This is a genomic window from Virgibacillus subterraneus (assembly GCF_900110695.1).
GTDB classification, from domain to species: domain Bacteria; phylum Bacillota; class Bacilli; order Bacillales; family Amphibacillaceae; genus Lentibacillus; species Lentibacillus subterraneus.
Window position 1 is genome coordinate 1 of the sequence record NZ_FOEH01000007.1, and the last position, 57,671, is coordinate 57,671.

65 protein-coding genes and 2 pseudogenes (1 of these 67 running past the window's edge) are annotated in these 57,671 nt (G+C 35.9%); 14 read left to right on the plus strand and 53 right to left on the minus strand.

All coding sequences use genetic code 11. From position 1 onward, the window contains the following. Nucleotides 1–169 precede the first annotated feature (169 nt). The 10 genes from BMY13_RS16310 to BMY13_RS16360 form a co-directional block, all read right to left on the minus strand. Entirely contained in the window at nt 170–589 is a 420-nt protein-coding gene (locus BMY13_RS16310; RefSeq protein WP_092505927.1) for a hypothetical protein, read from the minus strand. A 315-nt stretch (nt 590–904) separates the two neighbouring features. Next, complete coding sequence (locus BMY13_RS16315) at nt 905–1,144, minus strand: hypothetical protein (protein WP_092505929.1); 240 nt, start codon at nt 1,142–1,144, stop codon at nt 905–907. A gap of 184 nt (nt 1,145–1,328) precedes the next feature. Further along, complete coding sequence (locus BMY13_RS16320; protein WP_092505931.1) at nt 1,329–1,922, minus strand: type 1 glutamine amidotransferase family protein; 594 nt, start codon at nt 1,920–1,922, stop codon at nt 1,329–1,331. Nucleotides 1,923–2,002: 80 nt separating this feature from the next. Continuing rightward, a complete protein-coding gene (locus tag BMY13_RS16325; RefSeq protein ID WP_092505933.1) occupies nt 2,003–2,899 on the minus strand; it encodes a DMT family transporter in 897 nt (298 codons plus the stop codon). Nucleotides 2,900–3,064: 165 nt separating this feature from the next. Beyond that, entirely contained in the window at nt 3,065–3,946 is an 882-nt protein-coding gene (locus tag BMY13_RS16330; RefSeq protein ID WP_092505935.1) for an aminoglycoside 6-adenylyltransferase, read from the minus strand. A 325-nt stretch (nt 3,947–4,271) separates the two neighbouring features. Beyond that, nucleotides 4,272–4,487, minus strand: a complete 216-nt coding sequence (locus tag BMY13_RS16335; RefSeq protein WP_092505937.1) for a hypothetical protein — start codon at nt 4,485–4,487, stop codon at nt 4,272–4,274. 108 nt (nt 4,488–4,595) lie between these two features. Further along, the gene (locus tag BMY13_RS16340) at nt 4,596–4,784 is read right to left on the minus strand and encodes a hypothetical protein (protein WP_092492808.1); all 189 of its coding nucleotides are present in this window, start codon (nt 4,782–4,784) and stop codon (nt 4,596–4,598) included. A 108-nt stretch (nt 4,785–4,892) separates the two neighbouring features. Further along, the gene (locus tag BMY13_RS16345; protein WP_139184835.1) at nt 4,893–5,558 is read right to left on the minus strand and encodes a mediator of RNA polymerase II transcription subunit 4; all 666 of its coding nucleotides are present in this window, start codon (nt 5,556–5,558) and stop codon (nt 4,893–4,895) included. 695 nt (nt 5,559–6,253) lie between these two features. Next, nucleotides 6,254–7,420: an MFS transporter gene (locus BMY13_RS16355; protein ID WP_092505941.1), complete on the minus strand. Its 1,167-nt coding sequence runs from the start codon at nt 7,418–7,420 to the stop codon at nt 6,254–6,256. 318 nt (nt 7,421–7,738) lie between these two features. Beyond that, entirely contained in the window at nt 7,739–8,581 is an 843-nt protein-coding gene (locus BMY13_RS16360; RefSeq protein WP_092505943.1) for a MerR family transcriptional regulator, read from the minus strand. A 296-nt stretch (nt 8,582–8,877) separates the two neighbouring features. Here BMY13_RS16360 and BMY13_RS16365 point away from each other — a divergent pair, with 296 nt between their 5' ends. Continuing rightward, on the plus strand, nt 8,878–9,498 hold the full coding sequence (locus BMY13_RS16365; RefSeq protein ID WP_175476843.1) for a DUF3298 and DUF4163 domain-containing protein: 621 nt from the start codon (nt 8,878–8,880) through the stop codon (nt 9,496–9,498). 257 nt (nt 9,499–9,755) lie between these two features. Continuing rightward, complete coding sequence (locus BMY13_RS16370) at nt 9,756–9,956, plus strand: putative holin-like toxin (protein ID WP_092505946.1); 201 nt, start codon at nt 9,756–9,758, stop codon at nt 9,954–9,956. A 475-nt stretch (nt 9,957–10,431) separates the two neighbouring features. On the opposite strand, the gene BMY13_RS16375 is transcribed toward BMY13_RS16370, so the two are convergent. Then, on the minus strand, nt 10,432–11,001 hold the full coding sequence (locus BMY13_RS16375) for a biotin transporter BioY (protein WP_092505948.1): 570 nt from the start codon (nt 10,999–11,001) through the stop codon (nt 10,432–10,434). Nucleotides 11,002–11,346: 345 nt separating this feature from the next. Between BMY13_RS16375 and BMY13_RS16380 the strand changes: the two genes are divergently transcribed. After that, nucleotides 11,347–12,429: a C45 family autoproteolytic acyltransferase/hydrolase gene (locus BMY13_RS16380; RefSeq protein WP_092505950.1), complete on the plus strand. Its 1,083-nt coding sequence runs from the start codon at nt 11,347–11,349 to the stop codon at nt 12,427–12,429. A 182-nt stretch (nt 12,430–12,611) separates the two neighbouring features. Here BMY13_RS16380 and BMY13_RS19800 read toward each other — a convergent pair whose 3' ends face one another. Both BMY13_RS19800 and BMY13_RS16385 read right to left on the minus strand, forming a co-directional pair. After that, nucleotides 12,612–12,836 carry a hypothetical protein gene (locus BMY13_RS19800; protein ID WP_342729343.1) on the minus strand — a complete coding sequence of 75 codons (225 nt, stop codon included), beginning with the start codon at nt 12,834–12,836 and terminating at the stop codon, nt 12,612–12,614. Then, nucleotides 12,793–13,401: a mechanosensitive ion channel family protein gene (locus BMY13_RS16385; protein WP_245736136.1), complete on the minus strand. Its 609-nt coding sequence runs from the start codon at nt 13,399–13,401 to the stop codon at nt 12,793–12,795. Before BMY13_RS16385 ends, BMY13_RS19800 begins: the two co-directional genes overlap by 44 nt. Nucleotides 13,402–13,718: 317 nt before the next feature. Here BMY13_RS16385 and BMY13_RS19285 point away from each other — a divergent pair, with 317 nt between their 5' ends. Together BMY13_RS19285 and BMY13_RS16395 are read left to right on the plus strand one after the other, a co-directional pair. Continuing rightward, nucleotides 13,719–13,847, plus strand: coding sequence for a Spo0E family sporulation regulatory protein-aspartic acid phosphatase (locus tag BMY13_RS19285; RefSeq protein ID WP_281243738.1), 129 nt, complete (start codon nt 13,719–13,721; stop codon nt 13,845–13,847). Between the two features lie 418 nt (nt 13,848–14,265). After that, nucleotides 14,266–14,817, plus strand: a complete 552-nt coding sequence (locus tag BMY13_RS16395; RefSeq protein ID WP_092505952.1) for an AAA family ATPase — start codon at nt 14,266–14,268, stop codon at nt 14,815–14,817. 95 nt (nt 14,818–14,912) lie between these two features. Here the strand turns inward: BMY13_RS16395 and BMY13_RS16400 are convergent, their stop codons facing one another. Further along, nucleotides 14,913–15,473: an NADPH-dependent FMN reductase gene (locus BMY13_RS16400; RefSeq protein WP_092505954.1), complete on the minus strand. Its 561-nt coding sequence runs from the start codon at nt 15,471–15,473 to the stop codon at nt 14,913–14,915. A gap of 198 nt (nt 15,474–15,671) precedes the next feature. Between BMY13_RS16400 and BMY13_RS16405 the strand changes: the two genes are divergently transcribed. Both BMY13_RS16405 and BMY13_RS16410 read left to right on the plus strand, forming a co-directional pair. Further along, nucleotides 15,672–16,031 carry a winged helix-turn-helix transcriptional regulator gene (locus tag BMY13_RS16405; RefSeq protein WP_092505956.1) on the plus strand — a complete coding sequence of 120 codons (360 nt, stop codon included), beginning with the start codon at nt 15,672–15,674 and terminating at the stop codon, nt 16,029–16,031. Between the two features lies 1 nt (nt 16,032). Further along, complete coding sequence (locus BMY13_RS16410) at nt 16,033–16,884, plus strand: DsbA family protein (protein WP_092506162.1); 852 nt, start codon at nt 16,033–16,035, stop codon at nt 16,882–16,884. 131 nt (nt 16,885–17,015) lie between these two features. Here the strand turns inward: BMY13_RS16410 and BMY13_RS16415 are convergent, their stop codons facing one another. From BMY13_RS16415 to BMY13_RS16450, 8 genes are all read right to left on the minus strand, one after another. Beyond that, on the minus strand, nt 17,016–17,213 hold the full coding sequence (locus BMY13_RS16415; RefSeq protein ID WP_092493415.1) for a cold-shock protein: 198 nt from the start codon (nt 17,211–17,213) through the stop codon (nt 17,016–17,018). A 200-nt stretch (nt 17,214–17,413) separates the two neighbouring features. Further along, complete coding sequence (locus tag BMY13_RS16420) at nt 17,414–17,758, minus strand: hypothetical protein (RefSeq protein WP_245736137.1); 345 nt, start codon at nt 17,756–17,758, stop codon at nt 17,414–17,416. A 78-nt stretch (nt 17,759–17,836) separates the two neighbouring features. After that, on the minus strand, nt 17,837–18,355 hold the full coding sequence (locus BMY13_RS16425) for a GrpB family protein (RefSeq protein WP_092493413.1): 519 nt from the start codon (nt 18,353–18,355) through the stop codon (nt 17,837–17,839). A gap of 352 nt (nt 18,356–18,707) precedes the next feature. After that, nucleotides 18,708–19,436, minus strand: coding sequence for a metallophosphoesterase family protein (locus tag BMY13_RS16430; protein WP_175476844.1), 729 nt, complete (start codon nt 19,434–19,436; stop codon nt 18,708–18,710). A gap of 38 nt (nt 19,437–19,474) precedes the next feature. Next, the gene (locus tag BMY13_RS16435; protein WP_092505960.1) at nt 19,475–19,741 is read right to left on the minus strand and encodes a DUF4190 domain-containing protein; all 267 of its coding nucleotides are present in this window, start codon (nt 19,739–19,741) and stop codon (nt 19,475–19,477) included. A gap of 122 nt (nt 19,742–19,863) precedes the next feature. Continuing rightward, nucleotides 19,864–20,145, minus strand: coding sequence for a hypothetical protein (locus BMY13_RS16440; RefSeq protein WP_092505962.1), 282 nt, complete (start codon nt 20,143–20,145; stop codon nt 19,864–19,866). A 270-nt stretch (nt 20,146–20,415) separates the two neighbouring features. Continuing rightward, the gene (locus tag BMY13_RS16445) at nt 20,416–20,937 is read right to left on the minus strand and encodes a GNAT family N-acetyltransferase (RefSeq protein WP_092505964.1); all 522 of its coding nucleotides are present in this window, start codon (nt 20,935–20,937) and stop codon (nt 20,416–20,418) included. Nucleotides 20,938–21,222: 285 nt separating this feature from the next. Continuing rightward, the gene (locus BMY13_RS16450; RefSeq protein ID WP_092505966.1) at nt 21,223–21,756 is read right to left on the minus strand and encodes a flavodoxin family protein; all 534 of its coding nucleotides are present in this window, start codon (nt 21,754–21,756) and stop codon (nt 21,223–21,225) included. Nucleotides 21,757–21,892: 136 nt separating this feature from the next. Here BMY13_RS16450 and BMY13_RS16455 point away from each other — a divergent pair, with 136 nt between their 5' ends. Beyond that, nucleotides 21,893–22,795, plus strand: a complete 903-nt coding sequence (locus BMY13_RS16455; RefSeq protein WP_092505968.1) for a LysR family transcriptional regulator — start codon at nt 21,893–21,895, stop codon at nt 22,793–22,795. A gap of 43 nt (nt 22,796–22,838) precedes the next feature. Here the strand turns inward: BMY13_RS16455 and BMY13_RS16460 are convergent, their stop codons facing one another. The 23 genes and pseudogenes from BMY13_RS16460 to BMY13_RS16570 form a co-directional block, all read right to left on the minus strand. Next, nucleotides 22,839–24,641 (minus strand): M3 family oligoendopeptidase, encoded by a 1,803-nt coding sequence (locus BMY13_RS16460; RefSeq protein WP_092505970.1) that lies wholly within the window; start codon nt 24,639–24,641, stop codon nt 22,839–22,841. A gap of 19 nt (nt 24,642–24,660) precedes the next feature. Next, nucleotides 24,661–25,482, minus strand: a complete 822-nt coding sequence (locus BMY13_RS16465) for a DUF2785 domain-containing protein (RefSeq protein ID WP_175476845.1) — start codon at nt 25,480–25,482, stop codon at nt 24,661–24,663. Nucleotides 25,483–25,538: 56 nt separating this feature from the next. Then, nucleotides 25,539–26,087: a DUF4269 domain-containing protein gene (locus BMY13_RS16470; RefSeq protein ID WP_245736138.1), complete on the minus strand. Its 549-nt coding sequence runs from the start codon at nt 26,085–26,087 to the stop codon at nt 25,539–25,541. A gap of 229 nt (nt 26,088–26,316) precedes the next feature. Beyond that, nucleotides 26,317–26,856 carry a P-loop NTPase family protein gene (locus BMY13_RS16475; protein WP_092505974.1) on the minus strand — a complete coding sequence of 180 codons (540 nt, stop codon included), beginning with the start codon at nt 26,854–26,856 and terminating at the stop codon, nt 26,317–26,319. Between the two features lie 43 nt (nt 26,857–26,899). After that, nucleotides 26,900–27,370, minus strand: coding sequence for a GNAT family N-acetyltransferase (locus tag BMY13_RS16480; RefSeq protein WP_092505976.1), 471 nt, complete (start codon nt 27,368–27,370; stop codon nt 26,900–26,902). Nucleotides 27,371–27,401: 31 nt separating this feature from the next. Beyond that, entirely contained in the window at nt 27,402–27,809 is a 408-nt protein-coding gene (locus tag BMY13_RS16485; RefSeq protein WP_092493399.1) for an NUDIX hydrolase, read from the minus strand. 13 nt (nt 27,810–27,822) lie between these two features. After that, nucleotides 27,823–29,082, minus strand: coding sequence for an MFS transporter (locus BMY13_RS16490; protein WP_092493398.1), 1,260 nt, complete (start codon nt 29,080–29,082; stop codon nt 27,823–27,825). Nucleotides 29,083–29,103: 21 nt separating this feature from the next. Then, nucleotides 29,104–30,150: an ArsR/SmtB family transcription factor gene (locus tag BMY13_RS16495; protein ID WP_092505978.1), complete on the minus strand. Its 1,047-nt coding sequence runs from the start codon at nt 30,148–30,150 to the stop codon at nt 29,104–29,106. Between the two features lie 708 nt (nt 30,151–30,858). Then, nucleotides 30,859–32,388, minus strand: a complete 1,530-nt coding sequence (locus tag BMY13_RS16500) for a multicopper oxidase family protein (protein WP_092505980.1) — start codon at nt 32,386–32,388, stop codon at nt 30,859–30,861. Between the two features lie 29 nt (nt 32,389–32,417). Further along, entirely contained in the window at nt 32,418–32,645 is a 228-nt protein-coding gene (locus BMY13_RS16505; RefSeq protein WP_092505982.1) for an SHOCT domain-containing protein, read from the minus strand. 648 nt (nt 32,646–33,293) lie between these two features. Next, nucleotides 33,294–33,638 carry a DUF4260 domain-containing protein gene (locus BMY13_RS16510; RefSeq protein ID WP_092505984.1) on the minus strand — a complete coding sequence of 115 codons (345 nt, stop codon included), beginning with the start codon at nt 33,636–33,638 and terminating at the stop codon, nt 33,294–33,296. Between the two features lie 111 nt (nt 33,639–33,749). Next, a pseudogene (locus BMY13_RS16515) lies at nt 33,750–33,977 on the minus strand (NIPSNAP family protein); the annotation flags it as partial. A gap of 170 nt (nt 33,978–34,147) precedes the next feature. Next, nucleotides 34,148–34,672 (minus strand): hypothetical protein, encoded by a 525-nt coding sequence (locus BMY13_RS16520; protein WP_092505988.1) that lies wholly within the window; start codon nt 34,670–34,672, stop codon nt 34,148–34,150. Between the two features lie 196 nt (nt 34,673–34,868). Then, the gene (locus BMY13_RS16525; protein WP_092505990.1) at nt 34,869–35,354 is read right to left on the minus strand and encodes a hypothetical protein; all 486 of its coding nucleotides are present in this window, start codon (nt 35,352–35,354) and stop codon (nt 34,869–34,871) included. Nucleotides 35,355–35,417: 63 nt separating this feature from the next. After that, a complete protein-coding gene (locus tag BMY13_RS16530; protein ID WP_092493390.1) occupies nt 35,418–35,903 on the minus strand; it encodes an NUDIX hydrolase in 486 nt (161 codons plus the stop codon). A gap of 252 nt (nt 35,904–36,155) precedes the next feature. Beyond that, nucleotides 36,156–36,599, minus strand: a complete 444-nt coding sequence (locus BMY13_RS16535; RefSeq protein WP_092493389.1) for an SRPBCC family protein — start codon at nt 36,597–36,599, stop codon at nt 36,156–36,158. Nucleotides 36,600–36,735: 136 nt separating this feature from the next. Continuing rightward, nucleotides 36,736–37,575, minus strand: a complete 840-nt coding sequence (locus BMY13_RS16540) for a DUF4037 domain-containing protein (protein WP_092505991.1) — start codon at nt 37,573–37,575, stop codon at nt 36,736–36,738. 104 nt (nt 37,576–37,679) lie between these two features. Continuing rightward, nucleotides 37,680–38,425 (minus strand): annotated as a pseudogene (locus BMY13_RS16545) (SDR family NAD(P)-dependent oxidoreductase). 70 nt (nt 38,426–38,495) lie between these two features. Next, a complete protein-coding gene (locus tag BMY13_RS16550; RefSeq protein WP_175476846.1) occupies nt 38,496–38,672 on the minus strand; it encodes a hypothetical protein in 177 nt (58 codons plus the stop codon). A 190-nt stretch (nt 38,673–38,862) separates the two neighbouring features. Beyond that, nucleotides 38,863–39,360 (minus strand): GNAT family N-acetyltransferase, encoded by a 498-nt coding sequence (locus BMY13_RS16555; RefSeq protein WP_092505993.1) that lies wholly within the window; start codon nt 39,358–39,360, stop codon nt 38,863–38,865. Nucleotides 39,361–39,408: 48 nt separating this feature from the next. Continuing rightward, a complete protein-coding gene (locus tag BMY13_RS16560) occupies nt 39,409–39,870 on the minus strand; it encodes a hypothetical protein (RefSeq protein ID WP_092505995.1) in 462 nt (153 codons plus the stop codon). A gap of 215 nt (nt 39,871–40,085) precedes the next feature. Continuing rightward, entirely contained in the window at nt 40,086–40,577 is a 492-nt protein-coding gene (locus BMY13_RS16565) for a YjdJ family protein (protein WP_342729358.1), read from the minus strand. A 342-nt stretch (nt 40,578–40,919) separates the two neighbouring features. Beyond that, complete coding sequence (locus BMY13_RS16570) at nt 40,920–41,339, minus strand: GNAT family N-acetyltransferase (RefSeq protein ID WP_092493384.1); 420 nt, start codon at nt 41,337–41,339, stop codon at nt 40,920–40,922. 315 nt (nt 41,340–41,654) lie between these two features. Between BMY13_RS16570 and BMY13_RS16575 the strand changes: the two genes are divergently transcribed. Then, the gene (locus BMY13_RS16575) at nt 41,655–42,143 is read left to right on the plus strand and encodes a YusW family protein (protein WP_092493383.1); all 489 of its coding nucleotides are present in this window, start codon (nt 41,655–41,657) and stop codon (nt 42,141–42,143) included. A 193-nt stretch (nt 42,144–42,336) separates the two neighbouring features. Continuing rightward, nucleotides 42,337–44,577 carry an outer membrane protein assembly factor BamB family protein gene (locus BMY13_RS16580; RefSeq protein WP_092505997.1) on the plus strand — a complete coding sequence of 747 codons (2,241 nt, stop codon included), beginning with the start codon at nt 42,337–42,339 and terminating at the stop codon, nt 44,575–44,577. Nucleotides 44,578–44,625: 48 nt separating this feature from the next. Here BMY13_RS16580 and BMY13_RS16585 read toward each other — a convergent pair whose 3' ends face one another. The 3 genes from BMY13_RS16585 to BMY13_RS16595 form a co-directional block, all read right to left on the minus strand. Further along, entirely contained in the window at nt 44,626–45,774 is a 1,149-nt protein-coding gene (locus tag BMY13_RS16585; RefSeq protein WP_092505999.1) for a PQQ-dependent sugar dehydrogenase, read from the minus strand. A gap of 567 nt (nt 45,775–46,341) precedes the next feature. Further along, the gene (locus BMY13_RS16590) at nt 46,342–47,883 is read right to left on the minus strand and encodes an AMP-binding protein (RefSeq protein WP_217649058.1); all 1,542 of its coding nucleotides are present in this window, start codon (nt 47,881–47,883) and stop codon (nt 46,342–46,344) included. 1 nt (nt 47,884) lies between these two features. After that, nucleotides 47,885–48,721 (minus strand): SDR family NAD(P)-dependent oxidoreductase, encoded by an 837-nt coding sequence (locus tag BMY13_RS16595; protein WP_092506001.1) that lies wholly within the window; start codon nt 48,719–48,721, stop codon nt 47,885–47,887. 207 nt (nt 48,722–48,928) lie between these two features. Between BMY13_RS16595 and BMY13_RS16600 the strand changes: the two genes are divergently transcribed. Next, nucleotides 48,929–49,423 (plus strand): DUF1259 domain-containing protein, encoded by a 495-nt coding sequence (locus tag BMY13_RS16600; RefSeq protein ID WP_245736139.1) that lies wholly within the window; start codon nt 48,929–48,931, stop codon nt 49,421–49,423. 514 nt (nt 49,424–49,937) lie between these two features. Here BMY13_RS16600 and BMY13_RS16605 read toward each other — a convergent pair. The 3 genes from BMY13_RS16605 to BMY13_RS16615 all read right to left on the minus strand — a co-directional run bounded on the left by BMY13_RS16605 (nt 49,938) and on the right by BMY13_RS16615 (nt 52,073). Next, entirely contained in the window at nt 49,938–50,096 is a 159-nt protein-coding gene (locus tag BMY13_RS16605; protein ID WP_342729362.1) for a DUF2179 domain-containing protein, read from the minus strand. Next, complete coding sequence (locus BMY13_RS19975; RefSeq protein ID WP_281243736.1) at nt 50,038–50,175, minus strand: DUF2179 domain-containing protein; 138 nt, start codon at nt 50,173–50,175, stop codon at nt 50,038–50,040. Before BMY13_RS19975 ends, BMY13_RS16605 begins: the two co-directional genes overlap by 59 nt. Nucleotides 50,176–51,254: 1,079 nt before the next feature. Then, on the minus strand, nt 51,255–52,073 hold the full coding sequence (locus BMY13_RS16615) for a YitT family protein (protein ID WP_092493378.1): 819 nt from the start codon (nt 52,071–52,073) through the stop codon (nt 51,255–51,257). A 181-nt stretch (nt 52,074–52,254) separates the two neighbouring features. Here BMY13_RS16615 and BMY13_RS16620 point away from each other — a divergent pair, with 181 nt between their 5' ends. Further along, nucleotides 52,255–53,202 carry a GGDEF domain-containing protein gene (locus BMY13_RS16620; protein ID WP_092506005.1) on the plus strand — a complete coding sequence of 316 codons (948 nt, stop codon included), beginning with the start codon at nt 52,255–52,257 and terminating at the stop codon, nt 53,200–53,202. Nucleotides 53,203–53,234: 32 nt separating this feature from the next. On the opposite strand, the gene BMY13_RS16625 is transcribed toward BMY13_RS16620, so the two are convergent. Further along, the gene (locus BMY13_RS16625) at nt 53,235–54,071 is read right to left on the minus strand and encodes a protein-glutamine gamma-glutamyltransferase (RefSeq protein WP_092493376.1); all 837 of its coding nucleotides are present in this window, start codon (nt 54,069–54,071) and stop codon (nt 53,235–53,237) included. Between the two features lie 181 nt (nt 54,072–54,252). On the opposite strand from BMY13_RS16625, the gene BMY13_RS16630 reads away from it, so the two are divergent. After that, on the plus strand, nt 54,253–55,809 hold the full coding sequence (locus BMY13_RS16630; protein WP_092493375.1) for an ABC-F family ATP-binding cassette domain-containing protein: 1,557 nt from the start codon (nt 54,253–54,255) through the stop codon (nt 55,807–55,809). Between the two features lie 302 nt (nt 55,810–56,111). After that, on the plus strand, nt 56,112–57,236 hold the full coding sequence (locus BMY13_RS16635) for an MBL fold metallo-hydrolase (protein ID WP_092506007.1): 1,125 nt from the start codon (nt 56,112–56,114) through the stop codon (nt 57,234–57,236). A 209-nt stretch (nt 57,237–57,445) separates the two neighbouring features. Here BMY13_RS16635 and BMY13_RS16640 read toward each other — a convergent pair whose 3' ends face one another. Further along, nucleotides 57,446–57,671, minus strand: partial view of a class I SAM-dependent methyltransferase gene (locus tag BMY13_RS16640; RefSeq protein ID WP_245736140.1) — the 3' end only. Its footprint extends 344 nt past the window's final position; the window shows 226 of its 570 coding nt (coding positions 345–570); its start codon lies off the right edge, out of view — the gene reads right to left on this strand; its stop codon occupies nt 57,446–57,448.

Sequence of the window (57,671 nt, forward strand, 5' to 3'; positions counted from 1 at the left end):
GACCAATAGCATCAAGCATAGTCATTCCATTATATACATAAATAATTATCTTCATCACTTGCCTCCTTAAAATATTTGCTTCTAATAAATTCTACCCTCTTCTTCAACAATCCTGCTTCTATAGTTGAACAAGGATGTTGTTCCTTATTCAACTCTTGCACCCGTTACTTTAACTTTTCTTTAGACTATCCAGAACTATATATCCAAAAATCATTCCAGATATTGTTGTTAATGGCATATCAGGATTTCTTACAAGCATTACACTAAATGGTAATGTAACACTTGGGAGATAAAAGTATAAGAAAGAGGCTTGCGATATATATAGTGTCGGAATTCCAATTGCACATAATTTAACCCAATCAATAGCCCACTTCTTTTTTTCTTTAATTTCTTTTATCAGTGTAGGCAAACGCAATATCATTCCAATTAAAATAGGTAAAACAATAGAATATATAGTTAGTAGTTCTAAAGGTGCGTTAAACATCAATTTTTCTTTAATATTTAAAGGTATTTTGTATCCCCAAAAAACTAAAGTGAGAAAACCTATAGTTAATGAGAAATAAACCGCAAAACGTTTTACGCTTTTCATATATTAAATCCCCCTTATTCAACTCTTCTGCTGCTTTAGCACAAGAAGCGAATGCTCTTATTAAACAAACGCACCCTTTAGGTGAAGAAGAAAAGCTTATTAAACAATCGCGCCCTTTTGTTTAATTGTTTGCTACGCCTTTACCCATTCCTTATACTCCTTTTTCCTGATACCAACGAATAATCCTCCATTTATCATCCGAACCCTTTTGCCAAACTTCAAGATTCAAGGCTCTTACCACTCTTTCATTTTCATCATCACTATATGTAATTTCATAAGAAGTTGTTGCCTGATTTTCGTGTTGTGGTAAGATTTTTAATCCTGAAAAAATGAACTGTATTTTTTTAACTTAAAGTGATTAGCGGCCTCTTCATTGCCTTCTTTAATATCTTTAAGATTGAATTTTTCTACCTGTCCCAACGATGGCATGTAAAGCCACCCCTGAAATTCATCAGAATATAAATCGTTCATCTCCTCATAATTCCCACTCTCAAATTCCTGATGCAACTCCATTAACCTATATACCTCATTTGATACTTCTTGTTCTAGTCCCATACGTTCCACTCCTAACGAATAATATCTACACATAATGTTATTCGACAATAACCCCCTAATTCCCTTTCCTTTTTTACGCAAGATAAATCCAATATATTATTCAATTAATCCTTATTAGATACGAAAAGAGCGCCGATTCTTATTCAAGAATGGCGCCCGATTCTGGAAAATTGATTGCTATAAATTAACTAATATACGGGTTCCCATATTTATCACAATAATTATAGAACCCATGTCGATTCATATACATCATTTTTTCAATATTCTCAGGAGTATCAAATTCAATCAATTCCAAAACTAAATTGGTAAATTCAATAGGAGCCGTTCCATTTGCAGTAACCAAGTTTCTATCTTTTACTGCTTGTTTCTCTAAAAAACTACTATTTGGATTATAACCTTCATAATCATTCCAAATGTAAACTGAATTACCGGTGTGGTTATGATTATTCAGAAAACCATTCTCTGCCAAAAAATCCACAGCACCGCATATTGCTGCTATAGGAATATTATTTTGAAATGTAGTTTTGATTAACTGTAAAAGCTTTTTATTATCGTTACTCCATGAATTTCCGCCAATCATTACTAGTAAATTAAAATCTTCAGGTTCAGACCCAATAATATAATCGACAGAGGTTTTAAAACCTCCTATTGAACTTACAATACGATCTAAAGAAATAGTATTAACAGACCAATCTTCTCTTTGATTTAATGCCGATGATAAGTAAGCACCTTCCCAATCTGCATACTCATCTAATATGAGAAATAACGCCTTTTTCATACTGACATACCCCCTTATAGATTTAATTTTATTTATTTAATTGTTCAACAATCCTGGCCCGTTAGTTGAAGAGTATATAATCAAGATGGTTGGTTTTCAGTTTCTCTATGTTTTTTATTATCTCCCAATGAAAGTAATAAAATAGATACTATCAAGAGGATGCCTCCAATAATATTAAGGACAGTTAATTCGATAGGGAAAAACGGAAATGAAATTACTGCAAGTATAACAGGGCTAAACGCCCTAGTAACGTTGGCAATAGAAAAGCGCAAATATTTAAGTGCTTCATATAATAAGATTGTTCCAATAAATCCAGTTATAACTGAGGATAAAATAATTAATGATATGCCCTTATACGAATAATTACCATTAAATAAATCACCAACTAATACTGCATAAATCAAGACAAAAATTAGCGTGATAGAATTGTTTGTAAATAATATAGAGTTTGAGTTCTTATCTTTAGAGAGAGTTTTCTTAATAAAAATGTTAGTCAATGCAAAAAAGAAGGTATATAAAAGAGCAAATAGACTTCCTAATAATGTCGAGTTACCTACCCCACCTTTATTAACAAACATAAAAGTACCTAGGATTGCCAGAATGATAAATGCAATTTCACTTTTTGACATTCTCTCACCTAATATTAGAACGGATAAAATCACAGCAAATACAGTATAAAATCTACCAAGAAACCCAACCTGAACTGGTGATAGCAAATCCATACTGATAAACAAAAAAATTACGCCCAAGGAATTAAATACAGCCAATAAAATAATTTCTTTTTCAAAGTGAAATGAAACAGTTTTTTTCGTCACTATCCCCCACAAATAACTGGCAGAAATAATTGCAATTGTATTAATAATTGCAGCCTTGGATGGTGAGATATGCAAAAGCCCAAACTTTGATAATAACGGACCAACTGCCATCATTAATACTGATAATAAATTAAATGTGTATCCCTTTTTTAAATTGGTCATCTTTCCCCCCTCAAATCTTCACTATTAAACAAAAATCATTAAGTAAAACCCCTTTTCAAAATTGCAGTCGCCATGGTTGACAGAAGGCGCAATTCCTTTTTAAAGATTAGCACCCGTTAATTGAACAAGCACCCTACTTTTTTTGCAGGGTGCTATATCATTCACTTAATATATTCTCGTTGCATAAGAAGGTAAATTTCTAACATCTTTAAGGTATTTAGTCATGTTTTTATCATCATCAATTGGATATGTGAAGTTAAAATGTACAGCGACATCTTGAGATAAGATTCTAAACAAGTCACAAGTAATAAATATTGATTCCCACATATTTGTATAATCAGAATTAGAATAAGTTTCTTTGTACATCTTCCAATATGATTCTGGGAGGTATTCCTTAAAATACTTCCCCAAATTTCCAGGGGAAACTTGAAAGTCTTGTTGTATCCCAATCCACCAAGTAACCATTTTATCCAAGGAATCTCTCGTCGTATATTCAAACATAAGTTTTGCATATGGGAGTTCATCACGCCAAATGGCTTTTGCAACGTTTTGCAAACACCACCAGAAATTGTTTGCATAACTATCGTATTCACCTTTGGATGGCTTTTTCACATGGTAATCAATATCGGTAGGGCAAGGTATTGCTCGCAAAAGATTATCTTTGTCCATTAAGGGAAGAGTGAGCTTATCTTTTCCATACTCCTCAAACATGACTTCCTTTGTTTGAATACGAAGGTCTATACGATTTCCATCTGTAAAAAGCAATAAGAACCCATATGACTTGGTGAAATCGAAATCAATTTCCCTACCAAAATCATTTTTGTCAGGTTCTTGCATCATTATTAAACTTCCAAACTCGTTAATCCATGTCTTATCTTCTATAAAAGACGCTGTTTCTGTCACAACATAAACAATATCATAATCCTGAAAAATATCTTTGGGTACATTAGGGTTTGTTCTTGAACCATTCATATAAACTGCTCGAATACGCTCATCTGCCTTTGCAAAATTTATTATTAGGTCCATCATTTCTTGTTCATTCCTCATTTATTTCCCTCCTAAAATAGTTAGTTTTTGAATAAAAATTACAACGGAGGGGCTCGAGGATGATATAAACCTAATAAAATAATAAAAGTTTATAATTTATTTAAGGTTTTTTTCATCTAATCTTCCTTCCCTGTTTAGATTTATCCTGTACTTAAATTAGTTCAATATATGTTCGGAAATTCCTTTTTTATAGAAAATGCATATAAAAAAATTTAACTAAAACGGCATTTTTCTTCTTCAATATTACTGCTAGTTAGCACAATAAAAAAGGAGCTTTCCTACAAACTCCTTGTTCAACTACTGCACCCGTTAATTCAATAGCAATCTACTGAAGTCCGTGGTGTAATATTAAATCCCTTATAACTTCATTTCCAAAGGTAAACCACAATAATAACAACAAAACTATAATTCCCATTACAAGACTAAACCAAGCGAAGTATTTATTCTCCTTATTTATCACTGGATACAGAACAATTAGTAATACTCCAAACGCAATAGTAATTACTATCGAAAGCTGTCCTGTTAAAGTTTCAAAAATCATTTCCAATCCCCCCAGAATTGAATTTTCTATTTATTCTCTTTTACGACCAATCCACTAAGAATTCTTTCTTAAACTTTTGCACCCTATAGTTAAATAAATTTCTAGTTTTTAGTCATTATCATTGCGGGTGAATTTGTCAGCTAATTTTGCGCCGATATAAGCACCTAAACCAGCAATTAAGCCAATTATAATTTCCCTATAACTAGAATTTGGAACGAACATGCTTGCTGCAAAAGCAAATAGACCAGTAATGAGTCCTACCAAAACACCTTGTGACCAACTTCTCTTTCTTTTCATTTCTACCTCCTATGCTTTTCTTAGCCATTTTATTTCTAAATCATTAGGAACTGCCTCATCGACAACTCCTTGTTTCACTTTTGCACCCGTTAGTTTTAATAGGAAATATTATCTTTTCTTAATCGTAACCTCCGAAGTATCTAATCCTAACCTTTTCCTTAACTCCCCTGTGATAGAGAATGAAATTATAGCACCTTTTTCAACATCAACAAATTGGTGGTGGGTCCCCGTAACAATTGTTCCATCAGTACCATATGTTTTAGTTGGGCTGGGGTTAAATTTTATAAGATGCTCATTATAATTTCCGCTGATTTTCCCTTGCGTAAAAATGTCCTTTGGTAAAACTACATAAGGTGGTTGTCTTTGCACCACAGAAACTTTAATTGTGTTTTTCTTCACTTCTATTATACCGTCTTTCGGAACAGGTGACCCATTTACTTCTAACTCATAATCCCATAATTCTTTTGCTAAATCCTTTAATTGAGCGTCACTGTATTCATTTATAAGGTCGTCAATCAACTGATTATAATAATCAGCTTCCTCTTTCGCATAGTTAAAATCCGTTTCAATACTTTGTAATGTATTTTTTAGTTCCTCATTCTTTTCTTCTAATTTTTTTATTTGGGCATCTTTATCTTCAATAAGTTGTTTCGTAGCGTTGTCATCATTCGTTTTGTCATTATTTTGAATCGAACTTTTATCCGTACAACCTGATACTGATAAGAAAACAATAATACATAATGTTGTTAATAATAAAGTAACTATTTTCTCCATTTTAATCCCCCTATATTTAACTTCAATCTTACCTTTATGTTCTAAAATCTCTGTATAATTCACCTGCAACTTTAGTGGAACAATGCCAATAAGCATTGGCTTTTCCTTTTAAAGTATTGCACCAGTTAATGAAATAAAGAGTTAATTCTTATTTTTAATTACATCTATTAAATAGTAAATTAGAGAAACCACAAATGAGAGTAAAATTATAATTATTGTTCCAAAGGTATAAATTACTGATTCAGCAGGGTCTCCACCATCAAATACATTTCCAAATATGAAATAGAAAATAGCACTAATTTATATAAAAAAAAACGAAAATGCTTACAAATTTCCCCATATTCAATCCCCCTTAAATAGAATTTTCTCTTGAATAATCCTGCTTCGTTAGTTTAAGTGTAATTCTTCACAAATCTGTGTTTATTTTAACATAAATATTCACAAAATTTTGTGAAGTCATAGGAAAACTGACTAATTGCCAATTTACATATGAGATTGCAGGCAAAGTGTACACCCTAACAACTTAAGGTGAAAATCACACTGCAATTTTAAGTGATGCTATTACTGAAAATACTATTATGCCAACAAAAAAACGACCATCAATCAGCATGCAGATTAATGGTCGTTTTACATTACATTACATTTTTAATATTTTCAATAGATCAATATTCGTCTACTGCTGAACCAACGTCAGGTCAGCTCTTACTTCTCACAGCTTCTGACCCCTGTTTACGATACATGGAAATTAACGCCGCTCCGATTGAAAGTAAAGCAAAAAATCCGCCGACTGTTGCATTTTGTTCAATAGAGGCACGCTCAATAACCAGACCGCCAACCAGTGATCCGAATGCGATACCTAGATGAAGCGCCGAGTTATTCAGACTCTGCTGAATGTCAGATGTCTCAGGTGATAAACCAATGAGATAGGACTGTGTTGCTGGAGCCAACGTCCAGCTGAGCACCCCCCAGATCACCAATATCGTTAAAAATGCCGGGAGTGCAAATGTTGTATATGGTATGGAGAATATAACCAGCGTAAACAGAACGATCGTTAACATAATGGTCCGCTCTGGCCCTAGTTTGTCTGATAAAGTACCACCAACTCCACCACCACTTACAGCTGCTATTCCGAAAATCAAGTAGATAACACTGAGCCAAGTCCCGTCTATCTCCATGGTCATTTTTACAAAAGGAGTCAAATAAGCATAAAGAACTGTATGGCCCGCTATGAACAGAAATGTTATGGCCTGCCCAAAAAATATTCTCCGTCTTTTCAAAGTTGCCAGTTGTTTTCTAATTGGGTTGGAAGGCTTCGGATCAATCTGCTCCATCAAAAGGAACACACCAGCTATGGAAAAGACAGTCAAAACAGAAATCAGCACAAATGGTGCACGCCATCCAAAAGCATTCCCCAACAGTATCCCGACAGGAATCCCAAGAACAATCGAGGCACTAACTCCCATGGATACTATTCCGATTGCCCTGCCACGATATCTTGTATGAACGATTGATGGCGCGATGGTTAGACAGAGAATAATTAGTAGTGATCCGCTCAATGCCGAAATAATTCTCCCTATAAAGACAATCGAATATGTCGGGCTGAAAACTGTGACAATATTTCCCAATAGAAATATAGCCAGCGAAATAAGTGTCAGCCGTTTTCGCTCGATATTCGACGTAAGTATTAATAAAATCGGTGCCCCAACAGCAAAAATCAGTGAAAAAATAGTAATCAGGAAGCCAACCTGACCAAGACTAACATCCAGGTCTGCTGCCATCAGGTCCAATAAACCACCAATAATTAATTCAACCATCCCGACAACAAATGCAACTATCATTAAAAAGTAAACACGCTTATTCATTTCATGACGCCTTTCATCTCTTAGTTAGTTCGATAGTTAATCGTAAACCTAATTGTTCAAAAAGACAAGAGTGTACCAGATAAATACTTTTAACAAACACAATATATGTATATATCGCTATCTTCCTGCTATAACAGACAAAATAGTACTGAAACTAACCAATAATAACCTAGTACACCAGAGTTAACTGTTGTCGTCCTTTACAAAAAAAGAAGTAACCGCACTTTGTAAAATGCGATTACTTCTCTTACCATTCAGACCAAAAAGATCATAACTATTGAATCCTTATCTAAAGTTGCCATACATTCCAATATTAAACTAGTCTTTTCTAACTGGAAATTGTAACTCAGTCACAAATTCATCAGGATTATCTGTCAGCCAGTCACCCTTGTGGTATATCTCCCGAACCGGTCCATTGGTTGAATAGCCATTATCAGATGACCATTTATGCATTGTATTAGACGTTTCCCCGATAGTGGAAAGTGATCCGGTATGAACGATACTTGCCATGTTCTCAACTAAAGGCAGTTCATATACCTTAACGTCATTACTTTCTGGAATAACATTTGTTATCGGTTCAACAACCTCCATATCTATCTGACGAGAATCAGTGTTTATAAATAAACCACTATGATACATCGTCAAACAAGGTACAGACCGTTTGCTGTTCATTTTATTAATATGTTTATTGACCGTTGACCATAAACTTTCACAAAAATTATCAAATGATAGGCTGTTTGCTTTCTGAATCGACTTTCTTACAGATGCCACTAAGATGGGTTCAACTTGCTTAATTGATATTTCATTCATATAAGGTACTCCTCCGTTCTTTATTAGAAAAATATTTGTACGGAGACGTTCCAGTCTGTTTGTTTCCAGTTCCAATGATTTTTCCAAGGAATCTGCCTTATCTTCCAGCATTGTAATTATCTCTTTATTTAAAGAGCCTTCAATTAAGGTAGAAGAAATTTCTGAAAGTGATAGGCCGGCATCCTTTAAAGCTAAAACTTTATTGATTGTTACAAGCTGATCAGCTTCATAATAGCGGTAGTTTGTATTCCCATCTATGAACCTGGGTTCTAGTATTCCTATATTTTCATAATGATAAAGCGTATTTATGGAAAGCCCGCTCAACTTTGAAAAATCACCAATTTTAAACATATAATCACCTCGAAAAAACAGACTATACAGCTGTGCACCTCTGCCGTCTAATTTAATAATAATGTCTTGGGTAACCCAAGAGTCAATAAAGTTTACTATATTTTTTTAATTTATCTAAGACTGCTTTTAGCTACCCAGCCTTCTCTACCATCTTTTTTAATTAAGCTATATCCCGTACAGCTGATTCTGTAATCAATCTTACCATAACATTCCAACAATCTATCGGATTCTCCGGCAAACACACTTCATCTAACCACCGAATACAATAGGCACAAAACCAGTAAAGGGTGAAAAAAGTGCCACAATCATTTCCAGTTAATATTGAGCCAATGCGAGTCAGCTATGGTACGGATATCCAAGTAATCTATCCGCATGTTTTTGGTATGCGGGATCGGGGAATGGAGCGATTCATCAATCAGAACATCGTCGATGAAACACAGCAGCTTATCAACATACAGGTAGCTGAAATGCCGACCACGCTCGTTGAAATGGACGGCTCATTCGAAACTAAAAACAACCAGCGTGATGTCCTGAGTTTATCCTTTTACAACTATGCGTACCATTATCAGGCAGCACATGGAATGACCTATATCAAATCACTAACTTTTGATTTGGAGAACAAAAGCCGCTGCAGTCTCAGTGACCTGTTCAAACAGGGAAGCAATTATGTGGATCGGCTTTCTGAGCTTATTAATGCACAGATTCAAGAGCGCGATATTGGTACATTTGAGGATACGGTTAAAATTCAGCCGGATCAGGACTTTTACATTGCTGATAAAGCACTAGTCATCTACTTCCAACTCTATGAAATCACACCGTATGTTTTCGGGTTTCCGATGTTTCCAATATCAGTCTACGCCATCCGGGATATTATCAATGAAAACGGTCCGCTTGGCCGAATGGCAGAAAATAATTAGCTTTATACTAAACTTAAATATAAATTTAAAGTAAGAACATCTATAGGAAGACCATATTCAATCGAAGAACCCACACCCATAACAGAACTCACGAAGGGTGTGGGTTTTTTATTATCATTTTTAGATTAAAGAACATAAAAACGAACCTTTGTTCGTGAAATTACTATTAATCTTTTAACTCTTATGGTAAAATTTATGTAGCAACTACATAGTATAGTGGGCGGTTGGCCATCTTCCTTGAGAAGGGAGGTGGTAGGATGACGACATTTGAAGCATTAAGTCTAGTAGCGCAATTTAGCATTTCACTAATAGCGACACTGACACTAATTGTAACTATTGTCGTCTACCTAAGAACAAAAGCGCTGGAGCTGGACGTCGCTGATTCGGAAGTCCAATTATCCACAGCACTTAAATTTTATTATTTCCTATATAAACAAAAAGAAGTAACCGCCCCGTGACCAATGGTAAGCAGTTACTTCTTTTGCCAAAACCCTCTTTATGCGGTCTGTAGTTGTCGGTAACGGGTAGTTAGCGCTACTCGTTACCTTATTCTTATTATAAGTATAATTTTATTCATTTATACTGTCAATGTATTTGTGTCACCAGATATTTAATCTCAAACATTATAACACCATTATATTAAAATTTCATGATACTTTTAATTTCCATGCCACTTTTTCACCGCGAGAAACGATAATACTTATGAATAATATAATTATTCATAACCACCAACCCAGCGTGGACCCGTTCAGCATACAATTTTCCATGCTTGTTTTGTAAGATCCAATTAATTAGATCATTCTACTGTATAGATATACTTTATTAGACTTAGCAAGTTTAAATATCTGCCTTCCTTAAGAATACTGGTCAACTACTCCACCTATTCTTAAGGACTTGTAACTTATTATACTTTCGCAGTTTTATATTCACAAACTATGCAGCATTTTTTGAAGATGTGATATTAACATTCGCCTGGACTAAACGGTTTCTAACTGTTATTCCAATCCAGCTGGCAAGAAATGCTTTAATTAATCCTACGATTATGAACGGATAGACACCTGCTGCTAGTGCCTCACCCCATGTTAGTTCAACCACATATTTAAGCTGAATAGTCCCAAATAATAACGTAATCACCATACCTATAGTATTTGCAATCATTGCCATAGGGACAGTAAACCTAGACTTTTCAAGGATAAATCCTGTGACAAAGGCAGCTGCAATAAACCCGAATATGTATCCTCCTGTTGGTCCTACCAATACTTGAGAGCCTCCACTAAATCCTGCAAACACCGGAAGACCTATAGCCCCAATTGCTGCATAGCAAACCATGGCGACAGCTCCTTTTCGACTTCCGAGAATAGTCGCCGTAATTCCGACTGCTAGTGTTTGGCCACTTATCGGCACAAGAGGAAGTGGGATCTCAATTTGGGCCATAATAGCTGTTATCGCAGCAAAGATTGCACAATGTAATATGAATCTGAGCTTCTCACTTTGTTGTTCCAATTCTCTCAACTCCTTAACTTTAAAATAATTGCATAGACAGGACACAAAAAACAGTATCCATTATAGTGATTATAAACATAGATTAAATTATTGTAAACCACAATACCAATAGGTTAACAATATAGTTGAACTCATATACCCTATTCAGCCTCCTCTCCTATATTTTGGTATTATATATAAAAGTACCCTAAAGGTGTCACATTTTAGTATTTAAAAGAGTCTGCCATTTTGGTATAACTATTCTTTATCCTGTTCCACATCAACAATCACTTTAAGAATATTAGTATTAATTTTTTTCAATAATAGTTATATATCATACACTGCAAAATCAAAAGAGGAATTAATATGTTAAAACAGTTTTACAGTGACGTAATCCAATATAAAGGGACCCATTATGACTACGGTTATTTCCAAGGTGAACTTCTCAAAGATTCGACTATTTTGCCTAACCGTGAAAAACAATGGGGGCCTAAGAAAAATCGGCACTTTTTGATTAATCCGGAAGAGTATAAAAATATCATGTCAAAATTTGCACCAGCCATACTTGATGAAATTCGCGGACTTGCTGATGCCCTTCACATGAATATGGAAAAGGCATTCCGTCTGTTTGGCGGATATTATTTGGAATATACCAGAAGCGGCTGTTCCATTTTTACCGATTCTAATTTTATGGTCCGGAATTACGACAGTAACCCTAAAGGTTATGAAGGACGTTATATGCTATACGAGCCGACCGATCAGGGGCTTGCCGTTATCGGACCGTCTATGCAAATTACTGGGCGGATTGATGGAATGAACGAAAAAGGACTCGTAATGGGTTATAATTTTACTCATAGCAAAAAATCAGGAGATGGGTTTCTATGTAATATGATTGGCCGCCTAATTTTAGAGACATGTGCAAGTGTGGATGAGGCAATCTCTTTACTGAAAGAGATTCCACACAGACATTCGTTCAGTTATGTTCTTCTGGATTCCTCCGGAGAATCCTATGTCGTCGAAGCTTCGCCAAGAAAAGTAGTAGTGCGGAAATCTAATGTATGTACAAATCATTTCCAGTTGCTTGATGAAGAAAATCGCTACCGTCTTGAAGAATCACGCCATCGGGAGAAAACCATACAACAAAAGCAACTTCAGGCAACGAACCCTTATCAAGCTTTCAAAGTTATGAACGATCCCGCTCACAGTGTATTTTCAAAAAAATACGATGCAGCTGCCGGGACTATTCACACGTCTACTTATTTTCCGAAAGAATTGAAAGCTTGGTTCGTAATTGGTCCGAATCGAGAACCGGTGATTTTTGACTTTACCAAGTGGATTCAAGGTGACAAGATTAACATTAAGCGAATCAAAGGTAACCTTGAATATGCTGGTTCTTTTGTAAATATGGAATACTTGTTTGACCCTTCAGCGCGTTATGGACTGGAATGACGTGTGAGATAAAAGATACACGAAGATTCGATCTTGACCACGGGGAGGTAAGTCCACTAGGCGCTAGTATGTCCTGTAGGTCGGATCTGGACGTGGCTAATTCAGAAGTCCGGTTTCCTTCAGCTTTATAGTTACCTCGTAAACAATAAAAAACCCTCACTAAAATGCGATGGGTTTTTCACCTAATTATTTACATGAACATTCATTTGTGGATATGGAATTAAGATTTTTTCTTCATCAAAACGCTTTTTCACTTCTTCTAATATATCAAAATGTACTGTCCAGTAATCATCTGCATTTACCCAGACTCTCACAGTATAAACCACTCCGCTTTCCCCTTGGTCTGATAATCGGACAAATGGCTCAGGATCTTGCAGAACTAATGAATGGTTTTTGAACAACATCATTTAAAGTTTCAAGAACATGATTCGTATCTGACTCATATCCTGTCCTGAATTGGAAATCCACACGTCTAGTATCATTGACTGAATAGTTCACAATACCTGAGTTAGACAAAATGCCATTTGGAATATAGATGACTTTATTGTCTGGTGTAATTAACTCTGTGTAAAGAATTTGAATTCCTTTTACAGTACCGCTGTATCCAGCACCCTCTACATAGTCTCCCACTCTAAAAGGACGCAGTGTTAATAACAATATTCCACCCGCGAAATTGGCGAGTGACCCTTGAAATGCTAGACCAATTGCAAAACCTGCTGCAGCAATAATTGCTACAAATGAAGTGATGTCTACCCCTAATATTTTTATAATAGACAAGATCAGTAAAATTTTAAGTATAGTTCCGATTAACGAAAGTAAAAACGGCTTTAAGGTATCATCCGTTTTAGAGCGTTCAATTCTTTTCCCAATTATGTTCGTGATTGCTTTGATCACAATTAACCCGACAATCAGGACAATAATTGCCAGCGCAATGTTTTTAATAATAGGTAGTGCCACTTCCATCCATTCCATTTTTATTCCTCGCTTTGTATTCTAGTATTTTTTATACTTGCTTACTCTATTTCGAACTGTGCATAGAATAACCAATTCCTTGTGAATATATTATCATACATTATGACCTGAATAACCTACAAGTAACCGAGTCACCATTTGATTGTTATATAACCATATAACTGGGGTAAATAATCTAAATGATTTAATTTTGCACAAAGGTCGATCAAATATAAAAGTCATCTGTTAGATACCCTCATAATTTTTTACTACTGGTCGAAATGCTAATGTTGACTGACTAAAAAGGAGCAGGTAATTTGTCAGATAGTAACGAAGACTTGAAGCTTGAAATCGAAAAACTAAGACATGAGATGTATCACGCCTATGAAACCCATCAAGAGTACAAAATCCTCGTTAGCATCTCCCAAAAGTTAGACAACTTGTTAAATAAGTTGAAGCAAAATTGATAACTAAACCCTCCGGTATCCCTGGAGGGTTTTTTTAAAAGAAAAATTTCTAAAGAAAGGACAAGTGAATCAAATAGGACACTTCAAACGTAGGTAGTTTTAGCTATTCGAGTAAGAAAATATTATAAATAGTCGTGCATATACTTATGTAGAGTTCGAGATATAAGAAGGCATTTTATTGAATTAATAGAAGTTGTAAATAGATATCAATATACTAGATTATGTTTGTTGTTTATTTTTAAATCCTATGATTTTGTCATTGGTAACGTTAATAACATCACCTAGGGCAACATATTTAGGCACTTAAATAATGATGCAATAGCGTAAAAGAGATTACAGAAAATGAATTTTCAAGACCAATTACATTACGTTGGCTATATTATAATTTACGGATTTCTACGTGAAAGGTGTTAAAGACATGAGGTTAGCGGTTATTACAGTTGGAAAAACACATAGCGGAAAAACTATATTTGCTCGAACTTTAGAACAGGGTCTGCCCAACTCTCTTATGATAGACCAGGATAATCACGCAGAATTTATCAACACTTTTTATAATACCCTGCAGCCAAAACAGCACCCTAATACTCTCAAGTATGCTGTATCTCAAACAATTGTTGATTATGCTGTTAATCAGACTAATTTACACCTTATTATCAGCAACTCAAATCGTAAACGAAAGGATCGCTTTGAACTACTCAAACAGTTTCACGAAAAAGGATTTATCAGCATTCTTGTTCACTTTAATTTCCCAGACCATATCCTTCAAACACGAGTTACTGAAAGTCAGCGCAGTACAAATATACTCAGGAGTGCTTCTAATTTTGAGGAAGTGCTTAATCGGCAACAGACTGATACTCTGAAAGAAGAGGTGTCAGATCCAAAAGAAGGAGAAGCAGATCATTTATTTGTAGTAGAAGACAATGAAGAAGTTGAATCTGTTATTCAAAGAATTATTCGAATTGCTCAATGAATGAGGGCTTTAGTGAAATAATACAGAAATAGCCTAGCATATCATTATGAATGCTAGGCTATTATATTTCAAAATACCCAAATGAATTTTACCTTTTACTGTCTTACTGTTTGCAATGCTCCGCTCCATGATAGAAGTTGATCAAGCATTTCATTCGCATTGTTTTCATGGTAGTCTGCTGGTTTGAACTTACTAAAGTCTTCAAAGTCAGTCATTAGTGAGAATGTAACTGCTGTGCGTACATCTGCCACTTGTAATTCCCCTAAAATAAGGCGCAGATTTTCATGTGCCCGCGTACCGCCTAAGCTGCCATAACCGACAAAGCCTGCTGCCTTGTTGTTGACTTCTGGATTTAAATAATCCAATGCATTTTTAAATGCTCCGCCTATTGCGTGGTTATATTCTGGTGCAATGAAAATATAGCCATCAAAAGAAGCTATTTTTTCGGACCAAGCTTTAATTGCTTCCTCAGCTTCTTGTTGTTCAGTTTCTGGTACTGCTGCACCCAAAAACGGCAATTTATATTCTGCTAGATCTACAATCTCATATTCTGCCTTATCGTTACGCTTTGTCGCGAGATCATTGATCCAGTTTGCAACTGCTTCCCCATTACGACCTTGACGAACACTTCCTAGAACAATTCCTATCTTTACCATTTATATCTCTCCTACTATGTTTATTATCCTTAATTCAAGACAATCGCTAGTATAATCTATTAATACAACTAAGTCTATCTTTTTGCTCAGGATTAAAAGAACGATTATCAATGAACGTTTTAGTTAAACTCTAAGTGTATATTTTATACTTGATATACTTTTTATATCAGATATACTATTTATAAAGAGGTGTTAAACATGAAGGTTTGTCCTTATATTGAAGCTTCCTTTCAAATCTTAGGGAAAAAGTGGAATGGGCAACTTATCCATTATTTGTCCTTGTGTGATAACGGTACAGCACATTTTTCTGATATAAAGCATGATTTGAGAGGAATTACATCCAGAGCACTATCACTGAAACTTTCTGAACTTGCAGAAGAAGAACTAGTCGAAAAAATAGTGGAAAATGGTTCACCAGTCACCATTTCTTATCAATTAACAGAAAAAGGAAGATCCCTCTCCGATAGTCTTAAGCCAATTCAGGAGTGGGCACAAAACTATATGAATGTAAATACTCCAAAAGAAAGCGAGGGAGAGGAAATTGACAAAAAACAATAATATGATTTGTGACTCAGAAACAGGCGTATGCGGCGTATCTGGAGAAGAAGAACTGGAGGTAATTGATTTAAATAAACCCCAAAAAACGATTGACCTTTATTATGTGACGGACCCTATCTGCTCTCATTGCTGGGCACTTGAACCAGTTCTCCGCCGTTTTGAAGAGCAGTATGGGGATTATTTTAACTTCCATACGGTAATGGGAGGATTGCTGGAAAAATGGGGTGATGAACCAGTCGATCCGGCAAACGGAATTTCAGGACCTGCAGATGTTGCTGGACATTGGAGAGAAGTTGGTGAACAAACGCGCATGCCAATTGATGGCTCGCTTATGTATGACAACCCTGTTCAATCATCTTATCCCCCATCTCGGGTATTTAAAGTTATTCAAAATGAGAACAAAGCCTTGGCTAATATCTTTTTACGCCGTGCTAGAGAAGCGGTTTTCGCGTTCAATCAAAATATTTCAGAAGGAACCGTTCTGATTGAAATCGTGAATAAACTTGGACTTGATGGAGAGAAAATTGTAAAAGAAGCTGAACTACCAAGTGGACAGCAATCATTAAATGAAGATTTTGGACTTGCAGCAAGTCTAAGCGCTACAGGATTTCCTACCATTATAATGGTAAATGAGGAAAATAAAGGTGTGAAAATTGTTGGTGGTCGCCCATTGGAATATTATATATCAGGGCTAAAGCAAGTTCTGAACATAGAGGAGCTCCAACCAAAGCAGCAACCAGCACTTTCTGGATTGCTAGAAAAAGAAAAATTACTGTTTTCAAAAGAGATTGAAGTAATGTACGATGTTGAAAAAAAGGATATTCACGCGTTTGTTGAAAAAGAGCTTCCTTGAACTACTTACCAATCAAAGGAAATTATGGGAGAAACTTATTTTGTGAAAAAATAACTACGTTAAAGCAGAAGTGATCAGGGATAATAAAAAAGAGATTTCCAACTAAGGAAATCTCTTTTTACTAATAACGCTTATTTTTGAACGTTAGCAGCTTGTGGTCCACGGTTACCTTCAACAATTTCGAATGTAACTGTTTGGTTTTCTTCTAGTGTTTTGAAACCTTCGTCTTGAATAGCAGAGAAATGAACGAATACATCGTCTTGCCCTTCTACTTCAATAAAACCGAAACCTTTTTCTGCGTTAAACCATTTAACATTACCTTGTAACATAAATTGTTACCTCCTGCGTGGATATTATCCACAATGTATTACTATTAATGCTCTGCATATTCATTCCAGACGAAAGTGACTTACTAGTTACTTTTCTCTTTCATTGACAACCGAACAAGAATAATTAACTTTTATCATAACAGTGAAAGTAGTTCCTGTCAAGTACTGATGCAAATTCTTTTAATTAAGTAGTAGTGCTGTTATTTTTTTAAGCTATCTAAAAAGACGAATCCAAAAACAATGCCAGCAATTGTTGTAACTGTCGGACTGCCAGTTATAATTATATCTGGTATGGGAATAGAGCCTTGACCCAATGGTGAGTATGGTAAAATAGACATTGTTATTACATAGAAACATGGCAATCCAATTGCTATGAATTTAACCCAATCAAACGTCCACTGCTTCTTATTATAGATTTCAATTATCAATTTTGGAAATCGCAGCAACAATCCAATAACGATAGGGAATAAGGTAGCAAATCGTACGACAGGAAATAATTCAAACTTCATTTTTGCTTCTTCATTTAATTGAACTTGATACTTCATTCCCCAGTAGATTATAAGTCCAATAGTAATTGTCCAAACAAGATAGTAAAAAAAGCGCTTAATTTAAATCTCCCCCCTTTAATTATGCTGATTTTTTTCAAACCAAAGCAGTGCTTGCTTTTCCATTTCCTTTACGAATTCTTTTTTTGCAGGGCTATAGTCACTTGTGCTATCAAAACGTTGAGCCAGCTCTTCTTTAAAATTGCTGTATCGATCTACTTCTGCTGGGTGGGTTCGCAGGTAATCCCTAAATATTAAATGCCGTTTAATCTGAGGATTATCCACTTGATAAAAATGAATATGGTGCGTTCTGTTTTCCCCGCCTTTTCGAAATAATCTTCTTCCTTCAATGCCCCATTCGCCAGCAACATCATATCCAAGTGTATGCATTTTGTCATTGAACAAATCAATTTTCTTAATGTCTTTTACAATACACATCATATCAATTACGGGTTTAGCCTTAAGGCCAGGAACTGCGGTGCTCCCAAAATGTTCAAATTTAATCACTTCGTCGCCAAATATGGTTTTTAAAAATTGAGCTTCCATTTGAAACATTTTTGCCCAGTTTTCATTAAAATCTGTTAATCTAACTTTCATAAAGCCCCCCCTCTTATATCTTTTCATTTTCGATATAATCTAAAGCGCACCACCTAACATTAATACTTTCATTCCCTCCGCTACCATATATATTATTACAACCGCAAAAAACAATAATCACCGGACTTAACGGAAAGAGCTCCCCTTACCAAAAAGAAAAGAAACGCTATAAAAAAGATCATTTCACCGTAGATCTCATAGTTTTGGCGGTCCAGAAACATTAAGATAAAACATATTATTGCTAAAGTTATAAGGCTAATGCTAAGTATCGAAACAGGTTTACTTACATGTTTATCTGACTTAATTTAGTACCCCTCCTCATTTTACTCACATGAGCAATAACTTTTAGAATTCAATTATAAATATTAAGTATGATCTTTTTTCGTGGGATGGATGTTTTTCTTAACTCTTTAATATATTTATCAAGTTCATAAGGAACGCACTGTTGCATTAGGTTATATCCATTTTGGTTCACATCAATAATTCCATAGCGAGCAAAAGGTTTATTAAAGCAACCGACGGAACCAGGGTTAAAAAACGTTGTAGAATTACAAGTAAACCTATGACGACTATGCTCGTGCCCAAAACAAACCAACGAAAAACCATCTAACCCGTCTAGGGAAGTGAAATTTTTTTGATTAGGAATACCAGTAAGATCAAAAGGATCTCTACATATATGAGCATTATGAAATGATTGCTTCATCGGATAATGAATTAGATGTAGGCTTTGTTCATAGATAGTAGGGTTTATTATACGAGGAAGTTTTTCCAACACAGATTTATGCTGCTTATTAAGTCTTTCAGCAATCCACTCGTGGTGTGGAATAACATCAACCCTGCTTTCAGGGTATGGTTCATTGTTAAGGAGTGCTAAGACAGCTTCATCGTGATTTCCTGAAATCATTTTAAGATTATCTGTTTCCAGTAAAGTATCCAGAACCTCATTTGAAAAAGGTCCTATTCCAATCATATCACCAAGACAATAGATGAAATCGACTGACTTTTCTTTGATTTCTTTCATAACAGCATTCAGTGCATAAATATTTCCGTGAACATCTGTAATTATTGCAATTCTGTACAAGACGCTTTCATTCCCTTTATCGTCATAGTTTGTAAAGCCTAACCTGCAGTAGTAAAAAAACGATATATGATATAACCCATTACCATAAAGAGTTGCATAAGGATTCCTACCACACTACAAATCAAACCTGACGTTGCTAACCCTCTGCCATCCTCATTTGTTTTTACAATTTGTTTTGTCGCCTTTCTTGAAACGACAACTCCTATGATACCAAGAAATAACCCAATAAAAGGGATTATAATTGAAAGAATTCCTAGTGTTAATGAAGTTATCGAATCACCGTTTGTTGCTGCCTTTTCGGCCATATAATCCCCCCCTCTCCTATTGACTATTAATTCTGTCTACGAATTGGTTGGCTGTTTCTTTTTTATAGTCCCCTTCTATCACAATTTCTTTTCCAGGAATAGCAACTGATATTCTAGGTGAACTAATCACTTCTTCTCCAATAATAAACATAAATCGTTTCACCAATATGTGGTTCAGTTATTTTCTCTGACTTACCTTCTTCTTTGAAAGTTAACTGGATGATTTTTTGTTCATCTTGATCTCTTTGCTCTACACTTGCTTTTGCAAAATCAGAAGTGGATGCCAATACTTCTCCTTCTTCATTTTTGAAAGTAATTTCTCTATTTTCTTTTGTATTACCAATTGAACAGCCTACTAACAATATAACGAAAGATATCAATAAATAAGAACAAATATTTTTCATATCTATTTGCCTCCTATTCAGTAATTTTAACATAATATCCCAGCTGTTCGTTATTAATATCTCAATTTTCTGAAATAGTAAACAAAAAATGTCAATTTTACAATGCAAAATACAAACGAGGTCATCAATGTGAATCCTCATTCCGTTAAAAGCACAAAATCATCGAATATAAGGATTAAAAAGGAAAATAACGGAAGAGGATCCTCCAGTTCATCAGTATACATGTTTTATTAAGTACGATAGTTTACGGAACTCGTTATAAATCCATTCTCAACCCAAAACCTTCTCCATACGAATATCAGACCACATTCTATTTTGCCAAAAAGTAAAATCATGGATCGAGCCAATTTCCTGGTAGCCCAATTTCTTATACAGCTTGTGTGCCTGCATGTTAAATTCAAACACACCCAGTTCAATTCGCTTCAGACCTTTCTGCTTGACTTGTTCCTCTAAAAATTGGATTGCCCTATACCCAACCCCTTTCCCCCTTGCTTCGGGTTCACCAATCGTAATTCCTATCCAGGCAGTCCCAGGCTTTTTTTGGTAAAGGTGTGGGGGATCAACCATATAGTTCATTTCCCCGATTAACTTGTCATCTAGATAAATTAAGTAGATGTGATGGTGTTCGAGTCTTTGTGTAATGTCATCTATAGTTATTACTTGTCGCTCTACGTCGACTTTATTTCGATTGGGTCGAGTCAACGGGACCAAGTTGGGGTCGTTTTCCCACTGGTTAAACATTTTCACTATGGTTGGTGTAGGTTCCTTTAATTTGATGAAATAAGTATTCATGGGAATCTCCTTTTAACTATTAATGTAGAGTTTTCACCTGCGTATGTGATTAATATATTTCTAACTCCACAACACTCTCATTATATCATTTGTCTCGTTTATATTTGTGCTCCACTTTAATTATTGAATAAATAAAAAGACAACACCATGACAAATAAAATGATGTTGTCTCTTTTATTAAATTAGTTATTCACCCTAGGCTTACATACTTATAATAAACCTAGAAGCATTAATCCACTCAAGGAATAAGACCTACGCCAGGAGAAAATAAGAATCCTCCCCGTTTTATTTCCGCAGTAATTGATTAGCTGAGAATAAAGCTTTTTTATCTTGAAAAATATCGCCGGGTCTGTTTGCTTCTCCAATAATATAGTCCTCAAATGAAGTGCCTATAAAATCAAAGATATATTGAAATTGCTGAATTAGAGGTAACCCTTTTAAGTAGGGGTTATCTCCTCCTACCGTAATGACATAGGCTTTTTTAGCAGCCATACTATTTTTAAAGTCAGGATAGCTTGCATCCCTCATTGTTTGAGACCAGCGATCAATAAAGTTCTTCAGTGTTCCCGACATGCCGAACCAATAGATCGGAGTAGCAAACACAAAAATGTCATGCGGTATAATTCGATCAATGATTGAATTATAATCATCATCAACTTCATAAAATCCTCCTTGGGTATGGCGCAGATCTTCAATAGAATGAATATCATAATTTCTCAGATAAATTTTTTCTACAGATAATCCCTGGACAGCTTGCTCAGTTAGAGTTTCCGTATTACCATTTTCACGGGTACCCCCATAAATAACTGCAATAGACATAAAGCACATGCTCCTTTTCATTTAATATTTTTAACTTGCTGTTTGATTACTTTTAGCTTATGATAAAAACACAAATCAATAAAGATGATTATTTTAATCAATACAATCGAAAATAACGATTGATGGCGGTGAAAGAATGGAAACTAAACAATTAATTACATTTAAAACAGCTGCAGAAACCTTAAATTTCACTCAAACAGCAAAGATATTAAATTTTGCACAATCAAGTGTGACAGCCCAGATTAAGGCACTTGAAAAAGAACTGGATACACCTTTGTTTGAACGACTTGGTAAGCGATTATATCTTACAGAATCCGGTCGGCAATTTAAAATTTATGCTGATAAAATGCTTGTACTAACCGAAGAAGCTCGAATGGCCACGAGTGGATTAGATGAGCCATCAGGAACGCTTGTTATTGGGGCACAAGAGAGCCAATGCACGTATCGTTTACCACCAATACTTAAAGATTTCAAAGATCAGTTTCCAAACGTTAAACTCATCTTTAAACCAGCCCACTCAGATGAAATGGCTAAAGAAAAACTGCTTGAGGGAAATCTGGATGTTGCTTTTATTATGGATACACTCAAGCCAGGAGATTCTTTAACAATTGAATCTCTTACACAAGATAGGATGAAGCTGGTAGCTGCTCCTGAGCACACATTATTAAACAAATCAGAGGTCTTCCCAAAAGATCTAGAACAGGAAACCCTTCTGCTTACTGAAACAGGGTGCTCCTATCGTACGTATTTGGAAAATACTTTGCGAGAGTCCGAAATTTACCCTACTAACAAATTTGAATTTGTTAGTATTGAGGCAATTAAACAATGTGTAATAGCTGGACTTGGAATAGCTATTTTACCTGAAATGGCTGTAGAAAAAGATATTAAAGGAGGATTAATGAAAGAGATTAAATGGAAACAGCCTGCCTCACCTTTTTTTACTCAAATTGCCTGGCATAAAGATAAGTTAATGACGATACCATTGCAATCTTTTATAGAACTAACCAGAAGGACCCTTAAGGATATTCAAACTAAATAAAAGAGTAAGCTGCCAAAGTTTTGGTAGCTTACTCTTTTTTTACCTATCTAAATTCCGCTGCTAACTGTATAAAATCTTCTGCATCTTTTATACATAACTGCATTCCTTTTTCCCAGAATCCTTCTTGCGTTATATCTTCTTCTAAATGCTTCATTGCTAAATCTTCAATGGACATGCTTCCTGAATCTCTTAGCAGTGCCATATATCGCGTCTCAAATTCATTTCCTTCTTCTTTGCCTTTTGCATATACACTTAATGCAAATAGATAACCAAATGTATAAGGGAAATTGTAAAAGGGTTTATCTGTGATATAAAAATGTGGTGTAGAAGCCCAAGTGTATGCAGGGATATCTTCTAAGGCTCCATCATAGGCTTCATCTATCGCCTGGTCCATAAGTTGATTTAAATTGGAGGGTGAAACCATACCCTTTTTTCTTTCCTCATAAAACCTTGTTTCAAATAAGAATCTGGAATGTATATTCATAAAATTCATTACACTTCGCTTTAATTTCTCATCTAGTAAAAACAATCTCTCCTCAGGTGAATCCGCTTCTTCCATGGCTGCATCTAATACGATCATTTCTGCAAATGTTGAAGCCGTTTCAGCTATACTCATTGGATATTGTCTATTAATATGATCCACAGCATTCATAGCATGATTATGGAAGGCATGACCTAATTCATGAGCCAGGGTTAACACATCCGTTATATGACCACCATACGTCATGAATACTCTCGATTCTTCAGAAAGTGGAAATCCAGCACAAAAAGCGATTGCTGATTTATTCGATCGATCTTCTGCTTCAACCCACTTCTTATTGAAAGCGTAACGTGTGAAATTCTCTAATTCAGACCCAAACCGGCTGAAATGATTCAATATAAAATCTACACCATCTTGATAATCTATTGTTTGCATTGATTTGTTGGCAGGAGCCCAAAAATCAAATGACGGCAGTTTTTCTTTCCCCAACATTTTAGCCTTGTTGTTTAAATAGTTGGCAAAGGGTTGTTTATGCTGGTTCACCACTTTCCACATTGCACCTAACGTTTCTTCTTTCATTCGGTTGTCTTTTAAAGGTTCATATAAAACATTTTGAATACCTTTTCTGTTGTATACTTGCAACCGGAAACCTGCGATCCGATTTAATATGGTTGCGAAAGTATCAGATTTTTGTGCCCAGGCTTTCTCCAGAAGAGCAGCGGATTGTCTTCGTACTTCACCGTTCTCATGGGAGCGTAAATTTCTTGCTTGTCCGACAGCGAGTTCTTTAACCTTTCCTTCAACAGGAATATCAATTCTCATTTCGGCAACTGACGAATGATACAAGTCCCCCCAGCCATGATAGCCATCTACCATTAAAGAGGAGATAGTATTTTCCTCTTGGTCTGATAGCAGTGTATTTGCTTCTTTTCGCCATTCTCCTAACAGAAATTGATAGTTTGTTAATTCTTTACTTTCTATTATATCTATCCAATTTGTATCGTTCGTTAGAGCAAGCGCCAATTGAAATCTTCGTACCAAGGAATTAAAATGGGCACGATGAGATGAGACTCTCTCTTTCCAGGTTGCTGCATTTATATCACTTACATCTTCTGCAAGTAAGCAAGTTATGAAAGATGAAATTTGCGATAGATGTAACTTGATATTCTCTATATCCTGAATGAGTTCTGCAACAATCTTTGCACCATCACTATCTTTTAGAGCTTTTAAATTGACTACCTTTTCTTCAAAATTGTTTACGTCTTTTTTTATGTATTCGATTTGGTCCTGTAACTGAATGGAATTACTCCCTGCATTAAAAAGAGAATCTAAATTCCAATTCACTGGATATAAAACACCACCCATATCAAAGCCTCCCTATTGCTCACACAAATGATGAGTTAAATTGAAGTTCAAGCTCCTTTACTAGATGGTCATAGTTAGTCGATGAATCGTTCACAATTAATCGATTACTAAAACATCTGGAAAAGTTCTTAACATTAATCTTCTCATGCAACTTTTCTTCTGAAACAGGAATTTCTTTCATCCAGGTTCTAAGTGTCGATAACGGAACCTTTTCATATTCAATCATCGCCAACACAGGAGTTGCAATTCTCTCATCTTCTTCAGCAGCAAAAACACATGGTGCGTTTACTACTAATTCCGTGATCCCTTCCCACAACAGCATACACGAATCAATATCAGCATGACGATTTTTTACGAGTTCATCGATTGCATCAGAAGCATGTGCCGGGGCATGTGCCCAGCCCTTTCCTTCAACAAAATCCCGATAATCCTTCTCAAGTCTACAATAACTAACAACAAGTTCTACAACACTATTATACTCAGACTTAGAAAGAAATTTATCTTGATTATCGCGATATAACAACAAAGTGATTAATAAAGAAGAGAAAGACCTGAGAAAGACACTATCTGATTCTACCTCGCCTAGCTTATAAAACAACATTTCACCTGAACTCGCATAGGCTAACAATTCCTTTAATTCATTGTTTGTAAGGTAGTTATTATGTATCAATAATTTTATGAGTGCCTGATAGCCTAGTTCATCCCGTAATTCTGCATCAGTAGACCCTAATACACTAACCACTTCTAAAACTGTTTTATATTCATCTGTATCATCTGAGACTATATGGGTTTTATTTAATAGATTATGTAGTTTCTCTTTTATTCCTTTTTCATTTTCCATCCTTGGTTCTATGCTCCTTTTGGTCCTCAGCCTTATTTTACAGTGGTCCCTGTCATTCATAATACGTCTGTTATAATTCCTTTTTCAACTCCAAATTGGATGAGACCTGCATAGGGATCTCCGGTAATACCTAAAATTGTACAAAATGCTGGTTCGGTTTTGTATCCTTGTTGTTTAAGTTTAACTACATTCTTTCTTAATTTACTATCTTGTTGTAACAGTTCAAGTTCAATAACCATATGAAGATAGGCGTGTTGTTTGTGTACAGGTTGATCTTGACCAAATAACTCGAACTCAAAATTGTTGAAGATGAAATTTGCTTTAATGACCTCTTTATTTCTTATAGTTGTTGTATTGATTTTAAAGCTTTCTTTGCTGGAATATAGACTTTGAAGACGATCTTTGAAATCATTCAATTCTTGCACTTCCATAATAACGTCCAGGTCTGAACCCTCGACATCAATTCCGATCGGCAACGTTCCACATAATACTGGATTATACATACTCAATTCATTAAAAGTGCCCAGTTCATTAACTGCTTTGTACGCTGTTTGTTGAATTTCATTGCCAGTTTCCATCCTTTTGAATAAATTATAGCCAATCAACACATTACCTTCCCCACTTACAAAGATTTTCTTACCTTCCAATACAATATTTCGGTCGATATCCTGATGCTGGGGTTGATATATACTATCTCAAGTCGATAACCTAATGCGGAGGTTGATATATCCTAACTCAAGTCGATATCCCACCGCGAAGGTCGATATACCCTGCTCCAAGTCGATATCCTGCCGTGGAAGTTGATTTACCGCAATTCAAGTCTATATCCCACTCCTACTTCCGACCAAATTTTCCTTTTTCGTTTAAATCCAAATATGATTTAATTTCTTTCTTACTCTTAAGCCTAATAATGGTTTTTTCAGGGCCTGTTTTCCTGAATGCTTCAAATCTACCTTCCATCTTTTTCTTGCGAGAAGAATAAGTAGTAACGATGAATTTCAGAAATTCATAGTCTAACTTTTCCTTGCATCCTTCTCCCATGTCTGGCCGGGTATTCCCTATATTTAGGATCCATCGCTTAATAACTCGATACAGACAAACGATCAAAGGGAGTTCGAGATAAATAATTGTATCAGCTTTTTGGGCTCTAATATCATATGTACTATTATAATTGCCCTCGATTATCCAGTTATCCTGGGCAACAATCTCCTTTTGGCTTGCTCTAAATTCTTCTTTTGGAGTTTCTACCCAATTTGGTTTCCAGTGCAGGACATCAAGATGATAGACGTTTATATCCAGTTGCTCTCCAAGTTTTGCCGCAAAGGTAGACTTCCCCACACCAGCCGACACTCCCATCACCATGATGCGATTCATATTCAATCAGCCTCCTAAACAACCCTGTAATTTACCACTTATATCACGAGAGCCTTTTGGACATGTTATAGCTTTTAGCTTTATAACCCATTTTCTCGTATAGCGCGAATGCTCTTTCATTATGTGCAAACACGTGTAAGCTTATTTGATTGATGTTTTCTGACTTCGCATACTCTTCAAGAGCTATCATCGTTGCTTTTCCATACCCTTTGCCACGTTGATCATCATCCAACTTAATGTCATAAATAAACCCGTGTTTTTCATGCTGTTTTGATTTTATGTTCAGCCATAATGTCCCGATCGTTTCATTGCCATACATAATAGAAAAAAGTACATGAGCGTTCGTTTCTAACCCATCCGGTAACAGCTGCTCAAACTGTTTCTTGGCTTTATCAAAAGCCTCTTCTTCACCCCAGTTTCCTGCTTTCACATGTTCATTAGCATATTCTTGTATTGCGCTATTATAATACTGATTAAAAGCCTCTTCATTCATACGAGCTAATTTTACAGACATATATGTACTCTCCTTTATTTTCAATAATACCTTAAAACTCAACCAAGAAAGGATGCATATTTTGGTTTAAACAATACTGGATTCTTTGCCGAAAATTATTCCAAGTTACCATTTCTATTGCTTGTTTAATTGGAAAATATCCAACTTCTAAACTCTCAGAACTTGTTGTTGGTTCTCCACCAATTGGGTTACCCAAAAATAGGTTATTGCATATCGAGCCATTCACATTCTGAAATATACCACAAAATTTGGTTATCTCAATATCAATCCCCGATTCTTCTTTTGTTTCTCTAATTGCAGCATCCCTCAGTGATTCTCCCTCTTCAACCTGTCCACCAGGCATTTCCCATCCTCTTTTTGGTCCTTTAATTAATAAAATTTCTTGCTGTTCATTTAAAACAATGGTTGCCGCAGAAACTATATGCTTCGGTGTTGTCATATACTTCCCCCCTCTAATTTTCAATATTATTTAGTATAACATTAGTTTTTTTAAGAGAAGGATGTAAATAAATAAACGAAGCAATTGTCGCTATAATGCCGCCAACCAGTATCGTAATTTCTGTTCCAAATTGTTCAGCAATTATCCCGGCTGCCAAAGCTGCAACAGGCATTAATATCCATGTCATAAAGCGACTAGTTGCTTGCACACGGCCTAACAAATGATCAGGGCTTAAGGTTTGACGAATGGTTACAATGCACGGACTCATAATGGCAGCAGATATTGTGCCTACTGCATTCATCAATGCTAACCACATGAACGTATCCGAAAAGCTGAACACTATAATCGAAATTCCACCGATTGTTCCTGATAAAAATAAGATCCTTCTATAGGAAAAATAGCGCTTAAGTAAATTTGTAACTAAAGCACCGCCTACTGCAGCAACCCCTCCAATAGATAACAGATAACCTATATGTACTGTATCTAATTCTACTGAAGACTTTAAGTGTATCACCAGCATGGTTAAAAAAAGAGTCGTTCCAAAAATAGAAAAAAGCATAGCAATATTGGTGTACAAAATAGGCTTCTGCTTTAAAACAAAGACAAATCCTTCCTTAATATCTGCAAAGATTTTCGAACCTCTAGTATTCTCATTTCGATCGGGACTATCAATCTTTAAACTTAATACGATTAAGAAACCGATAAAGAAACTTATGCTGTTTATTAATAGACCAACTCCAGGATTAAAAATACTAATAATTATTCCACCTAACCCTGGTGCAATAAAAACTGCCGTTTGAAATATGCCTGTATTGATAGAATTAACTAATTGCAAGTCTTTCTTCTGCACCAATTTAGGTACTGATGCAAACTGGGATGTATTATAAACTTGCGTTAAAACACCTACTAATAATGCTCCCGCGTAAACTTCCCAAATATAAAGCGAGTTCATCATATGTAATAGCCCCAACAAACCTATCGTCACAAATCTGCCTAAATCACAAACCATCAAGATTCTCTTACGATTAAATCGGTCCGCCAAAACTCCAGTAAATGGCTGTATTATAATTGGTAATCTTTCTAAAGCTGCAACGATTCCCATACTCAATGGAGAACCTGTTAAAGCTAAAACAATTAGCGGAAGGGCAATTAGATATATTTGATCACCAAAAAAAGAAATTAAATTTCCCCCGATAAACCTGAAAACCTGATAATTACGTTTAAATTCCGGTGTTTTTTCGTCTGAATAGACTTGTCCGACCGAAGATTCCATCTCATTCCTCCCTGGCTTAGATTAATTATCTTCCAAATATAGCTGCAGTTCTTTAGGTACAGCAGTCAACGCTTTTTCATTAATCTCATATTTATGTGAAATTGACGCTACTAATCTTGCTGATTTTAGTATTTTCAAATGGTGATGAACTGTTGTCTTACCCATCTCCAACTCATCAGTTAACTCTTGTAGGGATAAGCTTTTCTCCTTAATTATCTTCAAAATCTTTAAGCGGTTTTCATCTCCAAGTGCTTTATACCTTTGCACCAGCATTTTATTCGGAACATATTTATTGTCACTAGAAATGCTTTCATTGGCGACCGCATAGTAGAATACTTTAACACCTTCTAAGTCTGCTTCCACGTTCCAGGGACGGTAAATGTATTGAGGTATGAGAATAACTTGAAATACACTTGGTTCCGGATAATAACGCGTACCATCTGTAGCCCATTCCACAAACTCCTCTGGTCCCAATTTTTCAATCATCTTTTCTTTTGCTACCATATCTCTGATCAGTATAGACTCCAATTCTTCTTCATCAGGTTCAATCACTGCCTTATACCAACCAGACATTACTTCAATCAAATGGCTTTTTAATGTTTCCGTATCGACTTTACTAATGAACTTCAGATAAGAAGGCAGGAAAGTATTCTCTTTTGTAATATGCTGAAGTTTCTTAAGAGCATCATTCGACCCTTGGATTAACTGATTGATTAGTTCTTTTTGTTCTTTTCCCAGATATGGAATTGCTATAGTTCTTAATTCCTCCGATGATAGTTTTTTTACAAAGGAAGTAAAATCCGCTATATTCTCAAAATCTTCCTGATGCAAAAGTTGAAGAAGTGTCTTCCAAGTATTATGTGTTTGTACATACTCCAGGGGCTCAGTCATTTCCTTAGTCATGGATTCCTTAATCCTCTCCCTGTTTTGCTTCGGTAGATCAAGGGTCTCAACAAGGGAATGATTCGTAATAGCCGCTATACCTAGTGCGCATTCCCATAAAAGTGAATATTTTATTTGAACGCTATATGTTTCTCTTTCTTTAGTTCTCATAGAAAATATATCCATTTTATCTCCTCCTAGTTATATTCTATACATATAGTATAATTAATTCAATATAAATGGAATGTATTTTATATAAATAAAACAGACACCCAAATTGGAGTGTCTGCGCCTAAAATTTTAATGAGGTTATTATAGGATGAGTTCAATCAATGAAGTGTATTTCTAAAAGAGGATATTTTACAATGCGGTATTAGGCTGAACAGGATATTGACAATTTCATTATTTTTATTTGGTACGGCGACTTATGATTTCTGATTGCACTTCATATATGTTAATCATCTGAATCCCTCCTTTTAATTTTACAATCTCGGTTTAATTGCTTACTTCGTACGACGATCCGCAACTTCTGTTTCCACTTCATATATGTTAATCTTTGAATCCCTCCTTATTTCCTTTATGATTTACGATCTCAATTTAATCTTTACTTCGTACGTCGACTTGCGATTTCTAATTCCATTTCGTATATGTTAGTCATCTGAACCTCTCCTTGTTTCTTTGATACTCTAAGTATAAGTAAAAATTAAGCCTTCCAAAACGGCTATGAGCATGAACTTCACTCAACCTTTAGACTGATATTTTTATAAGACCAATAAATTTGTGAAGGATTTCTTTAAAACACCAAAAAAGAGAACTTCATCCTTGATACTTAGTATCACGAAGGAAGAAGTTCCCTGATTTAAAGCTAGTTTTCTTCTGGTGTATTCCACATACTTACGGTTGATTCTGATGATCGCCGCCAATCTTAAACGGCGAATAAACATCTTTATAATCGACAATCGTTACCATGCCCTGATCCGCATGGTTATTATCATGACAATGGAACAGCCACTCACCCTTGTTATTGGCCTTGAAATAAATCTCGTATTCTTCACCGGGTTTGACGTGAATCAGATCTTTGACAATAGGTTCATCATACTGATTGCCATTTTTGGACATCACCTGAAACCGGTGACCATGCAGATGCATTGGGTGATTCATCCGCCCGCTGTTTTGGATATTGACTTTCACAATATCGCCTTCTTCCACCTGAATGGGTGGTGTATCCGGGAATACCTTCTGGTTAATCTGAAATGTCATGCCTTCCCCCATGTTCATACCCATACTTAAGTCCATATTATACGTAACATCAGGTTCAGGGGGCTCTTCGAAAATTAGATTTTCACTTCCATATGAAGTCCCCTTGGCAACTGATTGTCCTGAAATAGCCGCCAGATCATTGTCTCTAGTATCATCACTGTCTTCCCGGGAGACTACAGGAATCTGCATATCTTCTGCGTTTTCAACATCTGGATTCTCACCGATGACAACTGATCCTGAGTCCGGTTTTGTGAAGGCAATATCAATTCTTTCACCCGGGGCAATCTCCAGTACATTTGACGAACCTTTTGAGCCATCGACTTCTTCTCCATCGTTGGCAATCACCTCCATGGATCCTTTCGGAAAAACAAGTTGGTGCTGCTGATAGCCTGCATTGACAAATCGCATACGTGCAGTCTGGCCCTCGGTCATAACTAGAGATTCGATTGCTTGACCAGATTTACCATTGATTGTGAATGTATCGTATGCCTGTTTTGTATCAACCTCAGCATCACCAGATACAGCTCCCATCATTCCACCCATTCCCTGATTTTGGGCTTGGTCAGTTGTCCATTCATCCAATATGAAAACTTTGTCTTGATCAAAGTCATTTTGTTTCTCAGTCTGCTTCTCTTCAATAATCAGCGATCCATACAATCCTTTGTCAACCTGTTCTGAGCTGTGCTGATGCGAGTGATACCAATAGGTGCCAGCGTCGTTAGCAATGAATTCATACGTGAATGATTCCCCAGGTTGAACCGCATCCTGTGTCAGACCAGGAACACCATCCATTCTGTTGGGCAGTATCATCCCATGCCAATGAATGGTGACAGGGACATTCAGTTCATTCTTTAGATGAACACGGACGAAATCGCCTTCCTTGACACGTAGTGCCTCACCCGGGACACTCCCGTTATAGGTCCAGGCATCAACTGTCTTTTCCTGATCGATCTCCCACTCCGTTTCCTGGGCGGTTAGATCAAAAGTTCGGACAGGGCGGTCACCCGCTTCTTGCGCACTAACTTCCAGGATACTTGTGCGCCCGTCAATGTCATCATCTGATGTCTCACTCTGAAAAATACCAAAATCAGAATTGAAATAAAAGCCACTCCAAATAACAGCAAGCGCACCTATTAAAATTAAACCAATTATTTTTCTGTACACAATTTGTCACCTTTCTGTTTTTTATCTATTCACTCTTTCAGTTTCCGTTTAAGTCTGTCATACTCCTCTTCTGATATCTCGCCCTTTGCCAATCTTTCTTTCAGGGTCCCCAGTGACTTATCACCAGATGAACGGAAAGATCCATTATCCGAACCTTTGAACATCCATACAGAAATGATAATAATAGCCAGGATAATCAGAATTGTAAAGAACCCAAATCCATAAAAGCCACCGCCACCCGTCATATTGCCCATCATACAATCATCTCCTTAAATTTTATACCATTAGGGGTATTTATAAAGTTAAAAAAATAATTAGCTTAGCATTTACGAACGCCAAAACAACTAATTTTATCCATATGATGACCATAATACCCACTGGTCAGTAAAATTTCATATCCTATAACATGCATGTCATCACCCCTTTTCATCTGCTGTACTGTCATTGTAACTGAAAAATGTCGAGAAATTTTGCACATAACAACATTTTTTATTCATTCCATTACACATCTTACTAACGAACGAATAAGGAAATGATCTCCACCGCATAAGCTTACCGACCGTTACATGCGGTTTAAATGCCCAAGGGTTAATTACTTCCAGGAACTCTCTCAGTTGTTGCTACCACCTATATAATGATTCAGTGCACCCTTTTTCCTCCATAAGACCTTCCTGAGAAAATAGTGGATGCCTGGATCAAGCCTGCAGGTTCGAGATTTGAATAATCCTAACTAATTTATCTTGTCCGCAATTAAAGTTTTCTATTTCTGGTTTTTCTGGCAAGCACAGCCATAAGCAGAAACAAAATCCCTGTTACTCTGGAATAATAAAGTAGTGAACGTTCGGTGTAATGTTTTACCAAACCAACCCTTCGTTTCACTTCGTACTAGAACCCGGAACACAGAATTAGACACGATTCAAATGAGTATCCTTAAATTCTGTTGGATACTTTAATCCATATCCAACCATCCTATCCATTCCAATATGGGCTGACCATATTAAACCAATTGCCAGAACAGTCTGATTAGATACTATGAAACCACAGGTAATAATAGCTATCGGTATAGTATATGTATGAAAAAAATTATAAAGAAATGAACCAACCTTATTATTTAATAGATACCCAAGCATTGAAATATCAGGTACTAATAACAGGATTAAAAACAATATCCAGCTAAATTCGCTATACCCATAAAAGAAAAGGCTTAGTGCTAAAACTGCAGCACCTTCTATGTGCAAAAGTAATCTCATCCACTAGCCACCTCCTATCCCCAACTGCTTGTTTGATTAAACCAGTTAATCCTCTTACGTTTTTCTCAAATAAAAAGATTCATTATAGCAAGTTACCTCGTAAGGCTGTTTTTAATTAACAGTTGATTTCAGTTCTTCATTTCTGACTTCTAATATATAATTCTCATACACATGTTCTTTCCCACCATTTTTCTGATACCAGTCCTGAACTCGTTTGACGTGAGCCATGTCGCTTCTAACTTTTGATTCAACTTCTAAGTATTCCTCATAACTGTCATATTCCCATATAGCAAAGATTTCTACGGTATTATCAGCATTTTCCTTCATCCACCTTCCAACACATTAACCCCCTAAAAAGCTTAATACCTAATTCAATTTTGACATAAACTATTGAACAAAATGATCCGATTGCAATAAACAACTACCGTTCTTACAATTTCCAGCTATTAGTGGAACCAGAAGCGCAATTCCTTATTCAAGAAAAACACCCGTAAACGTAAAAAATTTTACTATTTAATGTATTCTATATCTTCATCAAAACCATCAAGAACTTCCTCTTTGTTATCAGAATAGTAAACCCAAAACTTTACTTCCTGTGAAAAATCCTCCGTAAATTCAATTGTAGTTTGAGTTAGTTTTGCGGGTTTTCCAAACACTCGAACATCTTTAACATCAGTGTCTTCTGGTTGAATAATCGTAACAATAGGGGCCGTCCCTTTATGACCAAGAGAACTGGTTTGTATGGATACCCAACTAGTAACCCATTCCAGCCCATTTGAGTTATTTTTTATCAGCATAGAAGTTAAGCCGTTCCTAGTGCTATAAGAATATACATAAATGTAATTTCCTTTAAGGTCATAATCAACAATATCTTTTGGATTATAACTATTTTCTTTTACGATGTTTTTAATTTGTTCTTCTAAGGATTGATTTTCTTGTGTTGCATTTTCACTTCCTTCGTTATCATTATTTTCATCGGTTGTACAACCGAATAGAACAAATACTACACTTAAAGATAACAATAGTTTTTTCAAAGTAATCCTCCAGAATTTTTAAATAATTTTTCTTATACAATATACATACGGTTACACATATTTTAAAGTTTCAATTTGAAGTTATCTAATATCATAATTTTCTGAAATATTTAACAAAATAAAAAGACCGATTATAATGTCGACCTTCTTGACCAATCTTAGACTCGTTAATGGAAAGAGACATATATAGTTAATTCTACATAACTCTTTCGGCTATGTTGAATATGTTAATTAATTTAATTTCTGTTTCTTTATTATGACGGGAAAAGACCGTCGGTAACACTTTTAATTTTATATGAGCTTGACCATCAGTAATTTCACCTTCAGTATTCTTGAAATTATATATAACTGATACAGTAATCTCAAACCATCTAGGGTCAAGCTTCTTGTGTACTAGCTTTAAATTAACTATTTCCTTATTAGCATAATGCCAAAGAATAAATCTCTCACTATACTTATCACGTAATATTTGCTCAACGTCGGGCTTAATTATGTATAATATAATCTCTTCTGCCGCAGCATAAGACTCTAAAAGATCATCTTCAGTATCGTCTCCAGTTTGGGCATTATATTCATTCGGTGTTAGACCAAGAAATAGAATTAAGCAAATGCTGGTTATAGTCAACTTTTTCACTATACTCACCTCAGCGTTAGCTTCTTCCAATACTAACTTACTATTCAACAAACCCTCTTCGTTGAACCTATTGAACTAAAGAACCCTTTTAACTGAAGAAATAAGTTACTGTTATCTTGTAGAATAATCAAGTATTTCTTGATAAAGTTCGTTCCAGTCGTGATAATATTCTATTACTTCACCTGGATTTATGAGAACTCTTTCTTCCGCCTCATACTTGGCTTCAAAGTCATGTAATTGGTCAATTTCCATACGATAGATCACCTGATAGCCTACTTTTGGATAAGCACTACTTTCGTGCCATTCCGGGTTCTCATTGTGGTCAACTACTATATGACCTAAAAGAAGTGATTTCCCCGTAACATAACCCTCCTCATATGCTTCACGCTTCATACATTGTTCAGGAGTCTCTTCATATTTAATATGACCACCAGGAAAATCCCACCCTCTATGGTTTAGATTAACTAAGAGTAGCTTATCATCTCTAAAACAAAATCCGTGAACGCTTGTAATCAATTCTCTTGGAGGAAGTTGTGTATCAGGCTTCCAAGTTAATTTTACTTTTGCGTCTCCCCAATTCACATATTTTGTTGTCACTTTTCCTCTTCCCTTCATTAGAATTGCCATTTCTCTTATTCAATAATTCTGATATTAGGTCAATAACTTACTCTCTCTTCTAACCTTAACATAATATTCCAATTCATAATCGAAAATTTCTGGACAATAAAAGAAAAGACCGACCTTGAGTCAGTCTGCTTATTTAACTATTGCACCCGTTAAATGTACAAGATAACGTTTTTTTCTAAAAGAAATAATGAAGGTTCTTGTTTTCAAAATGAAGTATTATAACTAATGTATTAAAGAAGCTCTCAAATCTTTAACGCCATATTCCAAATAACCCTTTAAACAAGATAACATATAGACCCAACCTTCTTTTTGACCGATCATTTTGTTTACTATTTCAGGGTCATCTTCTCTCAAACCTGATTCTGTTACTTCAATAATTGTACTCTTATCATCCAACTTTTTTAGTGTAATTGTAACAACCGATTCTTCACCATGTTCCGCTCCCCATGAAAACACGATTTTCTTACTTTCCTCCACTTCTAATATATTTATAACCCCTTCTGCTTCGTATTCATCATATCTCAATGTAACCGACTTGCCTTGTTCCCATCTTTCAGAACTTGATGAAAACCAATAGTTCCCGATTTTTACAGGGTCTACTATAGCTTCAAATACCTCATTAACTGACTTACGTATTTTCATTTTTGTAGTTACCTGTGTATCCATTGTAAAATCAACCTTCCTTTCTTGTTTTTCATTATTATACACATTCTTTTCATTTGAATCGAAATCCTTTACTTAGTATAAGGATTCTTTCACTAAGCTGCTCCTATAGTTGGACAATTGTACCAGAACAAGATTTCTAATTTATTTTATTTTTTGGTCTTAAGAATAACGATTTATCAAGAACTAAAGATAAGTCTATTTGTGGAAGTTCACGTTGTATTAGTTCGTACATTTCCTCAATTATTACCTCTAATTCTCTTATAGAAACCTTTGGGTCATCAAGAAAAATAGACTCTAAGCGATTTGATATATTTTCAGGAGTGATTTCCATTGAACTAAGTGTATATTTTTGCCACTTAAAGGCTGGATGGTGTACGAATTGACGGTTTAAACCGAACAATACTCCCATTAAATTGGTTTGAACGGCTACTATCACTTTATAAAGCATTAACCAATCTTTTCGCTCAAGTAAAGCCTCACGATTATTCCATCTGTTTCCTAAAAAAATGTTCTCCTTTACCATAGCCACACTTAATTCATAAGGGTATTTACTTACTTTCTCTTTCAAACTATTAATAACTAAATCACCGCTGAGTGTAACTCCGTTATAAACCGCAGCTACAATACATTGCTTATCTAAATCCGTATCATAAGATATGATCACGTCACTTATAACTTTGTTAATTGTTTCTGTTAGAAAATTGCTTATTTCTAATTTTACACCCTGAGTTATGTATGTTTCTGACCATTCCTCATCTTCATATGGGTGAAAGTCAATAATATTACCATTTAATTCTACGATTGGACCCTTCCTTTCCTCGTCAGAAGGGGCTCCCTTCCAAAAAACAAATAGTTCAATATCCGAATATTCATCATGCCAATTTCGTGATACGGAACCTCCTAATAAAACGGCTTCAACTTTTGGATTTTGTTCATAGATATTTGCTATATCTGATGCCAATATTTTTAAATTCACATAACCTCTCCCTTTCGGAAACCTTTTTTACTTCTTCAATTAACGCAGCCTTTAATTAAAGTGTACTAATTCATATCTTAAAATCTATCTACTAATAATTTTATTTACTCAACTGAAGTACCCAGTGTCATTCCACCGTCTACAACAATTTCTGTACCCGTACAATAAGAGCTTTCATCAGAGGCAAGGAATGCTACAGTTCGAGCAATTTCAATTGGTTGTCCAATACGTCCTAAAGGTACTGAATCATAATAAGTAGGAACATGTTTGCCATGAGTAGCCATTTCAGTTTCGACTCCACCATGATGAACCATATTTACTCGAATTCCTTTTGGTCCTAATTCAATAGCTGCAGCTTTTGACATTGCAACCACAGATGCTTTAGTCGCAGCATAAACAGAGGATTGGCTAATTGGAGCAAATGCAGAGATCGACACATTGTTTATAATGGAGCCTTTTTGCTGCTTTTCCATTTGTGGAATAACTGCCTGCATCCCCATAAAAACACCAAGTTGATTAACATTAATCAACTGTTGATAATCATCTATGGTCGTCTCTGTAAATGGTTTACGTTTTAGAGCTCCAGCATTATTCACTAACATATCAAGCTTACCGAATTTATGTATGACCTTATCAACCGCTGATTTCCACTCTAATTCTTTTGTGACATCTAACTGAACTGGAATGGCGTGGTCTTCGCCAATCATCCTAGCCACACCTTAGCCTCATCATAGTTTCTGGCACCAACCCCTACCATAGCCCCCAACGTGGCAAGATGCTGAGCAATAGCTTTCCCCTGTCCTCAATTAGCCCCGTTGACAAGAATTGCATGGTTGTTTAAACACGACATATCCTCACTCCTTTTTTTAATCACTGTTTATATGAAGCTCTAACATACAAAGGACTTTTAAACTCTGATTTCACCTTAACATTAGCATTAAGTAAGCGTAATTTTCACCTAAAACAATTTGGGCAGTATCTTCAGCTAATTGTTTCTCCTTAATATAAGTAAATGCTAGTCTAGTTATACTCTGACCATATTCATTCATTAAAAACTCCAGTAATTCATCTTTGCATTGTTCATACTGATTCCCCATAGGTACTTCCCTTCCTCAGATAATATCCTATTTAGACGACACTATGGAAATTGGTTCTAAAAAATAAAGAATGTTCCAAATGAAAAAGTGCATTACTCTATAAGTTAAATGCACTTTTACGAATTATTTATTCACTTATTCCCTATGCTGACTGATTCATCTTCAGACTTAACAACAGTACTATTAGGTATTATAAAAGCTTTGACATGTAGTATTCGTCAACAAAATCACCATCGATAAACAATAAGTGTTTTTTAGTTCCTTCTGTTGTAAAGCCCATTTTTCGATACAGAGATAAACCTGATTCGTTTTGTGTCACTACTGTAAGTTCCAGGCGATGAATATTGTTACAGAGTGCCCATCGTTCCAACTCTTCAAATAGCTTTGAACCTATTCCCTGTCCCCTATATTCCTTTAATATTCCAATAACAATATAAGCGGAATGTTTATTTCTTCTCGCCTTACCGCCAAAAGCCATTAAAAAACCAACTAATTTGTTGCCTGTTTCAGCAACAAGTATAGTAGAGTTCCCCTCTTCTTCAATACTCTCTATCATCTTTCGTTGTTGTGCTGGCAGACTATTTCTCTCGCCAGCCTCCCACAGCATATATTCTGAATTTCCCTCAACTTGCTGCGTAAGATGTGAAAGCTTTTCTGCATCTGAAGTCTTAATTTCTCTTACTATCACTGTAATTCTCTCCCGTACGAAATCATGTTTAACATATTATGACTGTATCTAGTCTTTAATACTAATACTCATCTTCCCATCACGGTAATGAGCATATTTATCTTCTTCAGATAAATCTATAAAAAGACCGTCTTCCGTAACTTGAATAAGTTCTTTCACCTTTTTTTCATCACCATTAACTTCAATTGTTAAAACACTTTCCACCAGTGGAGGGCCACCATCGTCGGTTCGAACATCCTGAATCTCAAAATCATTTAGTTGATATCCTTTTTCTTCTAAATAACTTATTTTTTCCGTAAATCTCTCCTTGGCTTCCGATTCACTTAGCGTTGTCTCCTTATCGTAATGCTCATCGAAAATCAGTAACTGATTAAAAGCCTCGTCAAAATTTTCATTAACTAAAGCAGTGTAATAGTTTTCCACACTATTTTTAGCATCATTGGATGTACAGCCAATCACAATAATACTTAAACCCAGCAATGTAATTAAAAATAATAATAAATTTTTCAATTTTCTCCTCCTATAGTTAAAATCGTGCTTGAGTAGGTTTTATACCTGTTTGATTTCCCAACAGAAATAATATTATTGTTGCAAGTGAAGCGAGTATTGTAGAAATTTTAAAATAGATTTAAAGTTTATTAACGTACACATTTTCCACCTTTTTAGTACAAAATAAGAAAGTAAGCAACTAACTTATAGATGATGTGTACCCTTTAACTTAAAACTTAATTTATAACTTCATTTGTATTACGATCTAAGGTTTGAAAATAACTTATTATTGCAGCTACAGCGCAACAAACACCGCTTAATAACCAAATATAAAAAAAGATCTTTCCTCCTGTAGTGGGGGAGTTATAGATAAAATAACTAAGTAGAAATAATCCTCCACCTAAAAAAGAGAGATAATACGCAAACCATTTATGTCGTCTCCTAAAAAAGTGGTATCCAATAAGAATTAACAAATATATACTACTTATTACCATAATTACGGGAAAAGTGGGTAGAAATTTAGCAGCATATATAAAATGGTCAAGTTGTGATATTTGATTACTGCTTTGAACTTCGTCATAGAACAATTGAGAAAATGGTGTTGAATGCTTCCACTCCCAAGGGTCATTTAGAATCGCACTACCTTCGTACCAAGTTGCAGCAGTGGAAAACAACAGCAGGATTGATGCTATACCAAGCTGGACCAAAAACCAAAACACATAATCCACAGCCTTTCTAATAAAATTTATCCAATAAGTAATAGGCTTATCTTGTCAAACTATCTCACCGCGTCTCGTCGAAGATAAGGATTTTAACTTCGAGATAACCACTTATTAAGAGAGCGATTTCATCTTTAATTTTACGATTATACATTTGTAATTATTTTAACATAAAATAACATTTATATATTTTAATTTTTCGAATAGTTTAATCTAGAGAACTTGGCTTATGGCCAAGCTTTAATAGCGAATGCCTTAGTTGCGCTTATGCAGTAAGTATTTCTTTCTTAACTGGCAAAAATAAGACCCCCCTTAGGATACAGTCCTCGTGCTAAAAGAAACTTAATTAAATCACATAAATCTCTTTTGCAAAAAGTATTGATCAAAACCTTTGGGATGATCTTCAATGACGCCAAAAATTTCGTACCCGTTTTTTTGATAAAACTCAGGAGCCTGAAAGCTAAATGTATCCAAGTATATCAATCTGCAATCATTCTCTTGCGCATACTTCTCTAATTTCTTCAGCAAAATACTTCCATATCCCTCTTTTCTATAACTTTCATCAACCCACAGAAAATCAATTATTATATGATTCCAAAACATGTTTCCGGTAATGCCACCCTTAATATTTCCAATATCATCTTTTAGTGTAAAACCAATGTTCTTATTAGGAGTTTTAAGATGGTCTGGCAACTGCTCCATGTTGTGGTCTATTACCTTCTTTTTTATAAATTCGCTAGTTTCTTTTGTCCAATGATTAATTATTTCCATAGTAGTTCCCCCATAATTCCCAGCATTTTGTCATATTTTACAATGCTACTACAAAATTACATTTTATAGAAGTTTTGGAAACCCAATAGGATATATTAAATCTTGATAACATATCAAATTGATGCCACTTTTACACCTCTAGAAACGATAATAGTTATGAATAATGAAATTATTCATAACCAACCTAAGTACTCGATTGAATTTTCTTGAGCATGAATCTGTGAAAATAGCAGCTTCTCTATGAAAATCGCGAATATATATTTAAGATTTTGGGCATAATGCCAACTATAATGAAAAATTATGGAGGTGATATATATGAAGAAACTAGTATTATTAACTATATTACTTGTTTCAGCTATGGTGATGACTGCTTGTGGAGGTGAAGATGAAAACTCAAAGGAAAATTCTAACCAATCTAATGAAGATGTTAAAAGCCAAGAAGCTATGAGTACGATGAATGACATGGTTAAAAGAATGGAAGAGCTTGACTATACTTCAATTGACTTTGATGTCATATATGATGATCAAGAATTTGAAGGTGAAATCGAGAAAGATAATAATTTAGTGGAATCCGAGTTTTATGATCCATTTAACAGTGTAGATGAACGCGGGGCAGATGCTTTTGATGCCATATTTCCAATTGTGAAAGACCTGGAACTGAAGCAAGACATGACAGATGAAGAAGCTATTGCAACATCTCTTAAGGCGTTTAGTATACCTGACAATTTCTTAAAAGCCGTATTACAAGTTACTTTTAAAGATGGAACGGATAAAGTATATGAAATAAAGATGAATGAAATGTAAAAGCGTATTTTTTATGATAAAAAAATAATTACACTTAAGGCATGGAAACGCTCGTTTTCATGCTTTTTATTTTTCAACCAATTTTACCTATATTTCCCACCCAACTTTTTCTTCCCAAAAGACTATTTCCCAAGTTTACGGGCAAATTACAAAATAATTAGACCATAACTATCGTGAAAGAAAGGTGTTTTGCATGCGAAATAAAAATGTATGGTTAGTAACACTGGGAATTTTACTGTTAATAGGTGTTGGTATTTTCTCATTTCAATACGAAAATCCTGATAGTGACACGGCGGATCCTGAACAAGGTTTACAGAACGACAACCAAGATGAAACTAACGTCGAAAAGCAAAAAAATCCTATTGGTAAAGAACACTTCTCAGTCCAACATAAGGAATATCCGGGAGAGGTTACGCCCGATTTTTCTCCTGAAGAACTAATAAAGCCTCCTTCAGGTAATTGGTTAACGAACGGTGGAAATATATATAATGGTCGGTACTCCCCATTAAACAAAATTGATACTTCCAATGTCAGTGATCTAAAAGCAGAATGGATTACTAGTATGGGAACTGGCCACGAATTCAAATACTCCGGGGAATCTACCCCACTTGTGTATGATGGCGTGATGTTTAATGTAACTGGAGAAAACCATGTTGCAGCAATCGATGCAACAACAGGAGAATTCATTTGGGAGTATAAGCCTAAACTCCCGAAAGGATTGGATACGCTTTGTTGCGGATGGGCAAACCGTGGTGTTGCACTAGGAGATGGTAAGGTGTTTATTGGTTTGCTGGACGCAAGACTAGTTGCCTTGGACCAGAAAACCGGTGAAGTATTATGGGAAACGGTAGTTGATGAATGGGAAAAGGGATATACCATCACAAGTGCTCCACTCTTTTATGATGGAAAGGTTTATACCGGTATTGCAGGTGGGGAATACGGAATAAGAGGTTACGTTGCGGCATATGATGCAGACATTGGCAGACAAGTCTGGAGAACCTACACTCTCCCAGAGCCAGGTGCAAAGGGATCAGAAACATGGCCGGAGGATAGTGAAAACTGGTTAACAGGTGGAGCACCTGTCTGGCAAACACCTGCAGTTGATCCGGAATTAGGGCTCATTTATTTTGCAACTGGGAATTCGTCACCTGATTTAGATGGAAGTAATCGTAAAGGAGATAACCTATATACAGACTCTGTAATGGCTTTAAATGCGGATACAGGCGAATATGAATGGCATTTCCAGGAAGTACATCACGATATTTGGGATTATGACCCAGCTAATCCGGTTGTTTTATATGATGTCAAAATGAATGGCGAAACGAAAAAGGGGATAGCTCAAGCCGGTAAGACTGGATGGGTATATCTACTGGATAGAACAAACGGGGAGCCTCTCGTTGGTATTGAGGAAAAACCTGTACCACAAAATAAAAATCAAAAAACATCACCTACTCAGCCGTTCCCAATTGGGGATTCCTTTGTACCGCAAAAAATTACGAAAGAAGATATAGAACGAGACTTACCTAAGGAATTTGATGGAAAGTTCGGAAATATATTCACACCATTTTGGGATGAACCAGTAACCGTGAAGCCGTCACCTCAAGGTGGAGCAAATTGGCCACCTTCTGCCTACAACCCAAACACAGAACTTTTTTATGTGCTGGGTAATGATAATTATTTTTCATATGCCCATTATGCAGAAGATGAGGAGAATAAATTTGAAGTGGGTAAAGAATGGCTGGGAAGTATCTGGCAGCCTGTAGAAAAGTCACCTAGTCGAGGCACGGTAACTGCAATCGATATTAAAACGAATAAAATTGTTTGGCAGAATGACTGGGATACTATTGCATATAGTGGAATTTTAACAACTGCCGGGAACCTGATCTTCACTGGACATAATGACGGAAGAATTATCGCGTATGATGCCACCAATGGGGAGAAAGTGTGGCAATTCAAAACGGACGCAGGAGCAAATGCCCCACCAATCACTTATAAAGTCGATGGGAAGCAATATATCTCCATATTCTCAGCCGGAAATTCACTTGCCGGAACACAGCATGGAGATAAGATCTACACTTTCTCATTAGAAGGAAAATATGAATCCCTGGAAGATATTCCTGAGGACGACGTTACGGTATCACCTGCAAAAGAAGAAATGGACTTCAATCAAGGCAAACAGGAAGACAAAAATGAAGTTTCCGTGGACGAAGGACTAAAAGTGTATGAAAACAATTGCTTATCCTGCCATGGTGCAGAAGGTGCAGGCGGTCACAATGGACCAAATTTACAAAACATCAACATGAATACAGAACAAATTATTCAACAGATTAAAAACGGAGGCGGCAACATGCCTGGATTTGAAGGTACGTTAACAGAAGAAGAAATTAAAGCTGTAACAGAATACATCAGGAGCCTTTCTGAAGAAGAAGGATAAAAATTAAAAAGGTAGTTGTCCATTTTCCAGGACAACTACCTTTTTATGTTAATCTGTGGATGCTTTTTCTGTTAATGGAATTTGAATTAACCGATCATCCTTTTCACTTGGCTCGCCACGATCATCATGATTATTGGTGATCGTAAACAATGCCTCGTCCTCAATCATAATATCTCTTAACCTTCCTGCATCTCCAAAAAATTCACTGACTTCACTGCTCGCTATATCATAAGTGAAAATATTGGAACCGGCTAATGACGCTACAAATAATTGTCCATCATTAAAGGCCATTCCAGACGGTGCCCAAGTGTCATCACCAGAATGATGAATAGGCTCAATCATGTCAGATGCTTCTTCGTCACCCTCGATTACAGGCCAACCATAGTTCTGCCCTGCTTTGATAAGATTGATCTCATCATGACCGGACTCACCATGCTCCGAACTATAAAGATTTCCTTCGTAGTCCCAAGCTAACCCCTGTGGATTTCGATGACCAAACGAGTAAATGTAGGAATTATCAAAAGGGTTGTCCTCTGGAACTTCGCCATTTAATTCCATTCTTAAAATCTTACCCGCTAAACTATCAAGTTCTTGAGCTTTTTCAGCTTGACCAGTATCACCTGTAGTTGCATATAGCATCTCATCTGGACCGATTTGAATTCTGCCACCAGTATTTATTTCGCCACCTGGTATGCCCTCAAGGAGAACATCCTCTTCCGTCCAAATATTATTTTTGAGTGACATCGAGATAATTCTATTAAGGATTTCACCATCTTCCTGATAAGTATGGTAAGCAAATGCCATTTTAGAAGTATTAAAATCTGGCGCTAAAGTAAAGCCAAGAAATCCGCCTTGACCCTCATGGAGAATATCTTCTGATACTTCAACATCCTGAACTTCTACTAAACCAAGATCTCCATCAATTTGAATCACGGACCCATCACGTTGACTTAAGAAAAAATTATTGCCACTCTTGTTGATTGTCCACGGTATGAACAAGTTATTCGCATTGATACTTCCATCATCCGAAGCTACGACTTCAACCGTCTCCTCTGTTACTTCAACTGCCTCTTGTTGGAAAGGATCTTGATTCTCCTGATCCTGTAATTCATTGTTGTCTTGACCTGTATTTAATGCAAATACAAGTCCTCCCAAAAAGATTATTCCTAGTAAACTAAGATATATAGTTTTATTCAAAAAAACCACCTCAACTTCTTTTAATTTTCGTCACTAGCATCACCTATTTTCAGACTATTTATACATAATAGAATTATTTATTAGAAAACTTGGTATATCGCCATGCCTTAGTTGCAGTTATGCAATAAGAAAGGATTTATACTTTTGTATGAAAATACCTCTCTAGCTCGATTACAAATTCATTTTCATGATAGATGGTGACTGCACATTTCGGAGCCACGGAGGTTTAACTGCTAATAAAAGGCTTAACGAAATAAATTCTTTCTAAGCCTTTTATTTTTTAGCGGACACAGGAGACGCTATTTCTATAGAAAAGTCGTCTTTTCGAAGTTATCCGGCCACAGAAGCCCTTATTTCACATATATCATGGTTAATAGATGGTATTTGTAACAAATAAGGTCTCTGGTGTCCGAAAACATCATCATTCTCCTCTATTTCAGTCAAATAAGGTCTCTGGTGTCCGCAAAAATCTCAAATTTTCATGATAGATGGTGGCTGTACACTTGGCAGCCATGTTGGTTTATTAACTGCCAAAAAAATAATCGTTCCACTTAGTTAGTGGAACGATTACACTTTATCAAGCTGCTTTTTATCAAGTTTGCCTATAGATGTATATGGCATATGTGTAACTAATGTTATTTCTTTTGGCACCTGGTATCTAGCAACCTTAGAACTTAGCCATTCAAGAAGCTCCTCTTCTGTTACACTAGCATTTTCCACTAACTGCACAAATGCTGTTAATCGTTGGCCAAATTGTTCGTCATTTATTCCAATAACAGCCACATCTTCAACCGCGGAATGCTTGATTAGTATCTGTTCAACTTCTATTGGGTAAACATTTTCTCCTCCTGAAATGACCATATCGTCCTTTCTGCCACACAAAAAATAGTACCCATTTTCATCTCTGTATCCTAAATCACCTGTTTCAATCCAGGAGCTGTTTCTGTTATTCATCGACCAGTCATTCCTGACACAAAATTGTCCAATTTCACCAGTCTCAACTTCATTCATACGTTCATCCAGAACCTTTAATCGCATGCCATTTATTTTTTTGCCAACGGTAGATGCTGAATAGTTTAAATCCTGTGGTGTTGCGATGAAATTCAAACCAGCTTCCGAGGTCCCGTATAGGTTGTACAAGACATCCCCCAGTTGATTATATGTCTCATCTACAAGTTTTGTACTGAGCTTTGCACCTCCTGATGCAATACAGTGGAGGCTCCTCAAATCTTCTGCATTCGTTTTTAACATTCGCTGCAGCATTAGCGGAACAACTGTGACTACTTCAACTTGATGTTCACGAATCAAATTGCAGGCTTTTTTAGCATTAAATCCACTGCTTATTACTGCTTTCTTCCCTAAAGGAATGAATAAAAGCAATACTGCTAATCCATAACCATGGTAGATTGGAGTCCCAATATAGGCAGTATTATAGTCTAAAAGCCTTAACCTACTGATAAAAGCTACAAATGGATTCAAATAATTAAATAATGATGGCTTATGCGCTGCATCTTTGGAAACTCCAGTGGTGCCACTTGTTTGCAGCACAATTTTACTCGTGGAAGTTCTGGGTAGTCCTTGTTTTTCATGACCATTTGAATGAAGGAGGTTATTAATGGCCGGTAAGTGATCATGATAGCTTAAAATCTTATCATTAGAATAATGGGATTGTTCAACAAGGGAATTTAATTCAGCGTCATAGATAAGAACATCAAAATCATGGCGGTCAATCAGTTCATTAAATTGGCTCTTACTTATTTCAGCATTTAGTAAGTATACATCTGCTCCTAACCTGGAAACAGCAAAAAGAGACTTCACCATCGATGCATGGTTTTTACATAATAAAGCTGCCTTTTGCCCACTTTCAAGATGAACATTTTCCTTCAAATCCAAAGCAAGCCTTGTGGATTGTGCCAGGAGCTGCTTATAACTTATTTCCTGATTGTCATCAACTAGCGCAATTTTGTCAGAATACTTCTTTTCCGCAAAATAGAGAAGGGTCATCAGATTTATTCCACAATTAAATGTGGCAACAATCAACCTATACAACCCTAGAGGTGATAGCAATTTAATTTTATGTAATACATAAACTAGTTTTATTATCCTCAAGTTACTTCCCTCTTTTTCTTTTAGCTGATAAATCCGGCAGACTTCTGAGAAAGACCGACGCTAATTGCCCAAATATTAACCACCAGGGCTGATATTTTTTCCTCTTTGTATACATGAGCTTGCTGATGATACTGGCGATTTGTTCGGCTGACATAGCAGGGACATTACGATAAGAAGCTGTTGGTCGAATCATTGGAGTTCTTACTAATGGGAGATACAATGTTGATGTTGACACTCCTGCTTTTTTCAATTCCGGGGCTGCTGATCGTAGCCACACATCAAAAGCTGACTTAGATGCTTGATACGCAGCAAAGTATGGTACTGGTGCTAGCAATGCGTTTACTGTAGATATATTAATGACTTGTCCATGATTTTTTTCAAGAAGAGGAATGAGTGATAACAACAGCCTCACCGGCACAAAATAATTGATCGCCATTGTTCGGGTGAAATCATGATAACGATCCAGCGAATCCTGGATCGAACGTCTGATAGATAGTCCAGCATTACTGACAAGTATATCCAACCCACCCGGCAGTTGGTGTACAAATGTTAGTAAGCCATCCATTTCTTTCTCATTTCGAAGGTCTGCACTATAAATACTTACGCTAGCAGCTTTATTTTCGATTTCACGTTTCATAGCCAAAAGCTTTTCCTCTCTTCTGGCCACTAAAATCAAATGACTATCTTGATTTGCTAGGTAATAGGCTAACGCTTCGCCAATACCAGAACTCGCACCAGTAATCAGGATAGTCCTTCCTTTAAGTTCGTTTCTGAGATTCTCTTTGTTTAAATATGTAGGTAAAAATAAACATGTTTCCAGCAAACTAGATTTTTGCATAATTACACCTGTTTCATTTGTTATTAAGATTAATATCTTTTCCTTGCCATACTGTTTTTCAATTATACCAGTCCATCTTTTCGATTGATTTTCTTAAAAACAAACAGCAGCTATTCAACCAATTGTTCTCATAATAGGTATTAACTCATTCGAAACTAATTTAACTTACATACTGTTGAAATAAGAGAAAAAAGGAGGTGCTATAATATGTCAAATAAAGACAGGTCACGGGATAGACTTCGAAGCTATAATGATGTTAGAAACGCTAGACAAAAAAACAAACAAAGGCATATGAATGATCAGACAAATGATATAGAGAGTATTTGTGAACGTTTTGCCGAAATTTTAGATGCAGAACCTGACGTTACAAATGGGGTTTGTGTTGCTTCTCGTGTTAGGGACCTTGAAGCAAGCATTATGGGTCGTGAAACCAATTCACCTCTAGTATTTCCACAGTTTTTTTCATTTGAGAACTTTGATGATGAAGGAAATACTCTCAATTTAGGAGAAACAGTCATTTTGCAACATGAAATTAATTCATTTGTTGAAAGATTAGTAGAACAAAATATTCAATTTACTGCATTTCACAACCACTGGTTATTCGATGACCCAAGGTTAATGTATGTCCATTTTCAGTCAATCGAACCCCCATTAGTATTTGCACGAAAAACTGCAAATGCTTTAGAACTGTTAGACGGTTAAAAATAATAATATAATTATTGGATACTCAAATGGGTGTCCTCATCCATAATACAGCTCCATAAAGTTTATGAGTGTCTAATATAATACCAATTAAAATTGCAAGAAGGCTAGTAATCTTTTTCAAAGTCTCCAGCATATCTGTTGTGGTATCTACAAACCTCCGAAATACTGGCGGAACCTTTGTTTTCTTTCACTAAAACCTATTGGCGGATCCTCGTTCCACTATATGTCTATTTAGACTTAAATTCCATTGATTTTGTGCTTTTAACGGAATGAGGATCCGCCTCACCCCTCTTTGGGCCGCTTTTCTTCCATTTAGCGGAACGAGAATTCATATCGCTGGCTCCATCACTTCACGTATACTTTTTCACAATCCCTGCGTACATTTTAACACAAAATATTCAGAATTCCTCATTTAACAAGCAAAGCTATTCATTTTCCAACTCCTAATAAAAAGGACTACCAATACTAATTGATAGTCACTTTTTGACGTTTTTCCTAAGCTAACTTCATGTTACGATCTCCTGAAGTTCCCCAACACCTCAGCCGTTTCACTGATACTAACAAACGCTTGCGGGTCAACTTTTTTAATTAGTGATTTTACTAATGCCAGTTCATAACGGGTAATAAACTGTATAGAGTACTTTATTTTCATTATTAGAATAGGCCCCATACCCGTTCATAACGGTAATACCACGGATCAAATTTGCAATAAGCTCATTCTTAAGCGCATCTCCCTGACTTGTTACCACTATTCTCCTCCCGCGAATGTATTCTTCAGTTCATGTAAGCCTTTTAAAGGCACATTATTGCTAACTAAACAGCAGTATATGAGTATAATTCAATATCCTTGCCTGTAATCACATCCGTAGATCTTTAATCCCTTACGCATATTTTGGGTCTCCCATAATGTTTTTCAAAACGTTTACACCCTAACTACGGTCATGAGCAAAAAAAGGTTTCTTAAAAACCATCATTTGAATGGTGAGCAATTTTACAATGCTACTGAATTAATTATATACAATCTGCATAAACTATCTTCAAAGTAATTCTAGGAGTGTTTATATGAAAAATAAGTTAGATGTTATAATCGCCTTACTTATAGCAAGTACCATTTTATCATCAATTTTTAGTATAATAATGCTTGTCCTTACTATAAAGCACGACTTTAAAGTAACTGGTGGCAGTTTATTAAAAAAAATTAACAATTAATTCGCTACAATTTTATTAGGACTAGTTAGTAATAAAAAAAGGGAGTTTTCGTACAAATTCATTCCTAAACCCCGTTCCTTTAGCGGATTTATATCAATTTTTGAATAAATCACCAGGTAAAATTTAATAAATCTAATTAGTCTATTAGCAGCTTTTTTGTATTCTATCTCTTGCTTCTTTCTTTTATAGATGCACATAGATCAACTGAATATGGCATTTCCAACCTCTTGTAACGAAAAGAGAGACTTCTTACAGTTCAAACTCCTTGTTTCCTTTAGTCAATACTTGTTGGCGGATCCTCGTTCCGTTATTTCATATAAATTGCTCGTTTGGGCTTGTTGACGGATCCTCATTCCGCTATATGTCTGTTTAGACCCTATATTCCATTAATTTTGTGCTATTAACGGAACGAGGATCCGCTTCACCCCTCTTTGAGCCGCTTTTCTCCCATTTAACGGAACGAGGATTCATATCGATGGAGCTCCATCACTTCACGTATACTTTTTCAAAATCTCTGGGTACATTTTAACACAAAATATTCAGAATTCCCCATTCAATAAAAAAATGACTATCAACTAATTTGATAGTCACTTCACATATACTATTGCCGTTTTTTACGCTACGATCTCCTGAAGTTCCCCAACACCTCAGCCGTTTCACTGATACTAACAAACGCTTGCGGGTCAACTTTTTTAATTAGTGATTTTACTAATGCCAGTTCATAACGGGTAATAACTGTATAGAGTACTTTATTTTCATTATTAGAATAGGCCCCATACCCGTTCATAACGGTAATACCACGGATCAAATTTGCAATAAGCTCATTCTTAAGCGCATCTCCCTGACTTGTTACCACCATCAGATTTAATTTTATATGGCGGGTATGAATGCGGTCGATAACGATTCCGGTAATGTATATCGAAGCCATTGTATATAATGCGAGATCCCAAGAAAAGAAAAACCCGGAGACAAACACAACAATACTATTTAAACCGAAAATTAACCCACCCAAAGGAATATCGTGTTTTTGGGTGACAACAAGTCCAATGATATCAGCCCCTCCGGTTGATCCATAAAAGCGAACAATAAATCCAATTCCTACACCTACAATGACACCACCAAAGACCGCAGAGAGTAATGCGTCATCAGTTACCTTTACAACCGGGATATACTGCATCGAAACTGAGGTGATAAAAACAGAAAATACACTGTTCAGAATAAATTGCTTCCCTAACCTCATCCAGCCAATAATGAAAACAGGAATGTTCAAAATGACCAGCCAAATCCCAGAGTTTATTGGGGAAAGAAGTCCAAAAATCATAGCAAGACCTGTAACTCCACCTGACAACACTTCATGGGGGAGCAAAAACATATTAAATGAGAATCCTAATACAATTGAAAATACAAACAGCACAGTATATTTATATAATTGATACATTGGCATGACACTCCAATCCAATTGAAACAAATTCTTAATGAATTCTAGTGGTATAAAAAATAAAAGTCAATATCTTTTTCCAAAATACTTAGCTGTCCAATTTCTAATTATTGCAAAATAATTCCATTTAATATAGTATAATTTTATTATAAACTTCTCGAGAAATGATGGTGAATAATTCATGAATTATAGTTCGTTAAAAGATGAATACTACCCACTTTTATTAAGTGTTATACCAGCAATAGTTGAAGAGCACCATGATGAAATGAAATCTATTGATGAGTTTAACTTGTATTTTCAGAACAACCCAAACTATTTAAATGAATTAGCTGATACATTCACCAGACATTGTGAAGCATTCTTTTTACCAGAAGTTGAATATCAAAACTTCATAAAAGCGTCTAATACAACAGCATTCAAATTAGGAATAGCATTTGCAGAAACAAATTATTTTACTGTCGAACTAATTTTACAACTGACCCATAGCACTCGAATGTGTTGTATTCGTCACATGCTTAATGCTCTAAATGAATTCAAAATACAGCCAAACACATCCATGATTATTGAACGGTTCTTTGAATTAACGAACACCAGACAAAATTCCTTTTCTGAAGGCTATATATATAAACAAAATGACATGCTAAAAAATCAAAGTATTACTGACCCGCTTACAGGCCTTTATAACCGTAGATATTTTTATAAATGTATCGTAAAAGAAATGACAAAAGCTTATCGAACCTGCCACCCTATTACCTTAATGCTAATTGACTTAAACAACCTTAAAGAAATAAATGATGAATATGGACATAATGAAGGAGACAAGTTGTTAGAGCACTTTGCTCAAAGCGTTACGAAAGTCAGATCTAACTTTGATAGTGTCTTCCGTTTTGGTGGGGATGAATTCGTTATAATCGCACCTAATTGTAATGAGGAAAACGCCGAGGAAATTGGAATGAGATTGAATAGTGAAATAAGCAAATTTAATTCCAAGGTTTCATTATCATATGGAATCATAAACTTGCCTTTGGTTGAACAACCTGAAAAACTGAACATTGAGCATTACTTAAAAATTGCCGATGACAGAATGTATAAATATAAAGCTCAATATAAAAATACCGTGGTAAATTAATAAAGCAGAGCTGCTGAAGCTCTGCTTATTCGTTAGAATCCGTTCAGTAAATATCTGTATCGATCAAATGGAATTGAACTTTCATTGTGCTCAATAATAACAGATTGTAGCTTACGAACAAAGTGATCTCGCGATGGCATTGCGTACTCTGCCAACTTTTTAAATGATGGTCTTATAATTAAATTCATCAAATAAGCTGATTGTGAAGCTCCTCGCTTTCTTCGACTGTTCAATTTTCGAATCATTTTTCCTTCGGTCAGGATTCCTGGTCCATGTCCAAAATAAAGACCATTCCCAAGAAATACTGCATTTTCTCCTCTTGAATAAGAGGCTCTTGGATCAAAGTCCGGATTGTTAAAATAGACAACATCTCCAGGTATGAATTCTTCGGAATAAAAATTTGTTAACCCAAGGTCTGTGTCAGCATGCCAGCTGTAAATATAGATGTTTGAGAATAATTTATTGAAGGATAATTCACCGATTACATTTAAGACCGAATGATAGTATATAATAAGCATTGCCCCTGCACATTCAAACGCATATAAAGAACTATTCCTGTAAATGTCTCTAATTGCTTCAGAGGGTTCTACACCTTGCCTGAGCTGAAATCCTCCTACTTGTGTTAATATCCAATATTGAGGATTACAGCGGGAATCTTCAAATACTGCGAATCGTGCCCTGCTTTGATTCATTGCCCTCGCACCTAACATGATGTTCTTGCGCAGCTTTAGTTCAAATGCTAATTCATCTGGGGTTTGATAGGAATAAACTGTCGGGGACTCATTCATTACATGAATAATCATTTTTTCATCATTACCTGTATGCCATATATCACTCTGCTGAAATGGCTTCCCTGCTATTTGAATCATATATTTAACCCCCCATCTTTTTAATAGACTATTCATTCATAGGCGAATAATTGATTAAAAATATCTATGTGTTTACCCTAAATTTAAATCATTTTTGAAATCCGCTATTAACCCCTATCACTTTTGGCCAAAGACCTTTATAATAGGTAAGCGGAACTTATAGAAGGAAAAGGTGTTTTACATGAGTTTACTCACAGTTAAAGATTTGACTCACGGTTTCGGAGACCGTGCTATATTTGAAGACGTTTCATTTCGTTTATTAAAAGGAGAACATATTGGCCTTATTGGTGCCAATGGTGAAGGTAAGTCCTCCTTTATGAATATAATTACAGGTAAATTAGAACCTGACGCAGGAACAATCACCTGGTCCAAGCATGCTCGCATTGGCTATTTAGACCAGAACGCAGATTTAAGTGAAGGAATGACAATGCGTGATGTACTCAGGACGGCTTTTCAATATCTGTTTGATATGGAAGCAGAGATGAATGGACTTTTTGCCAAAATGGGTGAAGTTGGTACAGATGAGCTGGAAGAATTGCTTGAAGAAACCGGTCGACTTCAAGATTCTCTAACGAGTAACGATTTTTACATCATTGATGCCAAAGTTGAAGAAGTCGCCAATGGCCTTGGTCTAGATGAAATTGGTTTAGACCGCGGCGTTGATGAATTGAGTGGCGGCCAGCGGACTAAAGTTTTGCTTGCAAAGCTTCTCCTAGAAAAACCAGATATATTATTGCTTGATGAGCCTACGAATTTTCTAGACGTTGAGCATATCGAATGGCTAAGAAAGTACTTGCTGGAATATGACCATGCATTCATTTTAATTTCACATGACATTACATTTTTAAATAGTGTCGTTAACTTGATTTATCACATGGAAAATCAACAGCTTACGCGTTATCCGGGAGATTACAATGAATTTCTTCGCGTGTATGAAATGAGAAAACAGCAGCTAGAATCTGCTTATAATAAGCAACAAAAAGAAATTTCCAGTTTAAAAACCTTTGTAGCGAAAAACAAAGCAAATGCAGCAACAAGTAAACTGGCAACATCACGGCAAAAGAAACTCGATAAGATGGATGTTATTGAGTTGGATTCTGAAAAACCAAAACCGAAGTTCCATTTTAAAGAAGCACGGACAGCTGGAAGATACTTGTTCGAAACAAATGAACTTGTCATTGGTTACGATGAACCTCTCTCAAGACCTCTTAGTCTGGAAATGGAACGTGGTCAGAAGTTAGCATTATCAGGAGCAAACGGAATCGGGAAAACAACGCTATTACGAAGTATTTTAGGAGAAATCACACCTGTTTCCGGCTCTGTCCAATTAGGAGATCATCTTCATATCGGGTATTTTGAACAAGAATTAAAAGAAACTACCGATAAAACATGTATCGATGAAATATGGGATGAATTCCCTCATTTCACACAACATGAAGTACGCAGCTCTCTAGCCAGATGCGGACTTACCAAAAAGCATATTGAAAGTAAAGTTCGTGTATTAAGTGGAGGCGAAAAGGCAAAAGTTCGTCTATGTAAATTAATTAATAAAGAGACTAACCTGCTTATACTCGACGAGCCCACAAATCACTTGGACGTTGATGCCAAAGCAGAGCTGAAACGTGCCTTGAAAGATTACAAAGGCAGTGTTCTATTGATCTCACACGAACCAGAATTTTACCAGGACATCGTCACAGACGTTTGGAATTGTGAAGACTGGACAACTAAAGTATTTTAATAAAGTAGAAGGACTACCCACTGATATAAGGGTAGTCCTTCTTTTTTACTGTTTAGGAAACTATAAAATTTAAGTGCTGTGGATAACTGGACTCCAGAATCAGCCACGTCCAGCTCCCGCGCCTTTGTTCTATCTGAAATGTTGCTACCTTCACGACCAGTTTAGAAAAATACACATAGGGGTAATTGTATAAACAGGAAGTGTAAAAGGAAAAATTAGTGGAAAACTTATAGCAAGTAGCGCCTAACCGAAAAGAAATCTCAGGCTTACAAAATATTCTTCATAAGAATGGAGTGGTTAAATTGGCATTACAAGCAATAACAGTAAGAGAGCTAGCTCAAAAAATTCTTGCAAATGAAAAAGTCTTCTTACTAGATATTCGAAAAGAAGAAGATTATAACGATTGGGCTATTCAAGGACGAAATGTTCAAAGTCTGAACATCCCATATAAACAGCTAGAAAATGGAGCTGAGGATGTAAAAGAGCAACTTCCAGAGGATCAAACGATTTACGTTGTTTGTGCAAAAGGAATCTCTTCTCAAAAAGGTGTCGAAGTGCTGGAAGATGCCGGAGTGAAAAATATCACCTATTTAAAGGGTGGTATGACAGCATGGAGTGAACATATGGAGCCAATGAAGATTGGCGACCTCTCTAATGGTGGAGAGCTTTATCAATTCCTTCGAATCGGAAAAGGCTGCCTTTCTTACATGGTCATTGCCGATGGTGAAGCGACAGTTATTGACGCTACAAGGATGACTGAAACATACAAAAACTTTGCCGAGGAAAAAAATGCAGCCATAAAATATGTTTTGGATACGCATCTTCATGCAGACCATATTTCAGGTGGAAAGACTTTAGCAAAACATACAAAAGCCCAATATTATTTCCCAACAAAAGATGATGAAGGCCTGACGTTTGATTATAATAAACTAGAAGATGGCACAAAGATCACAGTTGGTGATTCCATTGCAATTTCTTCCTTCTATTCTCCTGGACACACTATTGGTAGTACTAGTTTTATTGTAGACAATAAATACTTGATGACAGGGGATATCTTATTCATAGAATCCATTGGTCGTCCGGATTTGGCAGGAAAAGCAGAGGATTGGGTAGATGATTTACGAAAGACATTATATGAACGCTACCAAAGCTTATCACAAGATTTAATTGTGTTACCAGCTCATTTTGGAGCAATGGAAGAAATTAATGAGGATGGCACGGTTCAAGCAAAGCTAGAAGAACTATATCAGAAGAATGATCGCTTAAATGTAGAAAGTGAAGAAGAGTTCCGGCACCTTGTAACAGATAATTTACCACCACAGCCAAACAGCCATGAAGAAATTCGATACACTAACATGGGCAAAAAGAATCCAGATCATGATGAAAGGCGCGAAATGGAAGTTGGTCCAAATCGCTGCGCTATATAAAAATTATTAGAAAACTTGGCATTCGCCAAGCCTTAATGGCGAGTGCCTTCTTATGCAGTAAGGAAGTAGTTATTCTTTCTTATCTGCTAAAAAAGAGGGAAGCGGAATCTATTTTAGAAAACTGGCTTATCGCCGGTAAGAAAGTAGTTATACTTTCAAAACTTCCAAAAGATTTCCATTTCCCTCTTTTTTCAAGTCATGAAATTTGATTATGCAAGAGCAGCTTTAACAGCATAATTAGTATCATTTAAAGGAATAAGATCTGCCTTAAAGTCATTATTCCGTAGTATATCCATCATTTTAGTAGAAGAAATACGATGATTAAGAGGCGGACCTGATTTGGTTTCAATGGCCTCCCATTCAATAATCATGATTTCTCCACCAGGCTTTAAAATTCGTTTAATTTCATTAAGTGCATTTTTAATACGCTCAACT

Bases quoted from the DNA above. Each gene is read 5' to 3' on its own strand.
- BMY13_RS16395 (WP_092505952.1), top strand. From the start codon at position 14,266: ATGAGGTTAGCGGTTATTACAGTTGGAAAAACACATAGCGGAAAAACT.
- BMY13_RS16320 (WP_092505931.1), bottom strand. From the start codon at position 1,922: ATGAAAAAGGCGTTATTTCTCATATTAGATGAGTATGCAGATTGGGAA.
- BMY13_RS16405 (WP_092505956.1), top strand. From the start codon at position 15,672: ATGAAGGTTTGTCCTTATATTGAAGCTTCCTTTCAAATCTTAGGGAAA.
- BMY13_RS16345 (WP_139184835.1), bottom strand. From the start codon at position 5,558: ATGGAGAAAATAGTTACTTTATTATTAACAACATTATGTATTATTGTT.
- BMY13_RS16335 (WP_092505937.1), bottom strand. From the start codon at position 4,487: ATGATTTTTGAAACTTTAACAGGACAGCTTTCGATAGTAATTACTATT.
- BMY13_RS16355 (WP_092505941.1), bottom strand. From the start codon at position 7,420: ATGAATAAGCGTGTTTACTTTTTAATGATAGTTGCATTTGTTGTCGGG.
- BMY13_RS16315 (WP_092505929.1), bottom strand. From the start codon at position 1,144: ATGGGACTAGAACAAGAAGTATCAAATGAGGTATATAGGTTAATGGAG.
- BMY13_RS16310 (WP_092505927.1), bottom strand. From the start codon at position 589: ATGAAAAGCGTAAAACGTTTTGCGGTTTATTTCTCATTAACTATAGGT.
- BMY13_RS16425 (WP_092493413.1), bottom strand. From the start codon at position 18,355: ATGAAAGTTAGATTAACAGATTTTAATGAAAACTGGGCAAAAATGTTT.
- BMY13_RS16450 (WP_092505966.1), bottom strand. From the start codon at position 21,756: ATGTCTATTGCAGTTATTTATGGGGGTACCCGTGAAAATGGTAATACG.
- BMY13_RS16325 (WP_092505933.1), bottom strand. From the start codon at position 2,899: ATGACCAATTTAAAAAAGGGATACACATTTAATTTATTATCAGTATTA.
- BMY13_RS16440 (WP_092505962.1), bottom strand. From the start codon at position 20,145: ATGAAAAATATTTGTTCTTATTTATTGATATCTTTCGTTATATTGTTA.
- BMY13_RS16535 (WP_092493389.1), bottom strand. From the start codon at position 36,599: ATGGATACACAGGTAACTACAAAAATGAAAATACGTAAGTCAGTTAAT.
- BMY13_RS16340 (WP_092492808.1), bottom strand. From the start codon at position 4,784: ATGAAAAGAAAGAGAAGTTGGTCACAAGGTGTTTTGGTAGGACTCATT.
- BMY13_RS16490 (WP_092493398.1), bottom strand. From the start codon at position 29,082: ATGGAATCTTCGGTCGGACAAGTCTATTCAGACGAAAAAACACCGGAA.
- BMY13_RS19800 (WP_342729343.1), bottom strand. From the start codon at position 12,836: ATGATGTTGTTCAAAAACCATTCATTAGTTCTGCAAGATCCTGAGCCA.
- BMY13_RS16415 (WP_092493415.1), bottom strand. From the start codon at position 17,213: ATGTTACAAGGTAATGTTAAATGGTTTAACGCAGAAAAAGGTTTCGGT.
- BMY13_RS16495 (WP_092505978.1), bottom strand. From the start codon at position 30,150: ATGGATATATTTTCTATGAGAACTAAAGAAAGAGAAACATATAGCGTT.
- BMY13_RS16485 (WP_092493399.1), bottom strand. From the start codon at position 27,809: ATGACAACACCGAAGCATATAGTTTCTGCGGCAACCATTGTTTTAAAT.
- BMY13_RS16465 (WP_175476845.1), bottom strand. From the start codon at position 25,482: ATGGAAAATGAAAAAGGAATAAAAGAGAAACTACATAATCTATTAAAT.
- BMY13_RS16570 (WP_092493384.1), bottom strand. From the start codon at position 41,339: ATGGAAATAATTAATCATTGGACAAAAGAAACTAGCGAATTTATAAAA.
- BMY13_RS16460 (WP_092505970.1), bottom strand. From the start codon at position 24,641: ATGGGTGGTGTTTTATATCCAGTGAATTGGAATTTAGATTCTCTTTTT.
- BMY13_RS16595 (WP_092506001.1), bottom strand. From the start codon at position 48,721: ATGCAAAAATCTAGTTTGCTGGAAACATGTTTATTTTTACCTACATAT.
- BMY13_RS16575 (WP_092493383.1), top strand. From the start codon at position 41,655: ATGAAGAAACTAGTATTATTAACTATATTACTTGTTTCAGCTATGGTG.
- BMY13_RS16630 (WP_092493375.1), top strand. From the start codon at position 54,253: ATGAGTTTACTCACAGTTAAAGATTTGACTCACGGTTTCGGAGACCGT.
- BMY13_RS16360 (WP_092505943.1), bottom strand. From the start codon at position 8,581: ATGTTTAAAATTGGTGATTTTTCAAAGTTGAGCGGGCTTTCCATAAAT.
- BMY13_RS16435 (WP_092505960.1), bottom strand. From the start codon at position 19,741: ATGGCCGAAAAGGCAGCAACAAACGGTGATTCGATAACTTCATTAACA.
- BMY13_RS16385 (WP_245736136.1), bottom strand. From the start codon at position 13,401: ATGGAATGGATGGAAGTGGCACTACCTATTATTAAAAACATTGCGCTG.
- BMY13_RS16475 (WP_092505974.1), bottom strand. From the start codon at position 26,856: ATGAATCGCATCATGGTGATGGGAGTGTCGGCTGGTGTGGGGAAGTCT.
- BMY13_RS16445 (WP_092505964.1), bottom strand. From the start codon at position 20,937: ATGAATACTTATTTCATCAAATTAAAGGAACCTACACCAACCATAGTG.
- BMY13_RS16580 (WP_092505997.1), top strand. From the start codon at position 42,337: ATGCGAAATAAAAATGTATGGTTAGTAACACTGGGAATTTTACTGTTA.
- BMY13_RS16505 (WP_092505982.1), bottom strand. From the start codon at position 32,645: ATGATGGGCAATATGACGGGTGGCGGTGGCTTTTATGGATTTGGGTTC.
- BMY13_RS16330 (WP_092505935.1), bottom strand. From the start codon at position 3,946: ATGAGGAATGAACAAGAAATGATGGACCTAATAATAAATTTTGCAAAG.
- BMY13_RS16600 (WP_245736139.1), top strand. From the start codon at position 48,929: ATGTCAAATAAAGACAGGTCACGGGATAGACTTCGAAGCTATAATGAT.
- BMY13_RS16410 (WP_092506162.1), top strand. From the start codon at position 16,033: ATGATTTGTGACTCAGAAACAGGCGTATGCGGCGTATCTGGAGAAGAA.
- BMY13_RS16620 (WP_092506005.1), top strand. From the start codon at position 52,255: ATGAATTATAGTTCGTTAAAAGATGAATACTACCCACTTTTATTAAGT.
- BMY13_RS16550 (WP_175476846.1), bottom strand. From the start codon at position 38,672: ATGGGGAATCAGTATGAACAATGCAAAGATGAATTACTGGAGTTTTTA.
- BMY13_RS16455 (WP_092505968.1), top strand. From the start codon at position 21,893: ATGGAAACTAAACAATTAATTACATTTAAAACAGCTGCAGAAACCTTA.
- BMY13_RS16625 (WP_092493376.1), bottom strand. From the start codon at position 54,071: ATGATTCAAATAGCAGGGAAGCCATTTCAGCAGAGTGATATATGGCAT.
- BMY13_RS16510 (WP_092505984.1), bottom strand. From the start codon at position 33,638: ATGAGATTACTTTTGCACATAGAAGGTGCTGCAGTTTTAGCACTAAGC.
- BMY13_RS16605 (WP_342729362.1), bottom strand. From the start codon at position 50,096: ATGGGGCCTATTCTAATAATGAAAATAAAGTACTCTATACAGTTTATT.
- BMY13_RS16615 (WP_092493378.1), bottom strand. From the start codon at position 52,073: ATGTATCAATTATATAAATATACTGTGCTGTTTGTATTTTCAATTGTA.
- BMY13_RS16380 (WP_092505950.1), top strand. From the start codon at position 11,347: ATGTTAAAACAGTTTTACAGTGACGTAATCCAATATAAAGGGACCCAT.
- BMY13_RS16420 (WP_245736137.1), bottom strand. From the start codon at position 17,758: ATGAAGTATCAAGTTCAATTAAATGAAGAAGCAAAAATGAAGTTTGAA.
- BMY13_RS16480 (WP_092505976.1), bottom strand. From the start codon at position 27,370: ATGTCTGTAAAATTAGCTCGTATGAATGAAGAGGCTTTTAATCAGTAT.
- BMY13_RS16370 (WP_092505946.1), top strand. From the start codon at position 9,756: ATGACGACATTTGAAGCATTAAGTCTAGTAGCGCAATTTAGCATTTCA.
- BMY13_RS16400 (WP_092505954.1), bottom strand. From the start codon at position 15,473: ATGGTAAAGATAGGAATTGTTCTAGGAAGTGTTCGTCAAGGTCGTAAT.